General features: G+C 59.8%; 50 protein-coding genes and 1 riboswitch (1 of these 51 running past the window's edge). Of the genes, 36 read left to right on the top strand and 14 right to left on the bottom strand.

Annotated features, from left to right (window positions below; translation table 11 throughout):
* The 6 genes from ACA079_RS02265 to ACA079_RS02290 all read left to right on the top strand — a co-directional run.
* On the top strand, nt 1-515 hold the 3' portion of the coding sequence (locus tag ACA079_RS02265) for a carbamoyltransferase family protein (protein ID WP_008146248.1). It extends 1,243 nt beyond the left edge of the window; 515 of the gene's 1,758 nt are visible here — the last part of the coding sequence; its start codon lies beyond the left edge, outside the window; the stop codon is at nt 513-515.
* The gene (locus ACA079_RS02270; protein ID WP_111449306.1) at nt 499-1,629 is read left to right on the top strand and encodes a glycosyltransferase; all 1,131 of its coding nucleotides are present in this window, start codon (nt 499-501) and stop codon (nt 1,627-1,629) included. The genes ACA079_RS02265 and ACA079_RS02270 overlap by 17 nt, the downstream gene beginning before the upstream one ends.
* A complete protein-coding gene (locus ACA079_RS02275; protein WP_497702436.1) occupies nt 1,629-2,525 on the top strand; it encodes an antimicrobial resistance protein Mig-14 in 897 nt (298 codons plus the stop codon). Before ACA079_RS02270 ends, ACA079_RS02275 begins: the two co-directional genes overlap by 1 nt.
* Before the next feature lie 8 nt (nt 2,526-2,533).
* Nucleotides 2,534-3,964: a PIG-L deacetylase family protein gene (locus ACA079_RS02280; protein WP_497702437.1), complete on the top strand. Its 1,431-nt coding sequence runs from the start codon at nt 2,534-2,536 to the stop codon at nt 3,962-3,964.
* Complete coding sequence (locus ACA079_RS02285) at nt 3,961-4,917, top strand: glycosyltransferase family protein (RefSeq protein ID WP_497702438.1); 957 nt, start codon at nt 3,961-3,963, stop codon at nt 4,915-4,917. The genes ACA079_RS02280 and ACA079_RS02285 overlap by 4 nt, the downstream gene beginning before the upstream one ends.
* Before the next feature lie 142 nt (nt 4,918-5,059).
* Nucleotides 5,060-6,154: a glycosyltransferase gene (locus ACA079_RS02290; RefSeq protein ID WP_497702439.1), complete on the top strand. Its 1,095-nt coding sequence runs from the start codon at nt 5,060-5,062 to the stop codon at nt 6,152-6,154.
* Here ACA079_RS02290 and ACA079_RS02295 read toward each other — a convergent pair.
* The gene (locus ACA079_RS02295; protein ID WP_497704272.1) at nt 6,149-6,754 is read right to left on the bottom strand and encodes a BUD32 family EKC/KEOPS complex subunit; all 606 of its coding nucleotides are present in this window, start codon (nt 6,752-6,754) and stop codon (nt 6,149-6,151) included. The genes ACA079_RS02290 and ACA079_RS02295 overlap by 6 nt on opposite strands.
* Before the next feature lie 112 nt (nt 6,755-6,866).
* On the opposite strand from ACA079_RS02295, the gene ACA079_RS02300 reads away from it, so the two are divergent.
* The 3 genes from ACA079_RS02300 (at nt 6,867) to hldE (ending at nt 11,410) form a co-directional block, all read left to right on the top strand.
* Nucleotides 6,867-8,039 carry an O-antigen ligase family protein gene (locus ACA079_RS02300; RefSeq protein ID WP_497704273.1) on the top strand — a complete coding sequence of 391 codons (1,173 nt, stop codon included), beginning with the start codon at nt 6,867-6,869 and terminating at the stop codon, nt 8,037-8,039.
* 15 nt (nt 8,040-8,054) lie between these two features.
* On the top strand, nt 8,055-9,863 hold the full coding sequence (gene msbA / locus ACA079_RS02305) for a lipid A export permease/ATP-binding protein MsbA (protein WP_497702440.1): 1,809 nt from the start codon (nt 8,055-8,057) through the stop codon (nt 9,861-9,863).
* Nucleotides 9,864-9,988: 125 nt separating this feature from the next.
* Nucleotides 9,989-11,410: a bifunctional D-glycero-beta-D-manno-heptose-7-phosphate kinase/D-glycero-beta-D-manno-heptose 1-phosphate adenylyltransferase HldE gene (hldE, locus tag ACA079_RS02310; protein ID WP_134419769.1), complete on the top strand. Its 1,422-nt coding sequence runs from the start codon at nt 9,989-9,991 to the stop codon at nt 11,408-11,410.
* 145 nt (nt 11,411-11,555) lie between these two features.
* Here hldE and ACA079_RS02315 read toward each other — a convergent pair whose 3' ends face one another.
* The 4 genes from ACA079_RS02315 to ACA079_RS02330 all read right to left on the bottom strand — a co-directional run bounded on the left by ACA079_RS02315 (nt 11,556) and on the right by ACA079_RS02330 (nt 15,020).
* On the bottom strand, nt 11,556-12,524 hold the full coding sequence (locus ACA079_RS02315; protein WP_497702441.1) for a metal ABC transporter ATPase: 969 nt from the start codon (nt 12,522-12,524) through the stop codon (nt 11,556-11,558).
* Nucleotides 12,525-12,556: 32 nt separating this feature from the next.
* Nucleotides 12,557-13,369 (bottom strand): aldo/keto reductase, encoded by an 813-nt coding sequence (locus ACA079_RS02320; RefSeq protein ID WP_497702442.1) that lies wholly within the window; start codon nt 13,367-13,369, stop codon nt 12,557-12,559.
* Nucleotides 13,366-14,541 (bottom strand): NAD(P)/FAD-dependent oxidoreductase, encoded by a 1,176-nt coding sequence (locus ACA079_RS02325; protein WP_497702443.1) that lies wholly within the window; start codon nt 14,539-14,541, stop codon nt 13,366-13,368. The genes ACA079_RS02320 and ACA079_RS02325 overlap by 4 nt, the downstream gene beginning before the upstream one ends.
* A 146-nt stretch (nt 14,542-14,687) precedes the next feature.
* Nucleotides 14,688-15,020, bottom strand: a complete 333-nt coding sequence (locus ACA079_RS02330; RefSeq protein ID WP_008027887.1) for a DMT family transporter — start codon at nt 15,018-15,020, stop codon at nt 14,688-14,690.
* 103 nt (nt 15,021-15,123) lie between these two features.
* On the opposite strand from ACA079_RS02330, the gene ACA079_RS02335 reads away from it, so the two are divergent.
* Both ACA079_RS02335 and waaA read left to right on the top strand, forming a co-directional pair.
* Nucleotides 15,124-16,026, top strand: a complete 903-nt coding sequence (locus ACA079_RS02335; protein WP_497702444.1) for a LysR family transcriptional regulator — start codon at nt 15,124-15,126, stop codon at nt 16,024-16,026.
* A gap of 11 nt (nt 16,027-16,037) precedes the next feature.
* Nucleotides 16,038-17,315 carry a lipid IV(A) 3-deoxy-D-manno-octulosonic acid transferase gene (gene waaA, locus ACA079_RS02340; RefSeq protein ID WP_497702445.1) on the top strand — a complete coding sequence of 426 codons (1,278 nt, stop codon included), beginning with the start codon at nt 16,038-16,040 and terminating at the stop codon, nt 17,313-17,315.
* 72 nt (nt 17,316-17,387) lie between these two features.
* Here waaA and ACA079_RS02345 read toward each other — a convergent pair whose 3' ends face one another.
* Nucleotides 17,388-18,821, bottom strand: a complete 1,434-nt coding sequence (locus ACA079_RS02345) for a TolC family outer membrane protein (protein WP_497702446.1) — start codon at nt 18,819-18,821, stop codon at nt 17,388-17,390.
* Between the two features lie 191 nt (nt 18,822-19,012).
* Nucleotides 19,013-19,118, top strand: a riboswitch (TPP riboswitch).
* Between the two features lie 163 nt (nt 19,119-19,281).
* Between ACA079_RS02345 and thiC the strand changes: the two genes are divergently transcribed.
* Complete coding sequence (thiC, locus tag ACA079_RS02350; protein WP_497702447.1) at nt 19,282-21,171, top strand: phosphomethylpyrimidine synthase ThiC; 1,890 nt, start codon at nt 19,282-19,284, stop codon at nt 21,169-21,171.
* Between the two features lie 152 nt (nt 21,172-21,323).
* Nucleotides 21,324-22,616 (top strand): putative hydroxymethylpyrimidine transporter CytX, encoded by a 1,293-nt coding sequence (gene cytX, locus ACA079_RS02355; protein ID WP_497702448.1) that lies wholly within the window; start codon nt 21,324-21,326, stop codon nt 22,614-22,616.
* Here the strand turns inward: cytX and ACA079_RS02360 are convergent.
* Nucleotides 22,585-23,331 carry an RsiV family protein gene (locus tag ACA079_RS02360; protein WP_415772998.1) on the bottom strand — a complete coding sequence of 249 codons (747 nt, stop codon included), beginning with the start codon at nt 23,329-23,331 and terminating at the stop codon, nt 22,585-22,587. The two genes, cytX and ACA079_RS02360, sit on opposite strands and share 32 nt — an antisense overlap.
* Nucleotides 23,332-23,559: 228 nt before the next feature.
* Here ACA079_RS02360 and ACA079_RS02365 point away from each other — a divergent pair, with 228 nt between their 5' ends.
* The 9 genes from ACA079_RS02365 to ACA079_RS02405 all read left to right on the top strand — a co-directional run bounded on the left by ACA079_RS02365 (nt 23,560) and on the right by ACA079_RS02405 (nt 33,305).
* Nucleotides 23,560-24,177, top strand: coding sequence for an NUDIX domain-containing protein (locus tag ACA079_RS02365; protein WP_131058782.1), 618 nt, complete (start codon nt 23,560-23,562; stop codon nt 24,175-24,177).
* Nucleotides 24,168-24,620 (top strand): DUF1249 domain-containing protein, encoded by a 453-nt coding sequence (locus tag ACA079_RS02370; RefSeq protein ID WP_347802547.1) that lies wholly within the window; start codon nt 24,168-24,170, stop codon nt 24,618-24,620. Before ACA079_RS02365 ends, ACA079_RS02370 begins: the two co-directional genes overlap by 10 nt.
* A 98-nt stretch (nt 24,621-24,718) precedes the next feature.
* Nucleotides 24,719-25,534, top strand: a complete 816-nt coding sequence (gene cpdA / locus ACA079_RS02375) for a 3',5'-cyclic-AMP phosphodiesterase (RefSeq protein ID WP_497702449.1) — start codon at nt 24,719-24,721, stop codon at nt 25,532-25,534.
* Between the two features lie 528 nt (nt 25,535-26,062).
* Nucleotides 26,063-26,671 carry a YqiA/YcfP family alpha/beta fold hydrolase gene (locus ACA079_RS02380; RefSeq protein ID WP_008153348.1) on the top strand — a complete coding sequence of 203 codons (609 nt, stop codon included), beginning with the start codon at nt 26,063-26,065 and terminating at the stop codon, nt 26,669-26,671.
* A gap of 54 nt (nt 26,672-26,725) precedes the next feature.
* The gene (gene parE / locus ACA079_RS02385) at nt 26,726-28,630 is read left to right on the top strand and encodes a DNA topoisomerase IV subunit B (RefSeq protein WP_046045699.1); all 1,905 of its coding nucleotides are present in this window, start codon (nt 26,726-26,728) and stop codon (nt 28,628-28,630) included.
* Complete coding sequence (locus ACA079_RS02390) at nt 28,630-29,619, top strand: esterase-like activity of phytase family protein (protein ID WP_497702450.1); 990 nt, start codon at nt 28,630-28,632, stop codon at nt 29,617-29,619. The genes parE and ACA079_RS02390 overlap by 1 nt, the downstream gene beginning before the upstream one ends.
* Entirely contained in the window at nt 29,616-30,140 is a 525-nt protein-coding gene (locus tag ACA079_RS02395) for a retropepsin-like aspartic protease family protein (RefSeq protein ID WP_033055504.1), read from the top strand. The genes ACA079_RS02390 and ACA079_RS02395 overlap by 4 nt, the downstream gene beginning before the upstream one ends.
* Nucleotides 30,141-30,147: 7 nt before the next feature.
* The gene (parC, locus tag ACA079_RS02400) at nt 30,148-32,415 is read left to right on the top strand and encodes a DNA topoisomerase IV subunit A (protein ID WP_056746404.1); all 2,268 of its coding nucleotides are present in this window, start codon (nt 30,148-30,150) and stop codon (nt 32,413-32,415) included.
* A gap of 176 nt (nt 32,416-32,591) precedes the next feature.
* Complete coding sequence (locus ACA079_RS02405) at nt 32,592-33,305, top strand: PqiC family protein (RefSeq protein WP_497702451.1); 714 nt, start codon at nt 32,592-32,594, stop codon at nt 33,303-33,305.
* Between the two features lie 235 nt (nt 33,306-33,540).
* On the opposite strand, the gene ACA079_RS02410 is transcribed toward ACA079_RS02405, so the two are convergent.
* Nucleotides 33,541-35,073 (bottom strand): AhpA/YtjB family protein, encoded by a 1,533-nt coding sequence (locus ACA079_RS02410; protein WP_497270220.1) that lies wholly within the window; start codon nt 35,071-35,073, stop codon nt 33,541-33,543.
* A 135-nt stretch (nt 35,074-35,208) separates the two neighbouring features.
* Between ACA079_RS02410 and serB the strand changes: the two genes are divergently transcribed.
* The gene (gene serB / locus ACA079_RS02415; protein WP_008153333.1) at nt 35,209-36,423 is read left to right on the top strand and encodes a phosphoserine phosphatase SerB; all 1,215 of its coding nucleotides are present in this window, start codon (nt 35,209-35,211) and stop codon (nt 36,421-36,423) included.
* 137 nt (nt 36,424-36,560) lie between these two features.
* On the opposite strand, the gene ACA079_RS02420 is transcribed toward serB, so the two are convergent.
* The gene (locus ACA079_RS02420; RefSeq protein ID WP_497702452.1) at nt 36,561-38,339 is read right to left on the bottom strand and encodes a cyclic-di-GMP receptor FimW-related protein; all 1,779 of its coding nucleotides are present in this window, start codon (nt 38,337-38,339) and stop codon (nt 36,561-36,563) included.
* Nucleotides 38,340-38,538: 199 nt separating this feature from the next.
* On the opposite strand from ACA079_RS02420, the gene ACA079_RS02425 reads away from it, so the two are divergent.
* Nucleotides 38,539-38,940: a lectin OAA family protein gene (locus tag ACA079_RS02425; RefSeq protein ID WP_042932429.1), complete on the top strand. Its 402-nt coding sequence runs from the start codon at nt 38,539-38,541 to the stop codon at nt 38,938-38,940.
* A gap of 147 nt (nt 38,941-39,087) precedes the next feature.
* On the opposite strand, the gene asd is transcribed toward ACA079_RS02425, so the two are convergent.
* From asd to ACA079_RS02440, 3 genes are read right to left on the bottom strand one after another with little or no spacing between them, the layout of a single operon-like run.
* On the bottom strand, nt 39,088-39,948 hold the full coding sequence (gene asd, locus ACA079_RS02430; protein WP_497702453.1) for an archaetidylserine decarboxylase: 861 nt from the start codon (nt 39,946-39,948) through the stop codon (nt 39,088-39,090).
* A gap of 18 nt (nt 39,949-39,966) precedes the next feature.
* Entirely contained in the window at nt 39,967-40,782 is an 816-nt protein-coding gene (locus ACA079_RS02435; RefSeq protein WP_497702454.1) for a rhodanese-like domain-containing protein, read from the bottom strand.
* 42 nt (nt 40,783-40,824) lie between these two features.
* Nucleotides 40,825-42,363 carry an HDOD domain-containing protein gene (locus tag ACA079_RS02440; protein WP_497702455.1) on the bottom strand — a complete coding sequence of 513 codons (1,539 nt, stop codon included), beginning with the start codon at nt 42,361-42,363 and terminating at the stop codon, nt 40,825-40,827.
* Between the two features lie 166 nt (nt 42,364-42,529).
* Between ACA079_RS02440 and motA the strand changes: the two genes are divergently transcribed.
* On the top strand, nt 42,530-43,381 hold the full coding sequence (gene motA / locus ACA079_RS02445; protein WP_123369056.1) for a flagellar motor stator protein MotA: 852 nt from the start codon (nt 42,530-42,532) through the stop codon (nt 43,379-43,381).
* A 3-nt stretch (nt 43,382-43,384) separates the two neighbouring features.
* The gene (motB, locus tag ACA079_RS02450; RefSeq protein ID WP_497702456.1) at nt 43,385-44,419 is read left to right on the top strand and encodes a flagellar motor protein MotB; all 1,035 of its coding nucleotides are present in this window, start codon (nt 43,385-43,387) and stop codon (nt 44,417-44,419) included.
* A gap of 51 nt (nt 44,420-44,470) precedes the next feature.
* Here the strand turns inward: motB and rsgA are convergent, their stop codons facing one another.
* Complete coding sequence (rsgA, locus tag ACA079_RS02455) at nt 44,471-45,502, bottom strand: small ribosomal subunit biogenesis GTPase RsgA (RefSeq protein WP_046056847.1); 1,032 nt, start codon at nt 45,500-45,502, stop codon at nt 44,471-44,473.
* A 107-nt stretch (nt 45,503-45,609) separates the two neighbouring features.
* Here rsgA and orn point away from each other — a divergent pair, with 107 nt between their 5' ends.
* The 3 genes from orn to ACA079_RS02470 all read left to right on the top strand — a co-directional run bounded on the left by orn (nt 45,610) and on the right by ACA079_RS02470 (nt 48,215).
* Complete coding sequence (orn, locus tag ACA079_RS02460) at nt 45,610-46,152, top strand: oligoribonuclease (protein WP_056746367.1); 543 nt, start codon at nt 45,610-45,612, stop codon at nt 46,150-46,152.
* Between the two features lie 234 nt (nt 46,153-46,386).
* Entirely contained in the window at nt 46,387-46,998 is a 612-nt protein-coding gene (locus ACA079_RS02465) for a trimeric intracellular cation channel family protein (protein WP_008153267.1), read from the top strand.
* A 167-nt stretch (nt 46,999-47,165) separates the two neighbouring features.
* Nucleotides 47,166-48,215, top strand: coding sequence for a Fic family protein (locus ACA079_RS02470; protein ID WP_497702457.1), 1,050 nt, complete (start codon nt 47,166-47,168; stop codon nt 48,213-48,215).
* Here ACA079_RS02470 and queG read toward each other — a convergent pair.
* Nucleotides 48,212-49,300 (bottom strand): tRNA epoxyqueuosine(34) reductase QueG, encoded by a 1,089-nt coding sequence (queG, locus tag ACA079_RS02475; protein ID WP_497702458.1) that lies wholly within the window; start codon nt 49,298-49,300, stop codon nt 48,212-48,214. The genes ACA079_RS02470 and queG overlap by 4 nt on opposite strands.
* 63 nt (nt 49,301-49,363) lie before the next feature.
* Between queG and ACA079_RS02480 the strand changes: the two genes are divergently transcribed.
* The 7 genes from ACA079_RS02480 (at nt 49,364) to hflX (ending at nt 57,295) form a co-directional block, all read left to right on the top strand.
* A complete protein-coding gene (locus ACA079_RS02480; protein WP_497702459.1) occupies nt 49,364-50,863 on the top strand; it encodes an NAD(P)H-hydrate dehydratase in 1,500 nt (499 codons plus the stop codon).
* Nucleotides 50,851-51,321: a tRNA (adenosine(37)-N6)-threonylcarbamoyltransferase complex ATPase subunit type 1 TsaE gene (gene tsaE, locus ACA079_RS02485; RefSeq protein WP_415773022.1), complete on the top strand. Its 471-nt coding sequence runs from the start codon at nt 50,851-50,853 to the stop codon at nt 51,319-51,321. The genes ACA079_RS02480 and tsaE overlap by 13 nt, the downstream gene beginning before the upstream one ends.
* Nucleotides 51,322-52,749, top strand: coding sequence for an N-acetylmuramoyl-L-alanine amidase (locus tag ACA079_RS02490; protein ID WP_497702460.1), 1,428 nt, complete (start codon nt 51,322-51,324; stop codon nt 52,747-52,749).
* Nucleotides 52,746-54,656, top strand: a complete 1,911-nt coding sequence (gene mutL / locus ACA079_RS02495) for a DNA mismatch repair endonuclease MutL (protein ID WP_497702461.1) — start codon at nt 52,746-52,748, stop codon at nt 54,654-54,656. The genes ACA079_RS02490 and mutL overlap by 4 nt, the downstream gene beginning before the upstream one ends.
* Nucleotides 54,656-55,627 (top strand): tRNA (adenosine(37)-N6)-dimethylallyltransferase MiaA, encoded by a 972-nt coding sequence (gene miaA, locus ACA079_RS02500; RefSeq protein WP_497704274.1) that lies wholly within the window; start codon nt 54,656-54,658, stop codon nt 55,625-55,627. Before mutL ends, miaA begins: the two co-directional genes overlap by 1 nt.
* Before the next feature lie 93 nt (nt 55,628-55,720).
* The gene (gene hfq / locus ACA079_RS02505; protein WP_007902656.1) at nt 55,721-55,981 is read left to right on the top strand and encodes an RNA chaperone Hfq; all 261 of its coding nucleotides are present in this window, start codon (nt 55,721-55,723) and stop codon (nt 55,979-55,981) included.
* A gap of 12 nt (nt 55,982-55,993) precedes the next feature.
* The gene (hflX, locus tag ACA079_RS02510; RefSeq protein ID WP_033055543.1) at nt 55,994-57,295 is read left to right on the top strand and encodes a ribosome rescue GTPase HflX; all 1,302 of its coding nucleotides are present in this window, start codon (nt 55,994-55,996) and stop codon (nt 57,293-57,295) included.
* Nucleotides 57,296-57,332 lie beyond the last annotated feature (37 nt).

Genomic DNA, 57,332 nt, shown 5'->3' on the forward strand with positions numbered 1-57,332 from the left:
TGGCCTGGTTCCAGGGCCGCATGGAATTCGGTCCGCGCGCCTTGGGCGGTCGTTCGATCATCGGTTGCCCGAGTGCGACTGGCGTGGCTGACCGCATCAACCACCAGATCAAGTTCCGCGAGCGCTGGAGGCCTTTCTGCCCGTCGATGCTCGACACCGTTGCACCGCAGATGATCAAGATCGATCACCCGGCGCCGTTCATGACCTTCACCTTTGAAGTGGCGGAAGAGTGGAAAACCCGCGTGCCGGAAGTCGTCCATGAAGACGGTACGTCGCGGGCCCAGGTGCTCAAGCGCGAATACAACCCGCGCTACTACGACATGATGAAGGCGCTGGAAGTGCTGACCGGCAACGGCGTGTCGCTGAACACCTCGCTCAACCGTCGTGGCGAACCGATGATCTGCTCGCCGACGGATGCCCTGAACATGTTCTTCGGTTCCGATCTACAGTATCTGATCATGGAAGACATCCTGGTGGTCAAAGAGGGCGCGGACGCATATGACACGCTCGGCTGAACGCCATGTGCTGCAGTTCTGTCACGGCTATGATGGGCCGTTTCTAGACTGCGCCCGGCAGTACGCCAGCCTGTTCGCGGGGACCGGTTATCGAGTGACCACGGTGTTTCTGACCGGGGCTGCCGATGCCGAAGTCGCCGCGGGCTGCGCTTCCGATGAAGTGCTGTTCATGGAATACAGCTCCAAGGCCATTCGTGGCCTGAAGCTGGGCGCGATCAGCGATCTGCGCAAGATCGCCGCCTCGCGCAATTTCAGTTTTTGCATCGCTCACCGTTTCAAACCTATTTATATCGCCTTGCTCGGCACGTCGTTGCCGGTGATTGGCGTGCATCACGCGTTTGACGATTACAAGCGCGGCACGCGCAAACTCTTCGCGAATATTTTCCGCAAACGCCTGAGCCTGCTCGGGGTTTCCGATGCCGTGCGCGACGACATGCGCCATTGCCTGCCGAAGTGGCCGGCGGCGCGGATTCAGACGCTCTATAACCGTATCGATGTGCAGACCTTGCAGGACAGCCAGGTGTCGGTTCGCGAGGCCCGGGAAACCCTCGGCCTGGCGCCGGATGCCTGGGTTGTCGGCAATGTCGGACGGCTGCATCCGGATAAGGATCAGACCACGCTGCTGCACGGTTTTGCTGCGGCGTTGCCGGGTTTACCGGCCAGCAGCCAGTTGGTGATTCTTGGTGCCGGTCGACTGGAACAGGACCTCAAGGCCCTGGCTCGTGAGTTGGGTATCGGCGACCGCGTGCTATTCCTCGGTCAGGTGCCTGAAGCCCGACGTTATTTCCGTGCCTTCGATGTGTTTGCCCTGAGTTCCGATCACGAACCGTTCGGCATGGTGCTGCTGGAGGCCATGGCTGCCGGCGTGCCCTTGCTTGCCACGGCGTGTGGCGGGGCGAAAGAAGTGGTCGAGGGCGTCGGTATTCTGTTCCCGCTGGGCGATGCCGAACACTTGGCTCAAGGGCTGCAACATCTGGCCGCGATGGACGAGCAGCAACGTCACCAGTGTGCCGAGCTGATGCTCGATCGCTTGCGTGAACGCTTCTCCGACCGCGCGGTGCGCGATGCTTTCTGGCGTTTGCCGCACGTTACCGAACTGGCACCGAGGGGCTGATGCTCAACCGATTTCAAGGCTGGCGCGAACGTGGCTGGGCGGTAGTCGACGCCTCGACATATGCTGAAGCCTGGCAACGATATGGCGGCAGCGTCGCCACTCATCCCATGGTGGTCGAGCGACTGGCACAGTTGGCCGACATTCCTGTGCGCTACCTGGCCTGGGAGCAAAACGGTGAAGTCAAAGCCGCGATCCCGACCTGGGGCCGCGACCTCGCCTTGTCCAAGGACGTGCTCAAGCGTTGCGGTAAAAAAGGTCTGTTCGATCTCGGTAATGCCGAGTTCATCCTGCCGGCCGCTGCCGATGCACAAGCGCCGCTGCGTCATCGTGGGCGCTACCTGTCGGCTCTGAATGAAGGCCGCTTCACCGGTATCAAGTTGCAGGCTGAACAGCTGGCGATGGCCCGCACTCCCGAAGAACTGTCGAAGAAGTTTCGCTACAACCAGCGCCGTGAATTGCGATTGCTGGAAGAAGCGGGCGGAGTGGTTCGGCCGGTCACCGAGTTTTCCAGCAGTGAACTGGCGGCGATCTATTGCGACCTGTTCCAGCGTCGCTGGGGCTTCCCGGCGACGGGGGCCGAGCGCATGGCTGAGGTCATCGAGTTGCTGCGTGATTTGCTGATCGGCTCGGTGATTTTCCTCAACGATGCGCCGATAGCGATACAACTGGTCTACCGTGTCGAGACACCGCAGTGGATCAGCGTCGAGTACATCAATGGCGGCGTCGATCCCGAAACCCGCGAATTCAGTCCGGGCAGCGTGCTGAGTTTTCTCAATACGCAAAGCGCCTGGGAGCATGCCCGGGCGTTGGACAAACCGTTGCGCTTTTCTTTCGGTCGCGCCGACCGTGAATACAAGGATCGCTGGTGCAATCCTGTGCCGGTGTTCACCGTATGAGTCAGCCCATGAACCGCAAACAGCAATTGCTCAAGCGCCATCGGCGCAACAAACGCATTGGTCTGCTCATCGCGCTGGTGCTATTGATTGCCATGGGTGTGCTGGTGACCTGGTGGCTGCCGTTGGTGCTCGCGGTTCTGGGCTGGATTGCCCACGAGGCCTGGTTCGCCGACCACCTGTTTTATTCGCCCAAAGACGATTATCAATACAGCTTTCCACCGTATACCCAGCAGCCCAAGGTTCACCTTGACGGTGAGCGTTTGCGCCTGGACGACGGCGTCATGCTGGTCGACGACGCCACCCTGGTGTTGGCGCTGCGGATAAAAAGCACCTGGCTGGGACGCTTCATCGATCCCGTGGTCGAGCTGTCGGGGGGGGATAACCCGGACCGACAAACCTTCGAGCGTGGTGTGAACGGCCTGCGTTACCTCAACCTCAGTGGGCAGGCGCAGGTGCTGTCGCAAGGTGAGTTACGCCTGCGCGGGCGATTCTGCCGACTGCTGGGTGAGCCGGTGCTCAGGGCGTTCGAGCATCCGGATTACAGTCGTCAACGGGTGATGGTGATCGCGCCCCACGCTGACGATGCCGAGTTGGCCGCATTCGGTTTGTACAGCAGCGCCAGTCAAAGCTGGATCGTGACCTTGACCGCCGGTGAAATCGAGGCCGGGCATTATCAGCAGATGGGACTCAGCGGTGTCGAAGCGTCTCGGCTGAAAGGCTCGCTTCGTGCCTGGGACAGTCTCAGCGTGCCGTTGTGGGGCGGCGTACCTCAGGAACGCTGTATTCAGTTGGGGTATTTCTGCCTGCAATTGTCCGCCATGCAAAGCGCGCCGACCGAGGCCGTGGTGTCCCGTGAGGCACAGCTTGGTGATACCCGATATTTTCGACGGTTCAATCCGTTTGCCCTGGGCAGTGACGTCGATGGCATACCGTCCTGGAACAATCTGCTGGCCGACCTGAGTGAGTTGATCGAGCGCATCCAGCCTCAGGTCATCGTTTTGCCGCATCCACGTTTCGACCCGCACCCAGACCATCTATGCTCACAGCAAGCGGTGATGCAGGCACTGAACGGTACAGCCTGGCAGCCCGAAACCTTGTTGCATTACGCCAATCATCTACACGACAACGATCGCTGGCCAATGGGTGATGCCGGGACCGGTGTGACACTGCCGCCACAGATCAATAATCACGAACCGTTGCGGCCCTGGGCGCTTTGTCTGTCGACCGAAAAGCAGTGGCACAAGGCTATGTCGCTGGGCATGATGCACGACCTTCAGCCCCGACTTCCCCTCAAGCGTCTACTTCGCCGGGCGATCCAGCGTTGTCTGGCGGCCCGACGCTGGCCGGCATTCGGCGAAAACGAGTTCTTCCGTAAAGCGGTGCGGCGCCACGAATTATTCTGGGTCCAAGAGCTGTCTGGAAAGAGAGAGACCAATTGAAAGTTCTGTTTCTGGTGCAGAAAGAGCAGCGAGCGATCCTCGATCGACTGTATGACGGTATCGCCGAGCACTGCGACTGCGACAAGCGCGAGTTGACCAGCGCGGAGCAGGACGACTTGCGTGGATACTTCCGCAAGCATGTCGATGTGACCCGCTACGACCGGATTGTTTTTTTCCTGCGCTTCAAAAAAGAAATCAGACAGGTGAGGTTCATCCAGACCCTGCCCAATCTGGTTATTCTGGAACACGATGCGTACCAGAATTACATCCCGTGCAAGTACACCGGAAAGTTCAGCGCGCATTACCGCAAGCTACCCTGGGCGCGGGTGATCAGCTCGGGTTTCATGGTCAGCCAGCGCTTGCGTGAGGAAGGTTTCGATGCGGTGTTCGTTCCCAAGGGCTACGACCAGTCGCTGCTGCAAGATCAAGGTCGTGAGCGAGATATCGAACTGGCATTTGTAGGCAGTACCAACAGCGTCGCCTATAGCGGCCGCAAAGCACTGCTCGATGAGTTGGCGCGCGTCGAACCTCTGGTGGTGACGCGTACCAAGTCGGGTGAGGAATACTGCGATACGCTTAACCGTATTCGCTACTTCGTCAGCGCCGACGTCGGTATGGGCGAATTCATGATCAAGAATTTCGAGGCCATGGCGTGTGGTTGTGTGCTGCTGGCTTATGATCAGGGCGCGGCTGAAAGCAGCGCGCTGGGTTTGCACGATATGCACAACGTTGTTTTCTATCAAAGTATCCCGCAGCTTCAGGAAAAACTCGCGAGGCTGCGGGCTGACCCGGAGCTGGCGCAGCATATCGCTCGCAATGGTCGTGAACTGGTGGTTGGCCAGTTCAGCTTTGCGCGTATCGGGAAGCGTATCGTCGAGGAGCTCGAACCAGCATTGCGTCCTCACGCGCCGTTGAGTCTGCTGGAAAAAGTGCGTCTGAAGCTGGGCGTTTGACAGGCATCAACGCAAGGCGCGCGTTCATAGCGAACACATCAAGTTTGCATTGTCTCTAATGCCGGGAGTCTGCATTGGCTGTTTTATCAACTAAGTGCGCCGCAGCGTACCTGCATAGTTCCATGCGTTGGCTTGTTGCCTTATGAGTATCCTTAACGTTATGTGGTCCGGCGGTGCGCCGTTCGCATCGATTCACAAGGTTCATCAGCAAATACTGTCGCAGGTCGGCCCTACCGCATCGGTCAAGACCTGGTTGCTTCAGGGCCGCGCGTCAGGGTCTGGAGTGAATGTTGGCGAAACCCGGGAATGGAAACTGTCCTCCGCCCGTTTGAAAGGGCGGCATTTCTGGCGGCTGATGAAGCCCTGGATGCAGGCCTCTTTCAAGAGAGCCCTCAAGCAGAGTGGGGCACACCTTTTGCTGCTCGATGGCTTGGGAGTAGCTCGCACACTTTTACCCCTTCTCAAAACAATGCCAAACATCCACGCGGTGGTGATTGTTCATGGTTCCACGCGAGTTCGTACCGGAGATCGAGCCCTCTTCCACCAGCTCTCGACGTCCCAGCTGAGATTGGTCGCAGTGTCGAACACCTTGGCGGCCTCGCTGGGCCGAGACCTTCAAATGCCGGTCATGACACTGCGCAGTGCGTTCGACCCTGCCGCGTTTCGCTCCTCGGTACTCCCTCGCGAGGACGCCCGCGCCCGGTTGGGGTTGCCCATGGATGACACGCCTGTGCTCGGTGCGGTGGGGCGATTGGTGGAAAATAAGGGGTTTGCCTGTCTGATCGAGGCCTTTGCCTCTGCATTGAAGCAGCGACCCGATCTGCGATTGGTGATTATCGGTGAAGGGCCTTCCAGAGAAGCGCTGCAAGCACGCATTGACCATCTGGGGTTGCGCGCGAGTGTCTCCTTGCCCGGCCATCTGAATGATGCCGCGCGGCTTTACAGGGCTTTCGACTGGGTCGCTATCCCTTCACTGGACGAGGGCCTGGGACTGATTATGCAAGAGGCGGTGATGGCGGGTGTCCCCGTAATTTCCAGCGAATTGCCAGTGTTTCGCGAGCAGTTGGCCGACACGGGTTGGTATGCCCCCGTAGAGGATGTCAGCGCCTGGAGCGATATTATTGTGCGAGCGTTCAGCGCTTCTGCGAAAGATATCGCGGCAGGCCAATATCAGGAGCTGGCCCCTGACCAGGCCTGGCTGAACTTCAGTCAGACGGCCCGTGCATTGCTTTCATGATGCCAGAACAGCTTGTTCGAGTGCCTGCATTGGAAAGCTGTCGTTCAGGTTTTCGCGCGCAATATAGCGGGCGAAATGCTGCAGGTTACGCTTGATCAGATGCTTGGGCAGTGGCGCCCGCAAGAAACGCATATCCGCTACATCGATCAGGCCCATTCGGTTGTCCGGTGTGACAACGATGTTGCCCAGGTGCAGTGAGCGAAAGTAGATCCCCGACATATGAAGGCTACGTATCAGCCCCGCCAGAGCCGGCAGTGTCTGCTGCCAGTTGAATCCTTCCTTGCTGGCGATCTGGCGCAAGGTTTCTCCCGGCAGGGGCTGGTAAAGCACCGCCGTCATGCCAGGGGTTTGCAGTCGATAGAACTGCAGGACCTGAAGGGTGGGTACGCCAAGCTTGTGCAATTCGGCGGCGTTGTCGATGAAGCGTTTCGAGTACGGACGAAACATCGCGGAAGATAAAATACGCTTGCGACGAAACAGTTTCAGGATATTCCCATCCTGCAACAGGTAAACTTTCGGGCCGTAGCTGTCGGCCTCCAGTACTCTGGCGGCTTCTATCATTTGATTTAAAGCGTCTTGCGGAAGCCGGGAGCATTGCATCATAGAAAGCCTTGTTGGAATTGCGCGGGCACTGTGGCGGGCAATGATGCCGAAAAGTTTCGGTTTTAACCATGCCGGGTTAGGTAGGGTGGGTTGTCTTAGGAGCAATTTGATGCAAGAAACACGTTGGGCGCAAGTATGGATGACGTCAGGTCTGTTGTGGTTTCTGCTGGCTATCGCCGTTGCGCCTACCAACAAACTTTATCAGCAAGGGCTGGTTGCACTGCTATGGGTGCCGGCCATGGTGTTCAGCTGGCCAGCGCGGGCTCGGATCAGAGAACTCCTGTATGAGCAGCGCTGGGTCTACCTGCCGATGCTCGGTCTGCTGGTCTGGTCATTGATTAGTCTCTCTTGGACGAACGACCAGGCACCGAGTCGCGAAGTCAAACGGTTGTTGTACATCGGCGTATTCCTGCTTTTTTTTCCGGTTTTTGCCAATGCCCGGCCCGAGCGAATCATTCGTACCATGCAATGGGGCGGTATTGGGCTGGCGTTGACTGCGTTGGTTGCCACCGTCAAATTTTATGGGATTGATGGCAACGTCTGGTACGCGCGCGTTGAAGGTTTGGGCGAGTTGTCTCACCCGATTTTGGGTGGCTACGTTATTGGATTGGCGGCCGTGTGGCTTGTTCATTGGGTACCGCGCGCGCGCTGGATGCAAGCGGTCTGGGTCGTAGCGCTGGGTTTCCTTGGCATGTTTGTCGTGCTTAGCCAGAGTCGTGGTGCTGCCTTGGCGTTGTTCCTGACGTTGCTCGTCATGCCGATCTGGTGCCGCGATCGACGCAGTCGCGTCGTTGCGGTATCTGCGTTGACAGTGGCGATGTTGGCTTTCTGGTTCTTCGAGCCTTTGGTTATGGCTCGCGGTGTTTCCTATCGTCCGCAAATTCTGATGGCAAGCTTGCAAATGATTGCCGAGCACCCATGGCGCGGTCTGGGCCTTGGCGGCAACTATAAAGTGCTCGCCGACGGCTTGTCCTTTGACCACGCTCATAACCTCTTCACTCATGTCGCCATCGAACTGGGTCTGCCGGGGCTGTTGTTGTGGTGTGCGGTATGGCTTGCCGTTTTACGGGAGGCCTGGAAAGCCCGGGGAACGCTATATGGTCAAGGCGTCATCGGCATATGGGTATTTTCAACCCTGGCCATGCAATTCGATGCGGCCAGCCTGGCTGGAACGCCAAGGGCCGAGTGGTTCATCAGTTGGTTACCCGTTGGCCTGGCCAGTGTGTTGGTATGGGCGCGGGTCAATTCCGACGATTGTGATAAAATTTCGCGTTCTTCCTAACGAGTGAGCTCTACGATGAGTGACGCACCGCCCAAAGCGGGACAGGATTCCAGCCTGAAAATCTATCTTCGGCTGTTGGGTTATGTAAAACCCTATATCGGCCTATTCCTGGTGAGTATCGTCGGCTTCGTGATCTTTGCCTCGACGCAGCCCATGCTCGCGGGGATTCTCAAATATTTCGTCGATGGCCTGAGCAACCCCGAAGCGGTGCTCTTCCCGACTGTTCCCTATCTGCAAGACTTGCAGTTGCTGATGGCCGTGCCGCTGCTGATCATCCTGATCGCCGCATGGCAAGGCCTGGGGTCTTTCCTGGGTAACTACTACCTGGCCAAAGTATCGTTGGGGCTGGTCCACGACTTGCGTGTCGAGCTGTTCAACAAGTTGCTGGTATTGCCCAACCGTTATTTCGACACCCATAACTCCGGGCACCTGATTTCGCGCATCACCTTCAACGTGACCATGGTTACCGGTGCGGCCACGGACGCCATCAAAGTGGTCATTCGTGAAGGCCTGACCGTGGTGTTCCTGTTTGCTTACCTGTTGTGGATGAACTGGAAACTGACCTTGGTGATGCTGGCGATCCTGCCAATCATCGCGGTCATGGTGAGCAGCACCAGCAAGAAATTCCGCAAGCAGAGCAAGAAAATCCAGGTGGCGATGGGCGATGTGACTCACGTGGCTTCCGAGACCATCCAGGGTTACCGTGTGGTGCGCAGCTTTGGCGGCGAGAGCTACGAAGAGCGTCGTTTCGCCGAAGCCAGTCAGAGCAACACTGACAAGCAACTGCGCATGACCAAGACCGGCGCGGTCTACACGCCGATGCTGCAACTGGTGATCTACACCGCCATGGCGGTGCTGATGTTCCTGGTGCTGTTCCTGCGCGGCGATGCCACCGCCGGTGACCTGGTGGCTTACATTACTGCGGCGGGCCTGTTGCCCAAGCCGATTCGGCAACTGTCGGAAGTCAGCTCGACGATCCAGAAAGGCGTTGCCGGTGCCGAGAGCATTTTCGAGCAACTGGACGTCGAACCCGAGATTGACCTGGGTACCGTCGAGCGCGATCGCATCAGCGGCCACCTGGACGTGCGCAACCTGAGCTTCACCTATCCAGGGACCGAGCGTGAAGTGCTGAAGAACATCAGCTTCACGGCGGCACCGGGGCAAATGATCGCCCTGGTCGGTCGCTCGGGTAGCGGCAAGTCGACCCTGGCCAGCCTGATTCCGCGTTTCTATCACCACGAAACCGGCGAAATCATGCTCGATGACGTGGAGATCGAAGACTATCGTCTGCGCAATCTGCGTCGGCACGTGGCGCAGGTTACGCAGCATGTGACCTTGTTCAACGACACCATCGCCAACAACATCGCCTACGGTGACCTGGCCGGCGCACCGCGTGCCGACATTGAAAAAGCCGCCACCGATGCTTACGCGATGGACTTCATCTCGGAGATGCCGCAAGGCCTGGACACCCAGGTCGGCGAAAACGGCGTGTTGCTGTCCGGTGGCCAGCGTCAGCGCCTGGCGATTGCCCGGGCCTTGTTGAAGAACGCACCGTTGCTGATTCTCGACGAAGCAACGTCGGCACTCGACACCGAGTCCGAGCGGCACATTCAGGCGGCACTGGATCAGGTCATGAAAGGTCGCACCACGCTGGTGATTGCTCACCGGTTGTCGACCATCGAGAAAGCCGACCTGATCCTGGTCATGGACCATGGCGAAATCGTAGAGCGCGGCACCCACGCTCAACTGCTGGAGCAAAACGGCTACTACTCGCGCCTGCATGCGATGGGCCTGGACGAGCCGGTTACTGCGGGTATCGCCTGACCCCCCCGCTGGCCGCCACCGAGGGGTGGTGGCCACAAAAAATCCTCTCATTAATGCCATGCGCAAGCCCACGCCAACCCTGTGTTAATATCGCGCCCCTGTTCATTTTGTATGTGGGTTGCTCCATGAAGTTGTCCATGCCGCGATTCGATCAAGCCCCTGTCTTGGTGGTCGGCGATGTCATGCTCGACCGTTACTGGCATGGTGGTACCTCACGGATTTCCCCTGAGGCGCCGGTACCGGTAGTCAAGGTCGAGCAAATCGAGGACCGCCCGGGCGGTGCCGCCAACGTTGCGTTGAACATTGCCGCCCTCGGCGCACCGGCCTCGCTGGTCGGCGTGACCGGCGACGATGAAGCCGCCGACAGCCTGGCCAATAGCCTCAAGGGCGCTGGCGTGCGGGCGTTGTTCCAGCGCATCGCGCACCAGCCGACCATCGTCAAGTTGCGGGTCATGAGCCGTCACCAGCAACTGCTGCGTATCGACTTCGAAGAACCTTTCGCCACCGACGCGTTGGCGTTGGGCGAGCAAGTCGACGAATTGCTCGAAGGCATCAAAGTGCTGGTGCTGTCCGATTACGGCAAAGGCGCGCTGAAAAACCATCAGGTGCTGATCCAGGCTGCACGTGCCCGTGGCATTCCGGTGCTGGCCGATCCCAAGGGCAAGGATTTCTCGATCTACCGGGGTGCGAGCCTGATCACCCCGAACCTCAGCGAATTCGAAACCATCGTCGGCGGTTGCGCCGATGAGCACGAGCTGGTGAGCAAGGGCGCGCAGCTGATGCATGACCTCGACCTCGGCGCGTTGCTGGTGACCCGCGGCGAACACGGCATGACCTTGCTGCGTCCTGATCATCCGGCGCTGCACCTGCCAGCCCGTGCCCGTGAAGTGTTCGATGTGACCGGTGCCGGCGACACGGTGATTTCCACCCTGGCGGCCGCCATTGCCGCTGGCGAAGAACTGCCCCACGCGGTGGCGTTGGCCAACCTGGCGGCGGGCATCGTGGTCGGCAAACTGGGTACGGCAGCCATCAGCGCACCGGAACTGCGTCGCGCCATCCAGCGTGAAGAAGGTTCCGAGCGCGGTGTACTCGGCCTTGAGCAGCTGTTGCTGGCGGTCGATGATGCGCGTGCGCATAAAGAGAAGATCGTCTTCACCAACGGCTGCTTCGACATTTTGCACGCCGGCCACGTGACCTACCTCGAACAGGCGCGGGCCCAGGGCGATCGCTTGATCGTTGCGGTCAACGACGATGCGTCGGTCAGCCGCCTGAAAGGGCCGGGTCGCCCGATCAACAGCGTCGACCGTCGCATGGCCGTACTGGCAGGTCTGGGCGCCGTGGATTGGGTGATCAGCTTCGCTGAAGGCACCCCGGAAAACCTGCTGCGCGAGGTCAAGCCGGATGTGCTGGTCAAGGGCGGGGACTATGGAATCGAGCAGGTGGTTGGCGCGGACATCGTGACCGCTTACGGCGGAACGGTGAAAGTGCTGGGGCTGGTGGAAAACAGCTCGACTACCGCGATTGTCGAGAAGATCCGCAAGTCGTAGGAGCTGGCGAAGCCTGCGATCTTTTTTTGATTCTCTGCTATCGAAACGTCAAAAGATCGCAGCCTCGTTTCACTCGACAGCTCCTACAGGGAATTGCATTTCAATGTAGGAGCTGTCGAGTGAAACGAGGCTGCGATCTTTTGCTTTAAGAGCTGACTTTCTTGCGCGGTACGATTCTCTTCAGCAATTGCTTCGCCTTCCCACGCAACCGCGCCAAACCTGAATCCTTCCCCGGCGGGCTCAAGCCCTGTTGTCGCACCCAATCCTTCCAGCGAATTCGCTCATCTCTCACCAGCCAGCCTTCCTGCTGGGCAAAACTCTCTGCCAGGTACAACCCGCGAGTACTCGCCGGGTACAGCTGATCCTTTTTCAAGGTATAGAGCTCGGCCATCGGTTGGCCGTCCTGCAGCGGCATCAAGTACAAATCAGGACGTTTTCGATCGAGGCGGGCCACCAGTTGATCGCCTTCCAGTCGTTCGTCGACATGGAACAGACTCAGGGATTTGGCCTCCTTGGGTACGTCCAGGCGCAAGTCATAGATCAATTGCAGCGAGGCCGTCGGCAAATGCACGTAAGCCCGCGGGCGTTCGATCAACTGCATCTTGGCGCAACGCACCGGCCGCGCCGAACCGGACAGCGGCGTCAGGCGAAACGGCAGGGCTTCGCGATAATGCAGCGCGGACGAGTAGGGCGCCGGCAGCCAAGTGTCATTGAAACGCCCGCCGAGCCAGCCTTCCGGGGTTTCCAGCAAGCACTCTTCGGCAATTTCCTGAATCGCGGTGTGCAGCGGCAGGTTCAGCTCATGGGCGGGTACGTAGCCGGAGATCAGCTTGAGCACCACGTCGCCGCGGTCTTGCCGACGTTGACGCACCAACACCCAGTAATCGCGATTCTGCCAATGCAGGGTCAGGCGCACCGAAACCCCGAGGTTGGCCAACTCAAGCGAAAACCGCTGAGTGTCGGCTACCGTCACCGGGCGGCGACGTTGCAGCGTCTGGGAGAAATTGAGCGGCATCCCGACGCTTTGATAACTCAGGCCTTCGGGAGTCGCTTCGACGATTAACGGCAGGGTCTTGAAGTTGCTCGGGTTCTTTCTTATGAGCGTACGCGGCATGTCGGCTCCTGCTTAAGGCCGCGTGGGCGGCATCAGTTTCTACGTAGGACCTGGGCAACGGTCGCGACGTTATGGGCGAGGTGCAGCGGATTAATGGTCCCGACAATAGCACTGGCAACGCCCGGATGTTCAAACAACAACTCGAAGCTGGCGCGAACAGGGTCCACGCCCGGGCTCAGGCATACGTGGCCGCTGGCGAGGGCTTTTTTGACCAGAATGGCTTTGCCGTGAGCAGCAGCATAGTCAATGACCGGCTTCTCGTTCTGCTCGTTCAGATTGTAGGTGACCATGGCGCAATCACCTTGTTCCAGAGCCTTCAAACCACCTTCGACGGTTTTGCCGGAAAAACCGAAGCCGCGAATCTTGCCTTCGCTCTTCAGCTCGGCGAGGGTTGCATAGACTTCGCTGTCGTTGAGGATCGCCAGGTCGTTGCCGTCGGAGTGCACCAGCACCAGATCGATGAAGTCCGTTTCCAGCCGTTGCAGACTACGTTCCACCGACAGTCGGGTGTGGGTGGCGCTGAAATCGTGGCTCGACTGGCCGTCGGAAAATTCTTCGCCAACCTTGCTGACGATCACCCAATCCTGACGCTGACCCCGCAGCAACGGACCGAGGCGTTCTTCGCTGCGGCCATAGGCCGGTGCAGTGTCGATCAGGTTGATGCCCAGGTCGCGCGCGAGTTTGAGCAGCATGCGCGCTTCGTCGTCATCAGGAATCTGGAAGCCGTTGGGATATTTCACGCCTTGGTCACGGCCGAGTTTTACCGTGCCCAGGCCCAGTGGCGAAACCATCAGGCCGGTGCTGCCCAGCGGGCGATGCAGATCGTGCAAGGTCGGTTGGCTCATGGCAGCAGTTGCTCCCAGGCAGGGACGCCCATCGGCGGTTTTGGCAGGTCGGGCAGCGGCAACGGATGGCTTGGCTGGATGCCGTCGCGCTGCAGGGAGGCGATGACGCGATCAGCAAAGTCCGGAGCCAGCGCCAATTTGGTTGGCCAACCGACCAGCAGCCGGCCTTCTTCGGCAAGGAATGCATTGTCAGGACGGGTCAGTCCCGATTGCAGTGGCTCGGCGCGATCCACTCGAAGGGTGGCCCATTGCGCTGTGCTCAGGTCGATCCATGGCAGCAACTGGCCGAGTTCTTTCTGCGCGGTGGCGATTTGCTCGGAGGGGGCGCGGGCAACACCTTCGGCTTCGGCGATATCGCCGCCCAGATACCAGACCCATTGACCATCGGCGGCCGGATGGGTGGTCACGGTAATGCGCGGCTTGGTGCCGCCGCTCAGGCAGTGGGCATACAGCGGTTTGAGGCCAGGACCTTTGGCGATGATCATGTGCAACGGCCGGCGTTGCATGGCGGGTTGGCTCAGCCCCAGGGCTTCGAGCAGCGCTGCCGTACCAGCGCCGGCGCTCAAGACGATGCGCTGGGCGCGAATCTCGCGCTCGTCGACCTTCAGACCGACCAGTTTTCCACCTTCCAGCAGCGGTTCGATTTTCTGACCGGCGAGCAGGCCATCACCCGCCAGATCGGCTAGGCGCTGGATCAGGCTCGGTACGTCGATCACCAGTTCCGCCAATCGGTAGACCTTGCCCTTGAAACGCTTGTCTTGCAGGGCGGGCGGCAGTTGCTCGCCCTTGACCTGATCGACACGGCCGCGCACCGCTTTGCTGGCAAAGAAACTGGTGAGATTGCCGGCGATCGTGCCGGGGGACCAGAGGTAATGAGCTTCGGACAGCAGGCGCACGCCGGTCAGGTCCAGTTCGCCGTCACCGGCCAAGGCTTCACGCCAGCGCCGAGGCATGTCAGCGATGGCTTCCGAGGCACCGGTCAGGGCGCCATGCAATGCGTACTTGGCGCCGCCATGGATGATGCCTTGGGACTTCACGCTTTGCCCGCCACCGAGGCTGGCGCTTTCCACCAGCACGGTCGAAAAACCCTGGCGGCGCAGGCGCGCATTCAGCCAGAGGCCGGCGACACCAGCGCCGACAATCAGAACGTCGGTGGAAATAACGGATGGCATGCAGCGACCTCAGTGTTCAAGACGAGGGCGCAGTATACAGACTCGTGGATCGCAGCTAAGACGTGAAAAAAGATCGCAGCCTTCGGCAGCTCCTACAGGGGATTGCGTACACCTGTAGGAGCTGCCGAAGGCTGCGATCTTTTCTTTTAGTGCCCGGCGGTTTTGGAGAAGAGTTGGATCACTACGACGCCCAGTACGATGAGCGCCATCCCCAGCATCGCTGGCACATCCAGTTTCTGCCCGTAGATAAACAGCGCCGCGACGCTGACCATCACAATCCCCATGCCGGCCCACACCGCGTAAGCCACGCCCACCGGAACGCTGCGCACCACCAGCGTGAGCATCCAGAAGGCGATGCCATAACCGACAATAACCAGAATCAGCGGCAGCGGAGTGCTGAAGCCTTTGACCGCTTTCATCGAAACGGTGGCGATCACTTCGGCGCAGATGGCAATGGCCAGGTAGTAGTAAGCGGTCATGGGTGCATCCTCGTGTGAAGTGTTGCTTTCTGAGGTCGGCATTTTAGAGATTCTCCAGATGCGGTAAAGTCATTACCTATCTGTTCTAAAGATGGGTTGAGCCATGAACACGCAATGGAATCTGGAGCAGCTGCGGCTGTTTGTCAGCGTAGCGGAGCAGCGTTCGTTTTCTGCGGTAGCGCGGGATCAGCGCAAGGCGCAGTCGGCAGTCAGCAGTTCGATTGCGCTGTTGGAAGAGGACCTGGGCGTCAGCCTGTTCGACCGTAGCAGCGGCCGCCAGCCGAAACTCACCGAGGCCGGCAACGCATTGCTGGATGAGGCGCGGGAAGTGCTGCGCCAATGCGAACGCCTGAACGGTCGGGCGCTGGCCATGATGCGCGGCCAGGAGGCTCGTTTGCGTGTGGCTCAGGATGAAGCGATGCCCTATCAGCCGATCATCGAAAGCTTTGAAGCGTTGGCAGAAAAATTTCCCAGCCTTGAAGTGCAGCTGACCAGCGCCGCCCAGGGCGATGTCGCGCGCAAACTGGTGGAGCGTCGGGCCGATCTGGGGTTGCTGTTTTATCACGACCAGATTCCCGAAGCGCTCGAGCGGCGGGTGTTGGGCAGCGTCGAAATGGTCACGGTGTGCGGCGTCGGCCACCCACTGGCGAAACAGGCTCAGGTCGATTGCCAGCAACTGGCGCAGCATCGACAGTTGCTGATGTCCACACAGTCGAGTGTCTATCCCGGCAGCGAACCCGCCAGCCCGCAAGTCTGGCGGGCTGACAGTTTCTACGTGATGGCTGAATGGCTGGTGCGCGGACTCGGCTGGGCCTGGCTACCGCGTCACGTGGTGCAGTACCCGGCGTATCAGGATCTGATGGTCGAGCTGGTCAGCGAATGGACCCCGCCGGCGCTGGTGGTGGAGCTGGTCTGGCGCCGCGATGAGCCTCTGGGTCCGGCAGCTCGTTGGTTGGCCGAACGTTTTGCCGTGCACTTGCAGACGATCGGTGAAAAAAGCCGATAAACTCCGCCGCCATGAATAGAACTCTCTACACCGCGCTGTTTTACCTGGGGCTACCACTGGTAGCGATTCGGCTTTGGCTGCGGGCGCGCAAGGCACCCGCATACGCCAAGCGCATTGGTGAACGTTTCTCCATCGGGTTGCCGGCGATGAAAACGGGCGGAATCTGGGTGCACGCGGTGTCGGTGGGCGAAAGCATTGCTGCGGCGCCGATGATTCGCGCCTTGCTGCAACGTTATCCACAGTTGCCCATTACCGTGACCTGCATGACCCCGACCGGTTCGGAGCGCATTCTGGCGCTGTTTGCCAATGAGCCGCGCATCCAGCACTGCTATTTGCCTTACGACTTGCCTTGCGCAGCGAAGCGATTCCTTGATCGGGTCCAGCCGAAACTGGCGGTGATCATGGAGACCGAACTCTGGCCGAACCATATCCATCAGTGCGCCAAGCGCGGGATTCCCGTGGCCCTGGCCAACGCTCGATTGTCCGAACGTTCGGCCAAGGGCTATGGCCGCTTCGGCAAACTGACTCAGCCGATGCTCGCCGAAATGAGCCTGTTCGCGGTGCAGACCGAGGCCGAGGCCCAGCGCTTCCTCGATTTGGGTGCGCGTTCGCAAACCGTGGAAGTGACCGGCTCGATCAAGTTTGATCTGACTATCGACCCGGCATTGCTTCAGCGTGCCGCCGAGTTGCGTGCGCAATGGCAGGCGCAGGAGCGTCCGGTGTGGATCGCCGCGAGTACTCACGAAGGTGAAGACGAAGTGGTGCTGGCGGCTCATCGTCAGTTGCTGGCCAATCATCCCGATGCGTTGCTGATTCTGGTGCCGCGCCATCCAGAGCGTTTTAACCCGGTGTTCGAGTTGTGTCGGCAGCAGGGTTTCGCCACGGTCCGTCGTTCCACTGGCGAACCTGTCACCGCCGGTACGTCGGTGCTGCTGGGCGACACCATGGGTGAGTTGCTGTTTCTGTATGCCTTGGCTGATAGCGCTTTTGTTGGGGGCAGTCTGGTGCCGAACGGCGGGCATAACCTGCTGGAGCCGGCGGCTCTGGCGAAACCGGTGTTGAGTGGGCCGCACCTGTTCAATTTCCTCGAAATCGCCGCGCAACTGCGCAGTGCCGGGGCGTTGCAGGAAGTGGAGGATGCCGAAGGTCTGGCGCTGGCGGTGCAGCGGCTGTTCGAGTTGCCGCGAGATGCGCAGCGGATGGCGGAGGCAGGGCTGAAAGTGATGCGCACCAATCAGGGTGCATTGCAGCGGTTGCTGGATGGGTTGGGACGGTTGATCGATCGCTAACCCTGTAGGAGCAAAGCTTGCTCGCGATGGCGGTTTCAAGGACGCCATCGCGGGCAAGCCATGCTCCTACAATTAAGGACGGGCTTTGAGCTGCTCCGCCGCAGCCTTCGCCAGGTCCGGCGGCAGGAAGTCTTTATCCGGGTTGTAATCAGCCTTGAGGTAACGCGCCAGGTCCTGCAAATCCCCCGGATTCAACGTGCCCGCGGCCTGCTTCAAGCGCAGGTTGTCGAGGATGTAGTCGTAGCGGGTGTTGTTGTAGTCGCGCACCGAGGTGTAGAGCTGGCGCTGGGCATCCAGTACGTCGACGATGTTTCGCGTCCCCACCTGATAACCGATTTCGGTCGCTTCCACCGCGCTCTGGTTGGAGATGATCGACTGCTTGCGGGCTTGCACCTGCTCGACGTCGGTGTTCACTGCGCGGTGCAGGTTGCGGGTGCTTTCCACGATTTGCCGACGCAGGGATTCGCGTTGCTGCTCGGACTGGTCCAGTTGCGCATAGGATTGGCGCACCTGGGAGTTGATCAAGCCGCCGCTGTAGATCGGGATGTTCAGTTGCAGGCCTACTGTCGTTTGCTCGACGTTGCCACCGTAAGGCTGGCCGAAGGCGTTCGGGTTGCTGAAGCCCAGCGCGTCGTTGTCACCTTTCTCGTACTTCGCCACGGCGTCAAGGGTTGGCGCATGGCCGGCCTTGCGCTGCTTGAGGGTTTCTTCGGCGGCGCTGACGGCGTAGTTGCTTGCCAGCAGATTGAGGTTCTGTTTGGCGGCCGTATCGACCCAGGCCTTGGCGTCGTTCGGTGCGGGCGGCAGGATCGGCAAGGTATGGGAAATGCCCCAGATCGAGTTGTACTGACGGTTGGTCAGGGTAATCAGGGCTTCGAAGGCATCATCCACCTGGCGCTGCGCGACGATGCGGTTGGCACGTGCGGTGTCGTAACTGGCTTGCGACTGCAGCACGTCGGTCTTGTCCGAAAGGCCGACGTCAAAGCGTTCGTTGGACTGGTCGAGCTGGCGCTTGAATGCGGCTTCCTCGGCCTTGGTCGAGGCCAGGTTGTCCTGGGTACGCAAGACGTTGAAGTAGCTATCGGCGGTTTGCAGGATCAGGTTTTGCTCGGTCGCCGAGAGTTGCAGCGCAGCCTGCTCGTTGACGTCTTTGGCGGCCTGGAACTGGAACCAGCGATCAGCGCGGAACAGGGGCTGCGCCAAGGTCGCTTGATACGAATGAGCGTTACGGTTGGCAGTGGCCGAGGGCTGGTCGAGCACTGTACGCACGTTGGCCATTTCGGCGCCGCCCGAAAGATTAGGCAGCAGCCCGGCGCGAGCCTGAGGCACGACTTCTTTCTGCGCGCCATATTGGGCGACGGCGGCGGCGAGGTCAGCGTTGTTGTCCTTGGCTTCCTGATACACGCTGACCAAGTCGTTCTTGGTCGATAAGGGCGCTTCTGCTGCCCAAGCCATTCCGTTAGACGCACAAGACACGGCAAGGGCCAGTGAAAGTTTGCGCAGCATGAGGCGATCCCTAAAAAATTACGCTGATAATTTGAGCGCCAAAGGTACGGCGCAGCCCGCGCAGCGTCAAGGCGGGGCATGGGTTGCGAGTGTAGTTGGGCATCCGCATGGCAACAATCCTGTAATTGCGCCATTCATCATGGTGTTTACCGCTGTGTTGGCGTTCTTTGCCAGTTGTGTCTAGACTGGCCGGGTTCTTGTCGGGGTGCCTTGCTATGAGGCTGAGATCGAATAATTTCGGATCCCGTTGAACCTGATCAGGTTAGCGCCTGCGTAGGGAACAAGATTTCTCGTCACCCGGCGAGTCCTCTTGTGCTTCGTCCGGGATGTTGTTCGACAATCGAACACCCCTCGAGCACTGAGCACAGCACAGCTGGTTTTCCCAGCGCCCGTGCGTCCATTCGATTACAGGTTCGCTCCGACAAAAATCCACTGCCTGGATGTGTTTGGAGAGCCCGTGATGACGATAAAACTAAAAAACACTACGAACCTGAGTGATTCGGCCCAAGTCGATCAGCAATCGGTTCAGCCGTTTACCCGCTCGCAAAAAATCTATGTTCAGGGCTCTCGCCCGGACATCCTCGTGCCGATGCGCGAAATCAGCCTTGATGTGACCCCGACCGATTTCGGCGGTGAGATCAACGCGCCTGTCGTTGTGTACGACACCTCGGGCCCTTACACCGACCCCAATGTCATCATCGACGTGCGCAAAGGTTTGGCCGATGTGCGTTCGCCGTGGATCGAATCCCGTGGCGACACCGAGCGCCTGCCGGGTCTGAGTTCCAACTTTGGCCAGGAACGCCTCGCCGATGCGGAGCTGACCAAGTTGCGTTTCGCCCACGTGAACAACCCGCGCCGGGCCAAGGCCGGTGCCAACGTCAGCCAGATGCACTACGCCCGCAAAGGCATCATTACCGCCGAGATGGAATACGTCGCCATCCGCGAAAACATGAAGCTTGAAGTGGCGCGCGCCGCTGGCCTGCTGGACCAGCAACACGCCGGCCACAGCTTCGGTGCCAGCGTGCCGAAAATCATCACCCCCGAATTCGTCCGTGAAGAGATCGCCCGCGGTCGCGCGATCATTCCGGCCAACATCAACCACACCGAACTGGAACCGATGATCATCGGCCGTAACTTCCTGGTGAAGATCAACGGCAACATCGGCAACAGCGCTTTGGGTTCGTCCATCGAAGAAGAAGTGGCGAAACTGACCTGGGGCATTCGCTGGGGTTCGGACACGGTCATGGACCTGTCCACCGGTAAACACATTCACGAAACTCGCGAATGGATCATCCGTAACTCGCCGGTGCCGATCGGTACGGTGCCGATTTATCAGGCCCTGGAAAAAGTCGACGGCGCTGCCGAAGACCTGACCTGGGAGCTGTTCCGCGACACGCTGATCGAACAGGCCGAGCAGGGCGTCGATTACTTCACCATCCACGCCGGCGTGTTGCTGCGCTACGTGCCGCTGACTGCCAAGCGCGTCACCGGTATCGTTTCCCGTGGCGGTTCGATCATGGCCAAGTGGTGCCTGGCGCATCACAAAGAGAACTTCCTCTACACCCATTTCGAAGACATCTGCGAAATCATGAAGGCCTACGACGTCAGCTTCTCGCTGGGCGATGGCCTGCGTCCGGGCTCGATTGCCGACGCCAACGACGCTGCACAATTCGGTGAGCTGGAAACCCTCGGCGAGCTGACCAAAATCGCGTGGAAACACGACGTGCAGTGCATGATCGAAGGCCCGGGCCACGTGCCGATGCAGTTGATCAAAGAGAACATGGACAAGCAGCTTGAGTGCTGTGACGAGGCACCGTTCTACACCCTCGGCCCGCTGACCACTGACATCGCGCCAGGCTACGACCACATCACCTCGGGTATCGGTGCGGCGATGATCGGCTGGTTCGGTTGCGCCATGCTCTGCTACGTGACGCCGAAGGAACACTTGGGTCTGCCGAACAAGGATGACGTGAAGACCGGGATCATCACCTACAAGATCGCCGCGCATGCCGCCGATCTGGCGAAGGGGCATCCGGGGGCACAGATCCGCGACAATGCCTTGAGCAAGGCGCGTTTCGAATTCCGTTGGGAAGACCAGTTCAACCTGGGCCTTGATCCGGACACTGCTCGTTCGTATCACGATGAGACCCTGCCGAAGGATTCGGCCAAGGTTGCGCACTTCTGCTCCATGTGCGGGCCGAAATTCTGTTCGATGAAGATCACACAGGAAGTCCGCGAATACGCGGCCAATCAGCGCATCGAAACCGTCGACGCCGAAGTCGCCCAGGGATTGGCGGACCAGGCCGAGCGGTTCAAACAGGAAGGCAGTCAGCTGTACAAGAAGGTTTGATCTGACCTGAGGTCGGCGGTGCTTGCACCGCCGCCATCGCGAGCAAGCTCGCTCCCACAAGGGATTTGTGAGCGCCGCAAGTCCCCTGTGGGAGCGAGCTTGCTCGCGATGGCGATCAAAAGAACAACAAATGTCCCTCTGAGATAACACCCTTGAGCATTCAACCCAGCACTTACTCCCCTGATATCGCGGTGCCCAAAGACAAACGTGTCTTCGGCGGCCGCGATCTGTTTTCCCTGTGGTTCTCCCTCGGCATCGGCCTGATGGTCCTGCAGACCGGCGCATTGCTCGCGCCAGGCCTGGGCCTGTCCGGCTCGCTGATGGCGATCTTCCTCGGCACGCTGGTCGGCGTTCTGCTGCTGGCCGCCGTCGGCGTGATCGGCAGCGACACCGGCCTGTCATCGATGACCGCGCTCAAACTCAGCCTCGGTGCAAAAGGCGCGAGCCTGCCGGCCGTGCTGAACCTGCTGCAACTGATCGGTTGGGGCTCGTTCGAAATCATCGTCATGCGGGATGCCGCCAGCCTGCTCGGCGCGCGGGCGTTCAGCGAAGGCAGTCTGCTGTCGAATCCGCTGCTCTGGACCGTGTTCTTTGGTGGTTTGGCGACCTTGCTGGCCGTCAGTGGTCCGCTGACATTCGTCCGTCAGATCCTGCGCAAGTGGGGCATCTGGTTGCTGCTGGCCGCGTGTATCTGGCTGACCTGGAACCTGTTCGCCAAAGCCGATCTGGCCGCGTTGTGGGCGCAGGCCGGTGACGGTTCGATGTCGTTCGCCGTGGGCTTCGACATTGCCATCGCCATGCCGCTGTCCTGGCTGCCACTGATTGCCGACTACTCGCGTTTCGGCAAGCGTGCGAAAAACGTTTTCGGCGGTACGGCGCTGGGTTTCTTTATCGGTAACTTCTGGCTGATGAGCCTCGGCGTGGCCTACACCCTGGCGTTCGCGCCGAGCGGAGAAGTGAATGCCTTGCTGTTGGCATTGGCCGGTGCCGGTTTGGGGATTCCGCTGCTGCTGATCCTGCTGGATGAGTCGGAAAACGCCTTTGCCGATATTCACTCGGCGGCGGTGTCCAGCGGAATTCTGTTGCGCTTGAAAGTCGAGCACCTGGCCTTGGCCATCGGCGTGATCTGCACACTGATCGCGTGCCTGGCGCCATTGGCCCAGTATCAAAACTTCCTGCTGTTGATCGGTTCGGTGTTTGCGCCGTTGTTCGGCGTGGTGCTGGTGGATCACTTCATCCTGCGCAAACGCAGTGCTCGCGTGGCGTCAGCCGCATTGCGCTGGCCGGCGTTGCTCGCCTGGTTGGGCGGGGTGAGCACCTATCATTTGCTGGCTAATCTGTATCCGGATATCGGCGCAACCCTGCCGTCACTGATTCTGGCAGGGCTGCTGCAACTCGTACTGGGTCGGGCCTTCAGTTACGGCCAGGAAACAGCTCGGGTTTGATAATGCCGTTCAGGCGAGGGTAAGGGATCTTCAGTTCGACGTGACCCAGCGCGTAAGGCGCGATGGTGCTGGTTTCGTACTTGAGGATCACCCCGCCGTAGGTCAGCGCCACGTTCTGGGTTTTCTGGAAATGCCACTCCTTCAGGAACTCCGGTTCCTGATCGAGCTTGGTGCTGATCAGCCAGCTGTTGTGCGCTACTTGCGCGGCTTTCCAGAACGCCTCTTCCTGCCCCGGCACCAACATGTCCGACAGCGTCAGCACTTTGTGTTGCTGGCGTGAATAGTTGATGAAGCTGCGGCCCGGCGTGCCATGGGCACCGCCGGTGTCCAGGTAGCTGGAGAATTCAACGATCACCAAGCCGTCATGCTGCTCACGTACCTTGGCTTGCAGGTAACTGCTGCTACGCGGACCGGCACTGCTCAAAAATTGCTCGCGATACGCTGCCAGCGTCGGCGCCACCGGGGCGTCGGGCGAGGTGCGGGTCATTTGCAGCAGGCGTTTTTCGATGATGCCGTCCAGCTGTGGTTCGGCAGGGAAGCGCAGCGTATCGATGTTCACCAGCGGGCAGTCAGGTGTTGTGCAACCCGGTTTCAGCTGTTCGGAAGCGTCGCGGGTGGTTTCCAGCGGCGTCCGGTAGTTGGGTTGGAACAAACTCTGGCAGGCGCCCAGGGTCAGGGCGATTGCGGCCACGGAGGCGATTTTAAAAAGCGACATGGGCGTCCTTCATAAAACAGGGAAAGGCAAAAAGTTATCCGCTTCGACTCTCAACGAAGCAGTCAGTTCGCCACTAAGCTAATTAGAGTTGGTTTCACCCTCACCGTCTATCCCGCTGACTGTAAAGGGGCTGCATCAAACATCGCGGGCGCGTTAGGATGGCGCGAAGTCGAGGTTGCAAGTAACAAAAAGGAGCCTCGTAACGGATTTGCAGTAAAGAGGATTGTCATGACTGATTTTGCCAACGCCATTCCGACCGCCGTTGATATCGTTCGGCGCGAAAAGTGCTACGAGGGCTTCTACAAGCTCGATCGGGTGCACTTGCGTCACGAATTGTTCGCCGGTGGCATGAGTCGCGAGATCAATCGTGAAGTGTTTGTTCGCCACGATGCGGTGTGCGTACTGCCTTACGATCCGCAGCGCGATGAAGTGGTATTGATCGAGCAGTTCCGTGTCGGCGCCATGGGCAAGACTGACAATCCATGGTTGATCGAACTGGTTGCCGGTCTGATCGACAAGGATGAAGTACCGGAAGAAGTTGCTCACCGCGAAGCGCAGGAGGAAGCTGGGCTTGTGTTCGGGGCGCTCTGGCCGATGACCAAATACTTTCCATCGCCGGGCGGCAGCAATGAATTTGTGCACTTGTACCTGGGGCGTTGCGACAGCACCGGCGTCGGCGGCCTGCATGGGCTGGAGGAAGAAGCAGAAGATATCCGCGTCACGGTCTGGGCGTTCGAAGATGCCCTGCAGGCCGTACGCGACGGACGAATTGCCAACGCGGCCAGCATCATTGCCTTGCAATGGTTAGCTTTGAACCGCGCTGAAGTGAGGGGGTTATGGTCGTAAACAAACTGCGCGATCGCTATCGGGTTGACCTTGTGGGGCTGCAAGCCTCCTGCGAGGCCAACTACGTGCGCCTGATGCGACTGCTACCGGACATGCGCAACGAGCCGGAGGCGCGGCGCATTGCCGTGACCCACGGCGACCAGATGCTCGGCGTGCTGGCCCTTGAAGTCCTTCAAGTCTGCCCGTACACCACAACCTTGCAAGTGCGCCAGGAACACAGCCTGCCGTGGCTGCCGGTGCCGCAACTGGAAGTCCAGGTCTATCATGACGCGTGCATGGCCGAAGTCGTCAGCGCCGAACATGCGCGACGCTTCCGCGGCATCTATCCTTACCCGAATGCCTCAATGCATCAGCCGGACGAAAAGGCCCAGCTGAATATGTTTCTGGGCGAATGGCTGAGCCATTGCCTGGCCTGCGGACACGAGTACGCCGTTGTGCGCTGAGTGTGAACTGCGTCAGGTTCACAAGTTTCCCCTTTTGATCGTCCCCCAGCATAATTGCGGCACTCATCCATCCCGTGATTCAGCCCTGGGAGAACGCCTTGCCAAGCGTATCCATTTTGACCACCGCCGATTCGGCGTTGCTGGTGCAACTTTCCGACAGTCATCTGTTTGCCGAGACGGACGGGACGTTGTTGGGCATGAATACCCGGGACAGCCTGCAAAAAGTCATCGAGCTGGTGCGGCTTCAGCAGCCGCAGATCGACCTGATTATTGCCAGTGGCGATCTTTCTCAGGACGGGACGCTAGAGTCCTATCAACTGTTTCGCGACCTGACGCGGCAGCTCGATGCGCCGGCGCGCTGGATTCCCGGTAATCATGATGAGCCGCGGATCATGGCTGAGGCTGCCGTGCAGAGTGCGTTGCTGGAGCCGGTGGTGGATGTCGGTAACTGGCGCGTCACGTTGCTCGATTCGGCAGTGCCAGGGTCGGTGCCGGGGTATTTGCAAGATGAGCAGCTACAGTTGCTGGCCCGTTCGTTGAGTGAGGCGCCGGAGCGGCATCATCTGGTGTGTTTTCACCATCACCCGGTGTCGATTGGCTGTGCGTGGATGGAGCCCATTGGTTTGCGCAATCCTGAGGCTTTGTTTGCCGTGCTGGATCGGTTTCCGCAGGTGCGCGCTGTTTTATGGGGGCATGTGCATCAAGAGATCGACCAGGTTCGCAAGGGTGTGCGGCTGATTGCCTCGCCTTCGACGTGTATTCAGTTCGAACCGGGCAGTGATGATTTCAAGGTCAGTGACCAGGCGCCGGGGTATCGCTGGTTGCGGCTTTTGCCGGATGGCCGGCTGGAAACCGGCGTGGAACGCGTTACCGGGTTCGATTTCCAGGTTGATTACGGCTCCAACGGCTACTGACGGTTGCGATCTTGGCGGCCTAAGGGCCGGCCATGTTGTGGTTGACCGGGTACATATCCATTCCTGCGGTAACGGCCACTTACGGTTTCGCCCTTACGGCGACTCACTTTTTTGACAAACGCCTCAAAAAAAGTAAGCAAAAAAACGCTCGCCCCGAGCGTCCGGCCCCTCGCCTAGGCTCGGCGTTCCTTCGTTCCGGCATTCATCTGGGGGCATCGCCTCCGGTTGGCTTCGCTTCAACCTCCTCTCGATGTGTTCGACTTCGTCGAACGGCGCTGCGCGCCTGCCCCCCAGATGAACACCTCCACTCAGCCTCCCGAAGGGGCGGGTGGATCAAGATCAAGAGCTGCAGGCGAGCTAACGCTCGGCCTGTTGAGTGGTGAGAAGTGAAAGGCGAACACCGATCCCCTGTGGGAGCGAGCTTGCTCGCGATGACGCCCGTTCGGGCAACCTGATTTCTGCCTATATCCCCGATCGCCCCGAGTCCCTGTAAACTGCGCCTCTTTACCCGACGCACAGGGAGCTCAAATGTCTGGTTCGATCCTTTATATCCACGGTTTCAACAGCGCGCCTTCGTCTAAAAAGGCCACGCAGTTGGTACAAGTAATGGAACGTCTGGGCTTGAGCGATCAGTTGCGCGTCCCGGCCTTGCATCACCATCCGCGTGAGGCCATCGGTCAGCTAAACAAGGCGATTGAGGAGCTTGGGCGGCCACTGCTGGTCGGCAGCTCACTCGGCGGCTACTATGCGACTCACTTGGCCGAGCGCCATGGCCTCAAGGCCCTGTTGATCAACCCTGCCGTCAGTCCGCACCGGATGTTCGACGGGTATCTGGGGACGCAGAAAAACCTGTATACCGATGAGGCCTGGGAGTTGACCCACGACCACGTGACGGCCCTGGCCGAGCTGGAAGTGCCGGCGCCCCAGGACCCGCAGCGGTATCAGGTGTGGTTGCAGACCGGCGACGAAACGCTGGACTACCGCCTCGCCCAGCAGTATTACCGGGCCTGTGCCTTGCGCATCCAGGCCGGCGGCGACCATAGTTTCCAGGGTTTTGCCGAGCAATTGCCGGCAATGCTGAGTTTTGCCGGCATCGGCGCAGATTTGTATCAGGCGATTGATTTCACAGCACTGTGAGCCTCCGCCTCTTTTTCACAGAACACTCTTTTTACAGGCGGACGACGAGACCCCATGGCCACTCCCAGCGCTAGCTCTTATAACGCAGACGCCATCGAAGTCCTCTCGGGCCTCGACCCGGTGCGTAAACGCCCCGGCATGTACACCGACACCAGTCGGCCGAACCACCTCGCCCAGGAAGTCATCGACAACAGCGTCGACGAAGCCTTGGCCGGGCACGCGACCTCGGTGCAGGTCATCCTGCACGCCGATCACTCCCTGGAAGTCAGCGATGACGGCCGTGGCATGCCGGTGGATATCCACGCCGAAGAAGGCGTGTCGGGCGTCGAGCTGATCCTCACCAAGCTCCATGCGGGCGGCAAGTTTTCCAACAAGAACTACCAGTTCTCCGGCGGTCTGCACGGGGTGGGTATTTCCGTGGTCAACGCCTTGTCGAACGAAGTCCGGGTGCGCGTCAAGCGTGACGGCAACGAATACCAGATGACTTTCGCCGACGGTTACAAGAAAACCGAGCTGGAAATCATTGGTACCGTCGGCAAGCGCAACACGGGTACCAGCGTGTTCTTCGCGCCGGACCCGAAATACTTCGACTCGCCGAAATTCTCCATCAGCCGCCTCAAGCACGTACTCAAGGCCAAGGCCGTTCTGTGCCCGGGGCTGCTGGTCAGTTTTGAAGACAAGGCCACCGGCGAGAAAGTCGAATGGCATTACGAAGACGGCCTGCGCTCCTACCTGGTCGACGCGGTCAACGGATTCGAACGCCTGCCGGACGAGCCGTTCTGCGGCAGCCTGGCCGGTAACAAAGAAGCGGTTGATTGGGCCCTGCTGTGGTTGCCGGAAGGTGGCGACAGCGTTCAGGAAAGCTACGTCAACCTGATCCCGACGGCGCAGGGTGGTACCCACGTCAACGGTCTGCGTCAGGGCTTGCTCGATGCAATGCGCGAATTCTGCGAATTCCGCAGCCTGCTGCCACGCGGCGTGAAGCTGGCGCCGGAAGACGTCTGGGAACGCATCGCTTTCGTGCTGTCGATGAAGATGCAAGAGCCGCAGTTCTCCGGCCAGACCAAAGAGCGCCTGTCGTCCCGTGAAGCGGCCGCGTTCGTTTCCGGTGTGGTCAAGGATGCCTTCAGCCTGTGGCTCAACGCCAACCCGGAAACCGGCATGTTGCTGGCGGAACTGGCGATCAACAATGCCGGCCGTCGTCTGAAGGCCAGCAAGAAGGTCGAGCGCAAGCGCATCACGGCGGGGCCGGCATTGCCGGGCAAACTCGCCGACTGCGCCGGGCAGGACCCGATGCGCTCCGAGCTGTTTCTGGTGGAAGGTGATTCCGCCGGCGGTTCGGCCAAGCAGGCGCGAGACAAAGAATTTCAAGCGATCCTGCCATTGCGCGGCAAGATTCTGAACACCTGGGAAGTCGACGGCAGCGAAGTGCTGGCCAGCCAGGAAGTGCACAACATCGCCGTGGCCATCGGTGTCGATCCAGGCTCGGCGGACATCGCTCAGCTGCGTTACGGCAAAATCTGCATCCTCGCCGACGCCGACTCCGACGGTCTGCACATCGCCACGTTGCTGTGCGCGTTGTTCGTCCAGCATTTCCGCCCGTTGGTGGATGCCGGTCACGTCTACGTCGCGATGCCGCCGCTGTACCGTATCGACCTGGGCAAAGAGATTTACTACGCCCTGGACGAAGCCGAGCGCGATGGCATCCTCGATCGTCTGGTGGCCGAGAAGAAGCGCGGCAAGCCGCAGGTCACACGATTCAAAGGTCTGGGTGAAATGAACCCGCCGCAGCTGCGCGAAACCACCATGGACCCGAACACTCGGCGTCTGGTGCAGCTGACGCTGGACGATTTCGAGGCGACCTCGGAAATGATGGACATGCTGCTGGCGAAGAAACGCGCCGGTGACCGCAAATCCTGGCTGGAATCCAAAGGCAACCTGGCCGAGGTTCTTGGCTGATGCGGGTTGGCTTTGCCCTGGCGTGTGCGTTACTTCTGACCTCGGTTTCGGTGTTTGCCGAACCGGTGCCGGAACTGCGCCTGTTGTCCGAGCATCCGGTTGACGGTATGCACGGCGGCAACCTGTCCGGGCTGGCCCAGTGTGGCAAGGATATGTGGACGGTGTCGGATCGCGACGACAATCAGATTTACCGTCTCGATACCCGCGACAAGGTATGGCAAGCCGAAACCGTGGGCATCGGCGTACCACCGGTGCCAGACAGCGGTTTGCCCTGGGGCTTGCGTGCGCGGACCTGGGTGGCGTCGTTTGTCCGTGGCGGGGATCTGGATTTTGAAGGGATCACCTGCGACAGCGCCGGTAATCGCTACATCGTCAGCGAATCCCACGCCGCGATTCTGCAAGTGCCACCCGTTGGGCCATCGTCCTGGCTGAAGATCTCGCCGATTCTGATTCGAGAAGCCCGGGCCAGCGGCATGCTGCTGCACTTCAATGCGTTGTTCGAGGGCCTGGCGATCAATCCGGCGGGCGATCAGTTATGGCTCGCCGCCGAGCGTCAAAGCCGTGGATTGTTGCTGATCAAGCGCAAACAAACGGTCTGGGATTGCGATGGTGGCTGTGTGTTGCTGAGCGAAGCCGGGAAAGAAATGCAGCCGGCGCAGTTTCCCCGAGCCAAAGCAGTGTCCCGAGACTTTGCCGACCTGTCGCTGTTCAACGGCAAGCTATTTACCCTTGAGCGCAACGCTTACCAGATCTGCCGCCGTGATTCGGTGACGGCCAAGGTCGAGCGCTGCTGGTCGTTTGCCGATGAAGCCTTGCAGGCGCATCGCCGATATTCAAATCCTTACGGCCTGACCGAAGCGTTGATTGTTGACGCCGAGGGCGCGTGGATTGGCACCGACAACAACAACGATGCCCGCGCCGATGGCGAGGAACGTCCGATCGTCTGGCGCTTTGCCGCACCTGAAGGTGGCTGGAGTGCCAAGTCATGAGTCAGCAGCCGCCGGGCAAACGCGCCGGTCGAGTGTTGATGGTGCTGGCCTGGTGCGCGGCGCTGTTTCTGGCGACGCGGTTTTTCGGCCAATGGGAAGCGCGTCAGCAGAATCCCAACACCGTCGTCAGCTCTGAGCAGGGCGAAGGTTTTATCGAAGTGAAACTGGCCAGCAACACCCAGGGTCACTTCGTCGCCAGCGGCCAGATCAACGGTCAGCCGGTGGATTTCATGCTCGATACCGGGGCGACCGACGTGTCGATCCCGGCGGAAATGGCCGAACGGCTAAAACTGGAAAAAGGCTTTGGGGTGACCCTGAGCACAGCCAACGGTCGCACCCAGGGTTACCGAACCCGCATCGACCGGCTGCAACTGGGCGACATTGTGCTGCGTGATGTGCGCGCCCTCGTCGTGCCAGGCCTGGATGGCAAGCAAGTGCTGCTCGGTATGAGCGCGCTGAACAAACTTGAATTTACCCAGCGCGGTGGCACCATGCTGCTGCGCCAGACAACGAACCGATGAGGCCCGCATGAGCGACTCCCTTGATCTCAGCCTGGACGGTGTAGAACGCCGGTCACTGGCTGACTTCACCGAAAATGCCTACCTCAACTACTCCATGTACGTGATCATGGACCGTGCCTTGCCGCATATCGGCGACGGCCTGAAACCGGTACAGCGGCGCATCATCTACGCGATGAGCGAGTTGGGGCTGGACGCCGATTCCAAGCACAAGAAGTCGGCGCGTACCGTCGGTGACGTGCTCGGTAAATTCCACCCGCACGGCGACTCGGCCTGCTACGAAGCCATGGTCCTGATGGCCCAGCCGTTCAGCTACCGCTACACGCTGGTCGACGGCCAGGGTAACTGGGGTGCGCCGGATGATCCCAAGTCCTTCGCCGCTATGCGTTACACCGAAGCGCGGCTGTCGCGTTATTCCGAAGTGCTGCTCAGCGAGCTGGGCCAGGGCACCGCAGACTGGGGCCCGAACTTCGACGGCACGCTCGACGAGCCGCTGGTGTTGCCGGCGCGTTTGCCGAACATCCTGCTCAACGGCACCACCGGCATCGCCGTGGGCATGGCCACCGACGTACCGCCGCACAACCTGCGCGAAGTCGCTACGGCGTGCGTGCGTTTGCTCGATGAGCCGAAAGCCACGGTAGAGCAGCTCTGCGAACACATTCAGGGTCCGGACTACCCGACCGAAGCGGAAATCATCACGCCGCGCGCCGACCTGCTGAAAATCTACGAAACCGGCAAGGGCTCGGTGCGTATGCGCGCCGTCTACCACATCGAAGACGGCGACATCATTGTCACCGCGCTGCCGCATCAGGTGTCTGGCGCCAAGGTGCTGGAACAGATCGCGGCCATGATGCAGGCCAAGCCGTCGAAAGCCCCGCAGATCGCTGACCTGCGGGACGAATCCGATCACGAAAACCCGTGCCGGATCGTGATTATTCCGGGCGCACGCAAAAACTTTGACCATGACGCGCTGATGCAGCACCTGTTCGCCAGCACCGAGCTGGAGTCGAGCTACCGGGTCAACATCAACATCATCGGCCTCGACGGCAAGCCGCAGCTGAAAAACCTGCGCGCATTGCTGGTCGAGTGGCTGGAGTTCCGGGTGCAGACCGTGCGTCGTCGACTGCAATTCCGCCTCGACAAGGTCGAGCGTCGCCTGCACCTGTTGGACGGTTTGTTGATTGCCTACCTCAACCTGGATGAAGTGATTCACATCATCCGCACCGAGGAGCACCCGAAAGCTGCGCTGATCGAGCGTTTCGCCCTGAGCGAAATCCAGGCCGACTACATCCTCGACACCCGTTTGCGTCAATTGGCGCGACTGGAAGAGATGAAGCTGCGTGCCGAGCAGGATGAGCTGCTCAAGGAACAGGCCAAGCTGCAAGCCCTGCTGGGCAGCGAAGCCAAGCTGAAAAAACTGGTCCGTACCGAACTGATCAAGGACGCCGAAACTTACGGCGACGACCGTCGCTCGCCAATCGTCGAGCGCACAGAAGCCAAAGCATTGACCGAGCACGATCTGCTGCCGAACGAGAAAGTAACCGTCGTTCTGTCGGAAAAAGGCTGGGTTCGTTCTGCCAAGGGTCACGAAATCGACGCCACCGGGCTTTCCTACAAGGCCGGGGATGGTTTCAAGGCCTTGGCGCCCGGACGCTCCAACCAGTTTGCGGTGTTTATCGATTCCACCGGTCGCAGCTATTCGGTGGCCGCGCACACGCTGCCATCGGCTCGAGGCCAGGGCGAACCGCTGACCGGTCGTCTGACGCCGCCACCAGGGGCGACGTTTGAATGCGTGCTGATGCCGGAAGACGATTCGCTGTACGTGATCGCGTCCGACGCCGGTTACGGTTTCGTGGTCAAGGGTGAAGACCTGCAAGCCAAGAACAAGGCGGGCAAGGCGCTGTTGAGCCTGCCGAACAACGCCAAGGTGATTCTGCCGCGCCCGGTAGCTGATCGTGAGCAAAACTGGCTGGCCTCGGTGACCACCGAAGGTCGCCTGCTGATCTTCAAAATCAGCGATCTGCCACAATTAGGTAAGGGCAAAGGCAACAAGATCATCGGGATCTCCGGTGAGCGTGTGGCCAGTCGCGAAGAATATGTCACGGACATCGCCGTATTGCCGGATGGCGCCACGTTGGTGTTGCAGGCCGGAAAACGTACCTTGTCACTGAAAGCTGACGACCTCGAACACTACAAAGGTGAGCGTGGACGTCGTGGTAACAAACTGCCACGTGGCTTTCAGAGGGTAGATGCGCTGCTCGTCGAAAACCTCAATTAAGCGTCCTAGAGCGCTCGATCTACGATTTAACGCGTAGATCGACGCTTTGGCGCTGGAGTCGGAACGCATATTCACGGATGATATGGCCTTTCAAGCGCCGGCGTGGCCGAGCGTTCTTCATATTTATTGAGTATTTTCACTGTGGTTAGCCTTGTGGCAACCACCTGGATGGGACGATGACTGCTCTGCGCCTTCCTTTTATTTTGATGCTCGCTGGCGTTCTTGGCCTGGCGGGTTGCAGCGTTCACCAACCGGTGTCGCTGTATCAGCTGGACAGCGGAAGTCCGGCTCAGCCTGCGCAAAGCGCGGGCATGGCTGTATTGCTGGGTCCGGTAACGGTCGCCGATTATCTGCAACGCGAAACGTTGTTGCAGCGACAGCCGGATGGCAGCCTGCAAGCTTCGGCTGATGGTCGTTGGGCGGGTAGCCTGTCGTCGGATATCGATCAGCTGCTGCTGCGTCAGGTCGCCGGTCATCTGGACAGCCAGCGCGTGGTGCTGGCGCCAGCGACATTGGGCTTCACGCCGGATGTGCAGGTTCTTCTGACGATTACTCGCCTGGACTCGGGTGAGGCGCAACCGGCGATCCTTGATGCGCAATGGCGTCTGATCGACCGTCGTGGCCAGGTTCGTGATAACCGCATCATTCATCTGCAGGAACAGCATGCAGGCGGTACGGCGGCTCAGGTTCAGGCTCAGGGTGTATTGCTGCAGCGTCTGGCCGAGCAACTGTCGACGGCGCTGAAGCCGCTGGCCAATCAGCCACCGATTGCCGAAGCGCCAAAAAAACCGGCTGCGAAGCCTGTGGCGCCTGCAGCCGAGCAAGAGAAACAGCCGAAGATCCCGATGGCTTCGCCGATCCGGACCGATATGGAAGTGTTCAGGTTCTAAGCCTGGATTGATCCAAGAACAAAGCCCGCCTAGTGCGGGCTTTGTTGTTTCTGCAGTTTAGAGATCTCTGCTGTCTGTCCTGGCCTCATCGCGAGCAAGCTCGCTCCCACATTGGATCTGCGTCGTTCACAAATCCCCTGTGGGAGCGAGCTTGCTCGCGATGAGGCCCGTCCAGGCAACAAAAAGCCCGCAGACGAGTGATCATCTGCGGGCTTCGTTATTGCGGGGCTAAGATCTACGCCCGACGCTCATGCATCCGCGCCAGTTGCCGCTCGAGCATCGACGGATAAGGCTCCATCAGTCGCTCTACGCAACAAGCGCCTTCCGGGCTTGCGATCGGTCGGATTCGTGCGCGCTGGCGGATCAGCGCGTCGTCACCGATTTTGCGCTCCACCAGCAACAGGTTGCGGCTGTGTTGCGACAGGGCCAGCGCATCCTGAGCGGTTTCGGTCAGCAGCAGATCAATCTGGCTCAGACCGAACAGCTCGTCACCCAGGGTCAGGCCCAATTGCAATTGCAGGGTGATGCCGCTGTCGGCAACTTCGATCTGCAACTGATGGCCCAGAGCCCGCAACAACTCACCGCAGCAGATGGCGTTGGTCAGGTAGTCGTCGCCGCTGTCTTCGGTGTGGAACAGCATTAGCGTGCTGCCATCGTTCAGGGTGTGCAGCTCGCTCTGGTAGAGCGAGGCGGCCTGATCGAGGCAGTCGCGATAGCGTTTGAGCAGTTCTTCCAGACGTGTGCGGGGCAAACGACGCAGTTGATCCTGAGCGCCCAGTTGCACGGCCAGCACCGCGCTGTGCTGCGGCACGTTCGATATTTGCGGTTTGGCTACCGGTTTCGGCGCGGTCGAAGCTGATTCATCACGCAGGTCGGCAAATGCATCGTCGTCATCATCGTCTTCAACGGTGCTGACAATGCGCCGTGGCGCAGGTTTGAGGCCGGCCACAGGCTTGGTTTCATCAAAACTCGGGTCACGCAAGTTGCGCACTTCGAAGGTTGGCTCGTTATCGTCCGCGTCTTCGTAGTCGCTTTCGTCGTATTCAGGCTCGGGAGCGGGTTCCGGCTCGGCGGGCTCTGGCGCGAAGTCGGCGTGCAGCTGACGAGCCAGATCGCCGATCTCATCCTGACGCTCGGTGGCCGGGGTGTATTCGTCGATATGGCGCAGCCACACCCGCAATTGCAGCAACGGCGTGGAGATGTGCCGACCCAGGCGCAGGCTCAAGGCCAGGGACAGCGCCAGCAGAATCGCGCTCAAAATGCCCATGCTTTGCAGGCTGATGGTCATCGGCTGCTGGAACTGATCCATGTCCAGGCTGATGCGCAGTTGCCCGGCGGTCACATCCTGGAAAGTGATCTTGCTCTGGTACATACCTTCGGCTTCGCCCAGCAGGCTATGCTTGGGGCGCTGACCGGCTTCGGCGAGGATGCGGTTATCCACGCTGTAGATGGCAGCGTGAGCCACCAGCTTGTTTTTGGTCAGGTTGTTGAGCAGCACATTGAGGCTGAGGATGTCGTTGGACACCAACAGCTCCGTGGCGGACGTGGCAGTCTGGGTGGTCAGGCTTTCGCCCAAGGCATCTGCCTGCTCGTGCATGGCCTGCTTGAACTGCAAACCCATCACACAGGCATAGATCACCAGGGCCAGAGCGACCAGGATCACGTTATGGCTGGCGATGCGCAATGCAATCGGTACACGGCGGTGGCGCAGTGCACGGAAGATCAGCAGAAAGAAGTTATCGGTTTTTACTGGCGTGGGCCGGTTCACTTGAGCTCGGCTCTTTTGTCCGTGAAGTTGACGCGCAGTATAGCGACAGGCCCTAGACCGTCAAAGCGCTCACGGTGCCCGATGGTCACTGAAAGTGGGTAGAATGCGGTTTTTTTCCACCTGCGGGGGTGCGCCTTGCGCGAAATCGTCCTGATAAACATCACGGGAGTCGACCGTCCGGGTCTGACTGCGGCCATTACCGGCGTTCTGGCCCAAGGTGGTGTGAACATTCTCGACATTGGTCAGGCGGTGATCCACGACACCTTGTCGTTCGGCATCCTGGTTGAAATTCCTGACACCGAGCAAGGCAAGTCGGTGCTCAAGGACATCCTGTTCACGGCTTACAAACTCGATCAGCAGGTGCGTTTCACGCCGGTGTCCGAAGAGGATTACCAGCAGTGGGTTGGCAATCAGGGCAAGAAACGCCACATCGTGACCCTGTTGACCCGCAAAGTGACCGCCGGGCAATTGCAGGCCGTGAGTTCGATCACCGCCAAATATGGCCTGAACATCGACCACATCGATCGTCTGTCCGGGCGCATGCCGCTGGACACCCCGGCCGATCAGGGCAAGGGCTGCATCGAGTTTTCCGTTCGTGGTGAAGCGGCTGATCCGCAAGCGCTGCGGGCCGAATTCCTCAGCGTCGCGCAGGAACTGAACGTCGACATCGCCTTCCAGGAAGATTCGCTGTTCCGTCGTAACCGCCGTCTGGCGGTGTTCGACATGGACTCGACGCTGATCGAAGCCGAAGTGATCGACGAACTGGCCAAGGCTGCCGGTGTGGGCGATCAGGTGTCTGCAATCACCGAGCGGGCGATGGCCGGTGAATTGGACTTCCGCGCCAGCTTCAAGGAGCGCCTGGCCTTGTTGAAAGGGCTGGACGTCAGCGTACTGGACTCTATCGGTGCTTCCCTGCGCCTGACCGAAGGTGCCGAAACACTGTTCGCCGAACTCAAGCGCCTAGGCTACAAAACCGCGATCCTGTCGGGCGGCTTTACCTACTTCGCCAAGCAATTGCAGGCCAAGTTGGGTATCGACTATGTGTTCGCCAATGAGCTGGAAGTGGTCGACGGCAAGGTCACCGGCGTGGCCGTCGAGCCGATTGTTGATGCGCAACGCAAGGCCGATCTGCTGAAAGAGCTGGCGCACAAGGAAGGTTTGCGTCTGGAGCAGACCATTGCGGTCGGCGACGGTGCCAACGATTTGCCAATGCTGGCGATTGCCGGGTTGGGCGTGGCGTTCCGTGCCAAGCCGCTGGTGAAACAGTCGGCGAAGCAGGCGATTTCCACCTTGGGGCTGGATGGCGTGCTGTATTTGCTGGGCTTCAGGGATCGCGACGGGCAGCTCTGAGTTCTTTATTGCCTGATCTGGCGCCATCGCGAGCAAGCTCGCTCCCACAGGTGATCTCTGTTCGACGCAGATCCAATGTGGGAGCGAGCTTGGTCCGGGCGGCGTTCCGACGATGGGCGCGCTGCGGTTTCACAGACTCACAACGACTTCCACAACGAATCAAAATCCTCCTCAGCGCCGCTCACCGCGGCGTTGTCGTTTCTGGCGGCTTCCAGTGGACGGTAGGCGAACTGATTAAAGCTGTTGGTGCTCGCCACCCGCCGCTCCAGCCCGACCCGGCGTTCCTCGCCGTGGGTATTGATCATGACCTTGTTGCCCTCCTGAAAGGGCAGGCGTGGCGCGAGCAGGGTGGCCGGCACGTCGATGGCGCTGATTTGCGGAAGCAACAGACCGCGAAGGTATTGGCTGTGGTCATCACGGGTGCGCACCAGTTGCAAGCCGCAAGGCTCGGCGAAGGGTGCAACCTGCTCGACGCCCATCTGCGTGCCACCGCCGCGCACTTGGCGGATCCAGCGCACCACCGCGATGCTCCAGCCCTGACCGGCAGAATCCTCGATGCCGACCATCTCACCCGCCTGCAACTCGGCCGGCACAGAAGCGGGCCAGGCCAGGCAGTAACCGCCGGGGCTGTGATTGATCACTGAAAGGACATGGGTCGGGAAGTGCTGATTGCGATCGGATGCTTCGTGGCTGTCGTCATTCTGAAGCTGCGGGTATTCGATCTCTTCGTAGGGCAATAGAGCGTCTGCATTGCCTTGGGGAGCGGCGTCGAAGGCCTGGTGCCATTGGTCCTTTTCCCGGCCGGTCACTGACGTTACCGAAAATTGTGCAGGCCGGGCGCCGTGGTTTTTCAGGATGTCGCTGAATGAGCGTTGCCCACCCAGATAAAAGTGCAGCGCGCTCATGCCTATGCACAGGGTCAACGTGCCTTGGCCGACGGTGCGCTGGAAACTGCGCTCGGCACTCTGGCCCCAGGCGGCATGAAGGTGTTGCAATGTATCCAGGCTCAACCCTGCCGGCACGGACAGCGGTGATGAACTGTCGTTTTTTTGCAAATGAGCTTCAATCGCCGCGACCAACGGCTGCGGATCAATCCCCAATAAGCTCTCTTGCTGCTCGGCCCGGAACTTGGTGCGGTAACGCGGTCCAGTGTCGAGGTCTGGCGCTACGGCAAACAGCCCGGTGGCCGGTTTGCCGGGTTGCAGCTTGATCCATTGGCTCCAGGGGTCCAGCACCTCGGCCACCCGGGCAATCTGGTGCTGGCGCAGTTGGTTGCAGCGTGAGGCGCCCAACAGCAGGGCGACTACGTAAGTCTGTTCGATGCTCAGGGTTTGCGTCTGGCTGGCCAGCTCATCGCGCAGGCTCGTGTGCTGGAGCCGGTGCGCGCAGGCGATCCGATAGAGCTGATGCAGCTCCAGCCACAGGCCTTCCGGCACCGGACAATAGAGTTTGGTCGCGCGAATCAGCGGCCCGTTCAGGCAATGGATCGCCCGTTGCAGCGCCTGGGTCAGCAGCGGCGCACGGTCCTTGCTGAACTTCGGTGTGATGCGCACGACGATCTGTTTATAACCAATGGCCAAGTGACTTTGCAGCGCCTGACAGAGGTTGGCGATCTTGCGCGAACGCTCGTCGAGGGCAATCGACTGATGCAGGAAATGCTGCTCAAGGTGTTTGCAGACGTAATACACCTCGGGCCGCAGCAGTTCGAGCAATTGCAGGCGATTGTCGCTGGGCGTGAGCAGCTGGTTGAGTTCGCTCAAGCCTTGATACAGCTGGCGAGCGGTTTCGCCAATGTTGGCTTTGGGCAGATTGGCGATCCAGCGCTTGAGATCACGCGGGGTGGCTTCACAGAACGACAGGTGCGCCTGCATCGGGATGGGCGCGCGTAGCAACAGGTGGGGACTGGTCTCATTCATGCCGTGGAAAAACTCCAACCGGGAAATGGGCAGTGAATGGCCTGACTGTAGCAGCTATGGATTTCTACCGTTTGTCCGTCAGTCGAGTGCCATCCGGGTGTACTACTAATCTGACAGTCGTGCGACTGGATACGCACAGTCGTATGGCCTGCTGCCTACGCAGGGCAGGTCTCTTTGTAACTTCAAGGAGATGAAGTTTATGTCTAGATATGTAGTGGCAAATCAATGGGGCGGTAGTTCGGCACCCTGGCATCCGGGCGGAGACTGGACGCTAGGCGCGCGGGACAACCAGAACGTTGTCGCGATCGAGATCAAATCGGGCGATGGCGGGAAGAGTTTCACCGGCACCATGACGTATGCGGGTGAAGGTCCCATTGGCTTCAAGGCTCAGCGCACGGGCCAGAACCAGTACAACGTTGAAAATCAGTGGGGCGGCAACGATGCCCCGTGGCATCCGGGTGGCAAATGGGTCATCGGAGGTCGGGATAATCAGAACGTTGTGGCGTTGAGCGTGACCTCCAGCGATGGAGGGAAAAACCTCAGTGGCACCAATACCTACGCCAACGAAGGGCCTATCGGCTTCCGTGGACAGATAGAGTAACGGCACCACCGAGTGGCATCCGCCCCTTCGAAGACGTTCGAAAGGGCGGATCAGTGGTTAATGCCAGTCAAAAGAATTTGAATGCCGCAACCCAATGTGGGAGCGAGCAAGCTCGCTCCCACAGGTTCTGTGCCTCAGCTGAAGTGATCAGGCTTTTGCCAAGCCCATGCCTTGGCCCATCTGCACCGGCGAACCGGCCGTCAGCTCTTCAGTCCACTTCACTTGATCAGGCCCGAACAGCACGACAGCGGTCGAGCCCAGTTTGAACCGACCCAGTTCTGCACCTTTCTCCAAATGGATCGGCGCGCGGGCAGCTTCGTCGTAGCGGAAGGTTTTCAGCTCGCGTTTTGGCGGCGTGACCAACCCGGCCCAAACGGTTTCGATCGACGCAACGATCATCGCGCCCACCAACACCACGGCCATCGGCCCGCGCTCGGTGTCGAAAATGCACGCCACACGCTCGTTGCGGGCGAACAGTTCCGGAACGTTTTCGGCGGTGGTCTGGTTGACCGAGAAGATCCGGCCCGGGATGTAGACCATCTCGCGCAAGGTGCCGGCCAGCGGCATGTGCACGCGGTGGTAGTCCTTCGGCGACAGATAAATAGTCGCGAATTCACCGCCCATGAACGGCGCTGCGTTGGCAGCGTCGCCGCCCAGCAATTCCAGCACGCTGAAGCTGTGGCCCTTGGCCTGGAACACACGACCGTGTTCGATCGGGCCGAGTTGGCTGACCGCGCCGTCGGCCGGGCTGAGAATCGCGCCTGGCGTCTGGTCCAGCGGGCGAGCGCCGTCCTTCAAGGCGCGCGTGAAGAACGCATTGAAGTGCTCGTAGGCAGTCAGGTCTTCGACTAGTGCCTGAGACATGTCCACCTGATAACGCTTGGCGAACCAGGCGGTGAAGGCGTTCTTGAACCAGCGCACGCGGCATTCGGCAATGCAGCCGGCCAGTCGCGACAGCAGGTGATGGGGCAGCAGGTATTGGCTGAGGATAAACAAACGCTTATTCATTAACTGTCCTTAAAAACCTTAAATCTCTACGGGCGTATCGGGGTGGTTGCCCCATTCGCCCCAGGAACCGGCGTAGCCTTTGACCCGCGGATAACCGAGGGATTTGGCCACCAGATAGGTGAAGCCAGAACGATGGTGGGTCTGGCAGTGGGTAATCACTTCTTTGTCTTTGCTGATCCCGAGTTTTTCCAGGATCTGCGGCATGTCGGTGCGGATGCGCAGGTTGCGCGTCTGATCCATGCCCGCGGTCCATTCGAAATTGACCGCGCCGGGAATGTGCCCGGCCTTGGCCGCCAGGACTTTCTCGCCGGAGTACTCCAACGGCCCGCGTGCGTCCCAGATCGCCAAGTCGGCGGCACCGAGTCGGCTTTGCAGGTACTCGCGGGTGGCAGTGGGTTCGTCGTGCAGAGTCAACGCAACCGGGCCGCCGACCGCTGCCGGGATCTGGATCGACATAGGCAAGCCTTCTGCCAGCCAGGCCTTCAGGCCGCCGTCGACATAGTGGTACTTGCTGTGACCGATGACATCCAGCAGCCAGATAAAGCGACCGGCCCAACCGCCGCCTTCGTCGTCATAGACCGCGTAGACCGCATCGGGGTTGTGTCCCAGCTCGCCGAACAACGCTTCGAGCGCCGCTTGCGGCGGCATCAGTCCCGGCGCAGGTGCGTGACCGAGTTGCGTGCGTTTCGGATCGACAAAACGCGCACCGGGGATATGCCCTTCGGCATAGCGAGCGCTGCTGGTCAGGTCTACCAGAATCAGTTCGCGGGCGTCGAGACGAGGGAGCAAGTCGCTCGGCTCGATGACCAGCGGCAAGCCAGAGAAGTCAGACATGTGAGGTCTCCAGAACACAAAGGGGAGGATTGTATAGCAGCGTCATTGGCCGCGGTGACTAAAGCTGTGCAGTGCCTTTTCGATGCACTGCGCGGTTTTGCCGAAGGCTTGCACGGTGATTTCAGAGAACGGCCCGCCGCCCTGATCCGCCACCACAATCATGATCACCCGACCATTATTGACCAGTGAGCGCAACAGCAGGTGTTCGCCGCCGAACTGTGAGCGCAGGCTGGCCGGCAACAGCGCAGAAAATTGCGCATTGTTGTCCGGTGTCAGTCGCACTTGGGCCTGTTGCGAGAGCAGGCGTTGCAGCACGGTGCTCTGGCTGACGGCGAAGTTCAGACCGGCTACTTCTTTTGGCAGCCCGGCCGTCTGGTGTACTCGCAGATTGTCATGGGTGCGGTCGGCCATCAGGATCATCACCCGACGCATGCCGCACGCGACCAACGCGTCCCGGGCAGACGTGGTCAAGTGCATGGCATTGGTGAAGCGACTGGGCTCGACCAGCAACTCGGCACACTGTCTGCGCCATTTCGCCAGGTCTTCGGCAGTCGGTGCCGGGGCTGGCAGCAATCCAGCGTGAACGCGGTTCATGCCCCACGGCCAGATCAGTGAAACGGCCGGATGCCAAAGGTCTGGCATGGCGTGATGGCGGGCGCTGTTGGCGGCCTGTTGGTGCAACTGCTGCTGCACTTCGTCCATCGGCATTTGCAGGTAAAGGCTGGTCAGGTACTGCCAGCGTTCACTGTGCGGACTGTCCCAGGCTTGTTGTGCCGACAGCGCCAGACCGTTGGCCAGCAGCACCGTATTGGCCGGTTGATTGAGCCAGCGGCGCAGGGTCGGATCGTCATCGAGGCGGTTCTGCTGGCGCAATGGATGATCGCTGTCGCGCGCGATGCGCAGCACTTTCACCAGCTCACGTTGCTCGTTGAGCAGCAGCCGATAACCCTGGTGCACCCAGTTCGGCAGGCGCCAGATGTCCACGAGCGCCAGGCAGATATCCAGCAGGCGCGCGCCGAACAATTGCATTTCAACTTTGCGCGCCGACTCACCTTTATGCATGACCCGCAGCTCCCATTCTTCGAGCAGCTGCGGATGGGTCAGCGCCATCGGCCAGAGCGGCGAGAGAAACAGCAGGCTGCCCCAGTGGATGTCCTGCCACAGCCGCGCCAGGCGACTGGCGAAAAAGCCGTTGGCCTGTTGGGTCGCATGCTGGCTGATCAGCTGCAGCTGACGCAGGGCGATCGGGATCTCCGATTGCGGCTGGGCAGGCAACCGGGCGAGCAGTTCTTCGGTGCGCTTCAAACCGAGGCGATTGATCGCCACCTCAAGGTTTTCCGCAGGCTCGGTCATGCTGCCATGGGTGTGGCGATTGGCTTCGCGAATCACGCTCAAGGCCAGCGCCGGGCTGTCCTGTATCAGTTCGGCAATATCGCGCAGGGAGCTGCGGCTGTTGGCGATGGCTTTGCAGACACGGTCATGACTGGCTTGCGGAACCGGCAGGCGCACGCCATCGAGAAGCTTGACCCAGCCTTCGAGAGTGGTTGGTTTTGGAGTTGGAACGTTCGTTTCGTTAGCCATGGTTGGACGCGATCATCGTCTGCATTACCTATGCCCGGAGCGGGCCAAATTGGCTTTTCGCCTGAACTGGCTATAGTCTGGCGCAGTTTTGCCGATAAGTAGAAGAAGAGATTTTTTAACTTCCGAATATGACCTTGAACCCGACTCAGTAAGTGCTCTCCTACCTATGGCTAAATTAATCGGCATCATCGTCGTATTCGCGAGCGTGCTCGGCGGATACGTGCTCTCCCACGGCAAAATTGCCGCCCTGATTCAGCCCTTCGAGGTGATGATTATTGGTGGTGCGGCACTCGGTGCATTTCTGCAGGCCAACCCCGGTTACATGACCATGCACGTGCTCAAGAAATCCTTGGGCATGTTCAGTTCGCGTTTCAACCACACGTTCTATCTGGAAGTGCTGGGCCTGATCTACGAGATCCTCAACAAGAGCCGCCGCGAAGGCATGATGGCGATCGAAGGCGACATTGAAGATGCCGCCGCGAGCCCGATCTTCGCCAAGTACCCGGCCGTGCTCAAAGATGAACGCATGACCGCGTTCATCTGCGATTACCTGCGCATCATGTCCTCCGGCAACATGGCTCCCCATGAGCTTGAAGGCCTGTTCGACATGGAGCTCTACAGCCTCAAGGAAGACCTCGAGCATCCGTCCCACGCGGTGAACGGTATTGCCGACGCCATGCCTGGTTTCGGTATCGTCGCGGCGGTACTCGGTATCGTGGTGACCATGGCTTCCCTGGGTGAAGGCGATCAGAAATCCATCGGCCTGCACGTCGGCGCGGCACTCGTCGGTACCTTCTTCGGTATTCTCGCGGCGTACGGTTTCTTCGGTCCGCTGGCTCATTCGCTGGCCCACGATGCCAAGGAAGAACTGAACGTCTACGAAGCCATCAAGGCCTCGCTGGTCGCTTCCGCTTCCGGCATGCCGCCGTCCCTGGCAGTAGAGTTCGGTCGCAAGGTTCTGTACCCGGCGCACCGTCCCAGCTTCGCTGAGCTGGAACAAGCGGTTCGCGGTCGCTAAGTCATGGAAAATAACCAGCCGATAATCATCAAGCGCGTCAAGCGCATCGCCGGCGGGCATCACGGGGGCGCCTGGAAAATCGCCTTCGCGGACTTCGCGACGGCGATGATGGCGTTCTTCCTGGTGCTGTGGCTGCTGTCCACCGCAACACCTGAACAGAAGATCGCCATCGCCGGTTACTTCAAGGACCCGGTCGGCTTTTCCGAAAGCGGTACGCCGTACATCATCGACCTGGGCGGCTCGCCGACCCTGGCGCCGGAGAACACCCTCAACCCCGAGGTGAAATCTCAGCCGCAGCCGGACAAGGTGACCATCGACACCGAACAGGTTGAAGGCATGGCCGAGCAGGTCGAGAAGGAGCGTCTCGAGCTGTTGCTGCAAGAACTGCAGACCAAGGTCGAAGAGAACCCGCAGCTGAAGAAATTCAAAGACCAGATCAGTTTCGAAATCACGCCGGACGGTTTGCGCATCCAGATCGTGGACGCCGAAAACCGGCCGATGTTCGACTCCGGCAGTGCACGTCTGAAGCCGTACTTCGAAGACATCCTGCTGGCCATGGCCGACACCATTAAAGCGGTGCCGAACAAGATCAGTATCAGCGGCCACACCGATGCCAAGCCGTACACGGGCACCGGTGACTTCGGTAACTGGGAGCTCTCGGCCAACCGTGCCAACGCAGCACGTCGCGCGCTGGTCGCCGGCAGCTATCCGGATGCACAGGTGGCGCGCGTCGTCGGTTATGCCTCGTCGGCGTTGTTCGATCGCGAGCACCCGTTCAATCCGATCAATCGCCGTATCGACATCGTGGTGCTGACCAAGAAAGCCCAGCGTGCCATCGAAGGTTCGCAAGGTGCGGAACCGGCTCCAGAACCAACGCCGACGCAAGGGCAGGGTGGACCGGGTGAAGTGCCTGCGACGCCAGTCGATCCGAATGCGTTGCCGGCGGACAAAGAACCGTTGCCTGCGCATGAGCTTCGCGAGCGCTTGAATCTGTTTGATAACCCGGCACCGAAACCGGGTGAGCCACCCAAGCAGTGACCACAAAAAAGCCGCGATGATCGCGGCTTTTTTGTCTCTGCGGGACGCTACTTAATAGCTGGTTTCCGGCAGGCTGGCGATGATCGAGCGATAGCTGTTCATCCGTTGCTGCTGCACGCGGCCTTCTTCAAGAGCCTTGAGCAGGGCGCAACCCGGCTCGCGGTCGTGCTTGCAGTCGCGGAAGCGGCAGGTGCCGATCAAGTCGTTGAACTCGATGAAGCCGGCTTCGACGTCGGCACGGCTGACGTGGCCCAGGCCGAATTCGCGGATACCCGGGGAGTCGATCAACTCACCGCCACCGGGGAAGTGGAACAACCGCGCGGTCGTGGTGGTGTGGGTGCCCTGGCCGGACAACTCGGACAACGGGCCGACACGGGCTTCGACTTCAGGCAACAGGCTGTTGACCAGCGAGGACTTGCCGACGCCAGACTGGCCGACGAAGACGCTGATGCGTCCGTCCAGCTGCTTCTGCAGTTGCTCCATGCCATTGCCGTGGTGTGCCGAGACTTCCAGCACCGGGTAACCCAGCGTGCGGTAGACCGCCAGCAAGGCATTCAACGCCGGGGCGTTCTGCTCGTCGATCAGGTCGAACTTGTTGAGCAACAGCAGTGGACGAATCCCGGCGTGCTCCGCAGCGACCAGATAACGGTCGATCAAGTTGGCGTGAGGCTCGGGCAGCGGCGCGAAGACGATGACGATCATGTCGACGTTGGCCGCGACAGGCTTGAGCTGACCACGACTGTCCGGACGGCAGAGTTCGGTTTTACGCGGCAGTTGCGCCACGATCACACCGATGCCCTGGTTGCCGGCACGCCAGACGACCTGATCGCCGGTCACCAGCGCCGGCAGGTTGGCGCGCAAGTGGCAGCGGAACACCTGGCCGGCCAAATCGCCATCGAGCGCTTCGACTTCGACCTGCACACCGAAGTGCGCGATCACCAGGCCGGTCTGTTCCGGACCCAAGTCGCCACCCTCAAGTGCCTCGACAGCCGAGGACTCGCGTTTGGCGGCGCGGGCAGCGCGTTCGCCCTGAATCTTTTCGATGCGCCAGTTTTGACGACGATTGAGTTGGCGTTTGGCCATGGGTGTTCCGTATCAAGAATGCAGCGATTAGGTAAAACGGCCGCGAGTTTAGCACGCCCGGCTGCCGCCCTAGGCTAAACTGCGCAGCATTGCCTAGGAGCCGACACATGCAAAACCCGCAGAATCTGATCTGGATCGACCTGGAAATGACCGGTCTGAACCCTGATACCGACGTCATCATCGAAATGGCCACCATCGTCACCGACAGTGACCTGAACACCTTGGCCGAAGGTCCGGTGATCGCCATCCATCACAGCGACGAAATTCTCGCCGGCATGGACGAGTGGAACACCCGTCAACACGGCGGCTCCGGGCTGACCCAGCGCGTTCGCGACAGCCGCATCAGCATGGCCGAAGCCGAAGCCGAAACCATCGCCTTCCTGGAACAATGGGTGCCGAAGGGCAAGTCACCGATCTGTGGCAACAGCATCTGCCAGGATCGTCGCTTCCTTTATACCCACATGAAATCCCTGGAAAGCTTCTTCCACTACCGCAACCTCGACGTCTCGACCCTTAAAGAGTTGGCCGCACGCTGGGCGCCGGACGTGCGCGACAGCTTCAAAAAGGGCAGCACTCACCTGGCCCTGGACGACATCCGCGAATCGATCGCCGAGCTGCAGCATTACCGCAAGCATTTCATCAAGTTCTGATACAGAGCGGTGAGGGCTTTTGTGGCGAGGGGATTTATCCCCGTTCGGCTGCGTAGCAGCCGTGAAACCATTGCCTGCGGAATACCTGAGGTGCCTCGGTTGCAGGTTTTGGGGCCGCTTCGCAGCCCAACGGGGATAAATCCCCTCGCCACAGGTCTCAGTGCTTGCTCCTGCCCTCTTTTGGTGCCGCGACTTAATGGCTAGACTGCGCGCCTTCCTGCAAGGACCGCCGCCATGTTGCTGATGCTTTACCTGATCGCCATTACCGCCGAAGCCATGACCGGTGCCCTGTCTGCCGGTCGTCGCGGGATGGACTGGTTTGGCGTGGTGCTGATTGCCTGCGTCACGGCTTTGGGTGGGGGTTCGGTGCGTGACGTGCTGCTCGGTCACTACCCGCTGACGTGGGTCAAACACCCGGAATACCTGGTGCTAACCTCGGTGGCGGCGATGTTCACGGTTTTCGCTGCACGCTGGATGCGCCACCTGCGCTCACTGTTTCTGGTGCTCGACGCCGTGGGCCTGGTGGCGTTCACCCTGATCGGCTGCATGACCGCGCTGGAAATGGGCCACGGCATGCTCGTAGCGTCCGTCAGCGGTGTGATCACCGGGGTTTTCGGCGGCATCCTGCGCGACATCTTCTGCAACGACATCCCGCTGATCTTCCGCCGCGAACTCTACGCCAGCGTCTCGTTCGCTGCAGCGTGGTGCTACATGCTCTGCATCTACCTGCAATTACCCGGTGAACAGGCGATTTTGATCACCCTGTTTGGCGGCTTCCTGCTGCGATTGCTGGCAATCCGTTTTCACTGGGAAATGCCGAAGTTCGTTTATAACGACGAAGCCTGATTTCAGCGGAGTGCATGGTCGGATAAATGCGTGCTTCGAAATATCCTGTCGAGGAAGTCGTTTAGGTCGCTCAGTGAAAATAGGGTAAAAAGTTAATAAATAGGGCAATTCGTTATTGAATTACCCTGTTTAGTTCTGGGTTACCCTATTTGGCAGGAAAAACACCTATGCGGTCACTTACTCCTGAATTTCTCTTAACGCTTCGCTACAACGGATTGCAGGTCGCGACGTTGCGGGCTCTCGGTGAGTACCGTGGCAAGCAACAATTGTTCGTTTCCCAATCCCCAGAAATTCTCCAGGACCTGAAGCAGCTTGCAGTCATCGAGTCCGCAGAGTCATCGAACCGATTGGAGGGGGTGGTTGTTTCACCAAGTCGGTTGAAGTCGTTGATTATCAAAAATGCAGACCCGAAAAGTCGCTCCGAGCAAGAAGTTGCGGGTTACCGCGATGCGCTTTCTCTTATCCATGAGGCGGCAGAGGGGATGCCATTCTCCGAGGGCGTCATTCGGCAGTTGCATGGCATGCTTTATCGCTATCTGCCGCAGGATGGCGGGGAGTGGAAAGCAACGAACAATGACATCATCGAGCGCCATCCGGACGGCAGTTCGCGTGTTCGCTTTCAGCCGGTAGCTGCACATCTGACACCCATTGCAATGGTCGATATGGTCATGCAGTACCGCAGAGCACTGGATCAGAATCTGGCAGACCCGCTCGTATTGGTCCCGCTGAGTATTCTCGACTTTCTCTGCATACACCCTTTCTCAGATGGCAACGGGCGTGTAGCTCGACTGCTTACTTTGTTGTTGCTTTACCAGTTTGATTATCGCGTAGGTCGTTTTATCAGCCTTGAACGGATCTTCGAGGACTCAAAGGAAAGCTATTACGAAACACTTGAGGTCAGCTCTCAAGGTTGGCGTGAAGGCAGGCACGATGTTCAGCCATGGCTCAACTATTTCTGGGGCGCGCTTCTTCGCGCTTACAAGGAGTTTGAGGAGCGTGTCGGTAAGATCGATAAGCGCCATGGAGGTAAAAGCGATCGAGTTCGAGTTGAGGCATTGAAGCGCACCCTACCGTTTTCGATTACTGAGCTTGAAGAGGCTTGCCCTGGCGTGAGTCGTGACACCGTGCGTATGGTTTTGCGTTCATTGAAAGCTGAAGGGTTAATTGAGTCGACTGGGAAGGGGCGCAGTGCCAAGTGGATAAACTTGCATCGCTAAGGGCTCGTTCCATGATTGCCAGCGCGCTGTTCATGTTGTTTCAGGGCCCACTCGACGTGTTCGCGAACCAACTCCGACGGGTAATCCCTGCGCGCCTTCAACGCTTCCAGCACCGGAATGCTCGACGGCGCATTACCCAGGCCAACCGCCAGGTTTCGCAACCAGCGCTCGTAACCCGCCCGACGTAGCGGCGAACCTTCAGTGCTGCTGAGAAACTTCTCCTCATCCCACATGAACAGCTCGGCCAACTCTGCGTTGTCCAGATTGTGCCGTGGCTTGAAGTCGCTTTCTCCAGTGGGACGGGCAAAGCGGTTCCACGGGCAGACGATCTGGCAGTCATCGCAACCGAACACCCGATTGCCGATCAATGGCCGCAAATCCTCCGGGATCGCGCTTTTCAGTTCGATGGTCAGGTAGGAAATGCAGCGTCGGGCATCCAGCACATACGGGCCGACAAACGCGTTGGTCGGGCAAATGTCCAAACAAGCCGTGCAGCGGCCGCAATGTTCGGTGCTGTGTGGCGGGTCAACCGGCAGCGGCAGGTCGACGAACAGTTCGCTGAGGAAGAAGTAACTGCCGGCCTTGCGATTCAGGACCAGGGTATTTTTGCCGATCCATCCAAGTCCGGCCTGTTCCGCGATGGCTTTTTCCAGCACCGGCGCGCTGTCGACGAAGGCGCGGAAACCAAACGGGCCGATCTCGGCCTGAATTTTATCTGCCAGTTGTTGCACGCGTTTACGGATCAATTTGTGGTAATCGCGGCCCAAGGCATAACGCGAGACGTAGGCTTTTTCCGGTTGTGCCAGACGTTTGGTCATTTCGGTGTCGCCCGGCAGGTAGTCCATGCGTAGGGAAACGACCCGAAGTGTGCCGGGCACCAGCTCTTCCGGGTGTGAGCGTTTGCTGCCGTGGGCGCCCATGTAGTCCATTTCGCCGTGGTAGCCGGCCGCGAGCCAGCGCTCCAGGTGCTGCTCATGCTCGGCCAGGTCGAGGCCGCTGATGCCGACTTGCTGAAAGCCCAGCTCGCGGCCCCAATCCTTGATGGATTGGGCGAGGGCGGGCAGGTCTGTGGTAATTGCGGGCATGAGGCGAGAGAAACCGGAGCTGAGGTGCGTATAATTCTGCCAGACATCGGAGCCCGAAGACGCATGCCGCACACTAAAGATGATTTACCCGACGCGCTGTATAGCGCCGCGCAAGTGCGAGCCCTCGATGCGAGCCTGATTGCGGCCGGCACACCGGGCTTCGAATTGATGCAGCGCGCGGCGCGGGCGACCTGGCGTGCGCTGGTCCGTCATTGGCCGTCGGCGAATGAATTGAGTGTCGTGGCCGGTCATGGCAATAACGCCGGCGACGGTTATCTGGTCGCCGTGCTGGCCCGACGTGCGGGCTGGCATGTGCGGGTGTTGGCGGTCGGTGATCCCAAGCGTTTACAGGGTGACGCGGCATTGGCCCATGCCGAGGCCGTGTCCGAAGGTGTCGCGGTTCAAGCGTGGAGCGTGCAGTCCGAGTTGCGCGGTGTCGTACTGGATGCCTTGCTCGGCACTGGTTTGACGGGAGAGGTGCGAGAGCCCTACGCGGGCGCCATCGCGGCGATCAACGGCAGCGGGCTGCCGGTTGCGGCGGTGGATATCCCTTCGGGGTTGTGCGCGGATACCGGCCGAATACTCGGCGCTGCGGTGCGGGCTGACCTGACGGTGACGTTCATCGGCCTGAAACTGGGTCTGTTCACCGGCGATGCTGCAGACGTGGTCGGCGAGTTGGTGTTCAACGATCTGCAAGCCTCCCCCGAGTCGTTTAACGGAGTCGCTATCAGCGCACGTCGCCTGACGGCCAGTTCCTTGCCGCGTCTGGCGAGCCGGGCTCCAACTTCCCATAAAGGCAAATTCGGCCATGTATTGCTGATCGGCGGTGATCGCGGCTTTGGTGGCGCCATCCTGCTGAGCGCGCAAAGTGCCCTGCGCAGCGGTGCGGGCATGGTGTCCGTGGCGACGCGCAGTGAGCATGTTCCGGCCGCGCTGGCGCGAATCCCCGAAGCCATGGTGTTGGGTGCTTCGTCGGCCAATCAACTTATGGAACTGCTGCAAAAGGTTTCCGTGCTGGTTGTCGGCCCAGGCTTAGGTCAGGCTTCCTGGGGGCGCAGTCTTTTGTCGGCGGCTGCCAATGCGCCGCTGCCGCAAGTCTGGGACGCCGACGCATTGAATTTGCTGGCCACAGAGCACGTCAGCTTGCCCAAGGATTGTGTGATCACTCCGCATCCGGGCGAAGCGGCGCGCTTGTTGGGGATGAGCACTGCCGAAGTGCAGGCCGATCGTCCTGCGGCGGCTCACGCATTGAGCAAAAAATATACAGCTGTCGTGGTGCTGAAAGGCGCCGGCAGCCTGATCGCCAGCCCCGATGGGCGCCTGGCGTTGTGTCATCAGGGCCATCCGGCCATGGCCACCGCCGGTTTGGGTGATGTGCTGTCCGGTCTGGTCGGCGCGTTGCTGGCGCAAGGCATGGAGGCGTTCGACGCCGCCTGCCTGGCCGTCTGGCTGCACGCCAATGCCGGTGCGCAAGAAGGTAAATCGGGCCGTGGGCTGGCGGCCAGTGATCTGATTCCAGCCATTCGTCAGTTGTTGGAGGAGCAAGCACCGTGTCTGAAGTAACCCTGTACCTGGCTGATGAAGAGGCGATGACCGCATTTGGCGCACGTATCGCACAAACCACTGAAGGGCACGGTCTGATTTTTCTCGAGGGAGATCTGGGCGCGGGGAAAACCACGCTGTCCCGGGGCATCATCAGGGGGCTGGGGCATAAAGGGTCGGTAAAAAGCCCTACGTTTACCTTGGTCGAACCCTACGAGATTGGTGACATCCGGGCCTTCCATTTCGACCTCTATCGTCTGGTCGATCCTGAAGAGCTGGAGTACCTCGGCATCCGCGACTACTTCGAAGACGACGCGTTGTGCCTGATCGAGTGGCCCGAAAAGGGTGCAGGCTTTTTGCCAAAGCCCGACCTGACCATTACCATTAGCCCGCAAGACAGCGGGCGTTCGCTGAAAATTTTGTCCCAGGGCTCGCGTGGCGAGTCGTGGTGTGCCGCTTTGGCATTGGAAACCAATTAAATGATGGGGTTAGGTATGCGCTTTCGCGCGATGGTAGCTGCCGTAGGATTGTTGTTTTTGGCGGTGACCGTCGACGCTGTGGCCGAGACAAAGGTCAATAGCGTTCGCCTGTGGCGGGCTCCGGACAACACACGACTGGTGTTCGACCTGAGTGGACCTGTCCAGCACAGTGTCTTTACCCTGACCGCCCCGGATCGGCTGGTCATCGATATCAATGGCGCATCCCTGGGGGCGCCGCTGAACGTCAACAGCTCGAACACTCCAATCACCGCCATGCGCTCGGCTCAACGTACGCCGACCGACCTGCGGGTGGTCATCGACCTGAAAAAAGCCGTGACGCCGAAAAGTTTTACCCTGGCGCCAAACGCCCAGTACGGCAATCGCCTGGTGGTCGACTTGTTCGACAACGCCGCCGACGCCGCGCCAATTCCGGCGCCGACCAACGTCGCGACGGTCGCCCCGGTGCCGGTCACGCCGGTGGAGCCTGCGGTGAAGCTGCCGCCAGCCCCGGCCGGCAAGCGCGACATCGTTGTGGTCATCGACGCAGGTCACGGCGGCGAAGACCCGGGTGCCTCGGGCTCTCGCGGTCAGCGTGAAAAAGACGTGGTACTGGCCATCGCCCGCGAACTGCAACGTCAGGTCAATGGCATGAAAGGCTTCCGCGCCGAACTGACCCGCACCGGCGACTACTTCATTCCATTGCGCGGCCGTACCGAAATCGCCCGCAAGAAGGGCGCCGACCTGTTTGTTTCGATCCACGCCGATGCCGCGCCTTCGGCCGCAGCCTTCGGTGCCTCGGTGTTCGCCCTGTCTGATCGTGGCGCTACCTCGGAAACGGCCCGTTGGCTGGCCGACAGCGAAAACCGTTCCGACTTGATCGGCGGTGCCGGCAGCGTCAGCCTCGACGACAAGGATCGCATGCTGGCCGGCGTGCTGCTCGACCTGTCGATGACCGCTTCCCTGACGTCCAGCCTGAACGTTGGTCAAAAGGTCTTGAGTAACATCAGTCGCGTCACGCCGCTGCACAAACAGCGCGTGGAGCAGGCCGGGTTTATGGTGCTGAAGTCCCCGGATATTCCGTCGATCCTGGTGGAAACCGGCTTCATCTCCAACGCCAACGAAGCTTCGAAGCTGTCGGCGGCGAATCACCAGCAGGCACTCGCGCGTTCCATCAGCGCCGGTGTCCGCCAGTTCTTCCAGCAGAATCCGCCACCGGGCACCTACATCGCCTGGCTGCGTGATTCCGGCAAGATCGCTCAAGGTCCACGTGACCATCGGGTAAGCCCGGGTGAAACGCTGGCGATGATTGCCGTGCGTTACCAGGTGTCGCCAGCCACGCTACGCAGCGCCAACAACCTGAAAAGTGACGAGCTGAAAATCGGTCAGACCCTGACCATTCCCGGCACTGAACTGGCGGCCAAAGAATGAACCAGGTGCTGACCAACACGGCTCGCATCGAGCTGCTCAGCCCGCGACTGGCGAACCAGATTGCCGCCGGTGAGGTGGTTGAGCGCCCGGCTTCGGTGATCAAGGAGTTGCTGGAGAACAGCCTCGACTCCGGCGCCAAGCGCATTGATGTCGATGTGGAGCAGGGCGGCGTCAAGCTGCTGCGGGTGCGCGACGATGGTAGCGGCATTTCTGCCGATGACCTGCCGCTGGCCCTGGCGCGACACGCCACCAGCAAGATCCGCAATCTGGAAGACCTCGAGCAGGTCATGAGCCTTGGGTTTCGCGGTGAGGCACTCGCCTCGATCAGCTCCGTGGCGCGTCTGACCCTAACCTCTCGCACTAAAGAGGCCGATCAGGCCTGGCAGGTCGAAACCGAAGGCCGGGACATGGCGCCTCGCGTGCAACCAGCGGCCCATCCGGTGGGCACGTCGGTGGAAGTGCGTGACCTGTTCTTCAACACCCCGGCACGACGCAAGTTTCTCAAAACCGAAAAAACCGAATTCGATCACCTGCAAGAAGTGATCAAGCGTCTGGCCCTGGCGCGTTTTGACGTGGCGTTCCATCTGCGCCACAACGGCAAGACCATCCTCAGTCTGCACGAAGCCCATGACGACGCGGCCCGTGCCCGGCGTGTGGCGGCGATTTGCGGTTCGGGTTTCCTCGAGCAGGCGCTGCCGATCGAGATCGAGCGCAATGGCCTGCATTTATGGGGCTGGGTCGGCTTGCCGACGTTCAACCGCAGTCAGGCAGACTTGCAGTATTTCTTTGTGAACGGCCGAGCGGTACGCGACAAACTGGTGGCCCACGCGGTGCGCCAGGCTTATCGCGACGTGCTGTTCAACGGTCGTCACCCGACGTTTGTGCTGTTTTTCGAAGTCGATCCGGCCGGCGTTGACGTCAACGTGCACCCGACCAAGCACGAGGTGCGCTTCCGTGACGGGCGCATGGTTCACGATTTCCTCTATGGCACCTTGCACCGCGCGTTGGGCGATGTGCGGCCGGATGATCACCTGGCTGCACCGGTAGCGACGGCAATCGTTCGACCGACCGGGATCGATGCGGGCGAGTTCGGTCCGCAGGGTGAAATGCGTCTGGCGGCCAATGCGTTGCTGGAGCAGCCGCAGGCACAGCCTTCGTTCAATACGCCGGCAGGCTCGGGCGCTGGCGCGGGTTATCAGTATCAATACACGCCGCGTCCTCAGTCCGGCGTGCCGGCAGCTGAGGCTCAGGCTGCGTACAAGGAGTTTTTTGCGCCGCTGCCAGAAGCCAACGCCGCTGCACTTCCGGCCGGGCAGGACGATATTCCACCGCTGGGTTACGCCTTGGCGCAACTCAAAGGCATCTACATTCTCTCGGAAAACGCCCAAGGGCTGGTGCTGGTGGACATGCACGCCGCCCACGAGCGGATCATGTACGAGCGCCTGAAAATTGCCATGGCCAGCGAAGGCCTGAGCGGTCAGCCGCTGCTGGTGCCGGAGTCCCTGGCGGTCAGTCAGCGTGAAGCCGATTGCGCCGAAGAGAATGTCGCATGGTTCCAGCGCCTGGGTTTTGAATTGCAGCGTCTGGGCCCGGAAACCCTGGCTATCCGGCAGATTCCGGCCTTGCTCAAGCAAGCTGAAGCCAATCGATTGGTCAGTGACGTTCTGGCGGATCTGATGGAATACGGCACCAGCGACCGGATTCAGGCCCACCTGAACGAACTGCTCGGCACCATGGCCTGCCACGGCGCGATTCGTGCGAATCGGCGTCTGGCAATCCCGGAAATGAACGGTCTGCTGCGCGACATGGAAAACACCGAGCGCAGCGGTCAATGCAACCATGGCCGACCGACCTGGACCCAATTGGGCCTGGACGATCTGGACAAACTGTTCTTGCGCGGTCGTTGATGAGCCAGCTCCCTCCTGCGATTTTCCTGATGGGGCCGACCGCCGCCGGCAAGACCGACCTGGCCATCGAACTCACCAAAGTCTTGCCTTGCGAGTTGATCAGCGTCGATTCCGCGCTGGTCTACCGTGGCATGGACATCGGCACCGCCAAGCCTTCAAAAGAGCTTCTGGCTGAATTTCCACACCGTTTGATCGATATTCTTGACCCGGCAGAGAGCTATTCGGCCGCCGATTTCCGTCGTGATGCCCTGGAAGCCATGGCCGAGATCACCGCGCGGGGCAAAATTCCGCTGCTGGTGGGCGGCACAATGCTCTATTACAAGGCTTTGGTTGAAGGTCTGGCAGACATGCCAGCGGCAGATCCGGACGTCCGCGCACAGATCGAAGAAGAAGCTGCACGCCTTGGCTGGCAAGCCCTGCACGATCAACTGGCGGTCATCGATCCGGAATCCGCCGCCCGCATTCATCCGAACGATCCACAGCGACTCAGTCGAGCGCTGGAAGTTTATCGCGTCAGTGGTCAGAGCATGACTGCACTAAGGCTGCAACAATCTGCGCAAAGTACTGAAGCAGCCGCCTCGGGACTGCAACAATTGCCCTATACTGTCGCGAACTTGGCTATTGCTCCGGCAAATCGCCAGGTATTGCACGAGCGAATTAAACAAAGATTCACGAATATGTTGGAACAGGGATTCATTGACGAGGTCGTAGCCCTGCGTAAGCGAAGTGACCTGCATGCCGGGTTGCCGTCTATACGTGCAGTAGGCTACCGACAAGTCTGGGACTACCTGGATGGCAAGCTGACGCAAGCCGAGATGCAGGAGCGTGGAATCATTGCCACGCGCCAATTGGCGAAGCGCCAGTTCACCTGGCTGCGCAGTTGGGCTGATTTACACTGGTTGGACAGCCTCGATTGCGACAATCTGCCGCGCGCCTTGAAATACCTTGGGACCATCTCCATATTGAGCTGAGTCCTTGCATTTGCCGTCTATCCTTGGGGGTGTGACGGCCACAAGCCATTGTTTACCTATTTTTTATATTGAATCCTTAAAGGAGTGCGGCACATGTCAAAAGGGCATTCGCTACAAGACCCTTACTTGAATACTTTACGTAAAGAGAAAGTGGGGGTTTCCATCTATCTGGTCAACGGGATCAAGCTGCAAGGCACGATCGAGTCTTTCGACCAGTTCGTTATCCTGCTGAAAAACACCGTCAGCCAGATGGTTTACAAACACGCTATCTCTACAGTGGTGCCGGTTCGTCCAATTCGTCTGCCTAGCGCAACCGAATCCGAAGCAGGTGACGCTGAGCCAGGTAACGCCTGATAGGAGTCTCCTTTGTTCTTTGAGCGCCACGGTGGTGGTGAGCGAGTAATCCTCGTTCACTTGGATGGACAGGACCCTGAGGCGCGCGAAGATCCGCAGGAGTTTCAGGAGTTGGCTAATTCGGCCGGCGCCGAGACCGTTGCGTTTTTTAACGTGCCGCGTCATCGGCCAACCGCCAAATTCCTGATCGGTAGCGGCAAGGTCGAGGAACTGCGCGACCTGGTCCATGCCGAAAAGGCAGATCTGGTGATCTTCAATCACATCCTCACGCCCAGTCAGGAACGTAACCTCGAACGTGTTTTCGAGTGTCGCGTGATCGACCGCACCGGTCTGATTCTCGATATTTTCGCCCAGCGCGCCCGTACCCATGAAGGCAAGCTCCAGGTAGAACTGGCCCAGCTTGACCACATGAGCACCCGGCTGGTTCGTGGCTGGACTCACCTTGAGCGTCAAGGTGGCGGTATCGGCATGCGTGGCCCGGGTGAAACCCAACTGGAAACCGACCGCCGTTTGCTGCGGGTTCGCCTGCGACAGATCAAAGGCCGGCTAGAAAAAGTGCGCAGCCAGCGCGAACAGTCGCGACGTGGCCGTATGCGTGCGGATATCCCTACCGTGTCTTTGGTGGGGTATACCAACGCCGGTAAATCCACGCTCTTCAATAACGTGACGAAATCCGACGTGTACGCGGCTGACCAGTTGTTTGCCACGCTGGACCCGACCTTGCGCCGTCTGGAACTGGACGACCTGGGGCCGATTGTCCTGGCTGACACTGTGGGTTTCATTCGCCACTTGCCCCACAAGCTGGTCGAAGCATTTCGGTCTACCCTCGAAGAGTCGAGCAACTCCGACCTGCTGTTGCACGTGATCGATGCGGCTGAACCGGATCGCATGTTGCAGATCGAGCAGGTGATGGTGGTGCTGGGCGAGATTGGTGCCCAGGACTTGCCGATCCTTGAGGTCTATAACAAACTCGATTTGCTTGAAGGCGTTGAGCCACAAATCCAGCGCGACGAAAACGGCAAGCCCCAACGGGTCTGGCTATCGGCGCGTGATGGCAGTGGTCTGGAATTGCTTGAGCAAGCCATTGCCGAGTTGCTGGGCAGTGAGTTGTTTATCGGTACCTTGCGCTTGCCGCAACGATTCGCTCGACTGCGTGCGCAGTTCTTCGAACTCGGAGCGGTGCAGAAAGAAGAACACGACGAAGAAGGTGTCAGCTTGCTGGCCGTTCGATTGCCGCGTTCGGAGCTCAATCGGCTGGTCAGCCGTGAAGGCGTTGTGCCGACAGAGTTCATCGAGCAACACACTTTGCAATAAAAGCCTGAAAAAGCGGTTGTGCCGCGGTGACAGGCAT

It is taken from the genome of Pseudomonas sp. LBUM1645 (genome assembly GCF_059716185.1).

Bases quoted from the DNA above. Each gene is read 5' to 3' on its own strand.
- ACA079_RS02370 (WP_347802547.1), top strand. From the start codon at position 24,168: ATGGTCGTAAACAAACTGCGCGATCGCTATCGGGTTGACCTTGTGGGG.
- parC (WP_056746404.1), top strand. From the start codon at position 30,148: ATGAGCGACTCCCTTGATCTCAGCCTGGACGGTGTAGAACGCCGGTCA.
- ACA079_RS02490 (WP_497702460.1), top strand. From the start codon at position 51,322: ATGATGGGGTTAGGTATGCGCTTTCGCGCGATGGTAGCTGCCGTAGGA.
- hfq (WP_007902656.1), top strand. From the start codon at position 55,721: ATGTCAAAAGGGCATTCGCTACAAGACCCTTACTTGAATACTTTACGT.
- waaA (WP_497702445.1), top strand. From the start codon at position 16,038: ATGAATAGAACTCTCTACACCGCGCTGTTTTACCTGGGGCTACCACTG.
- ACA079_RS02360 (WP_415772998.1), bottom strand. From the start codon at position 23,331: ATGTCGCTTTTTAAAATCGCCTCCGTGGCCGCAATCGCCCTGACCCTG.
- orn (WP_056746367.1), top strand. From the start codon at position 45,610: ATGCAAAACCCGCAGAATCTGATCTGGATCGACCTGGAAATGACCGGT.
- ACA079_RS02420 (WP_497702452.1), bottom strand. From the start codon at position 38,339: ATGAATGAGACCAGTCCCCACCTGTTGCTACGCGCGCCCATCCCGATG.
- ACA079_RS02270 (WP_111449306.1), top strand. From the start codon at position 499: ATGACACGCTCGGCTGAACGCCATGTGCTGCAGTTCTGTCACGGCTAT.
- ACA079_RS02320 (WP_497702442.1), bottom strand. From the start codon at position 13,369: ATGAGCCAACCGACCTTGCACGATCTGCATCGCCCGCTGGGCAGCACC.
- ACA079_RS02295 (WP_497704272.1), bottom strand. From the start codon at position 6,754: ATGCAATGCTCCCGGCTTCCGCAAGACGCTTTAAATCAAATGATAGAA.
- ACA079_RS02425 (WP_042932429.1), top strand. From the start codon at position 38,539: ATGTCTAGATATGTAGTGGCAAATCAATGGGGCGGTAGTTCGGCACCC.
- ACA079_RS02440 (WP_497702455.1), bottom strand. From the start codon at position 42,363: ATGGCTAACGAAACGAACGTTCCAACTCCAAAACCAACCACTCTCGAA.
- ACA079_RS02465 (WP_008153267.1), top strand. From the start codon at position 46,387: ATGTTGCTGATGCTTTACCTGATCGCCATTACCGCCGAAGCCATGACC.
- ACA079_RS02275 (WP_497702436.1), top strand. From the start codon at position 1,629: ATGCTCAACCGATTTCAAGGCTGGCGCGAACGTGGCTGGGCGGTAGTC.
- ACA079_RS02405 (WP_497702451.1), top strand. From the start codon at position 32,592: ATGACTGCTCTGCGCCTTCCTTTTATTTTGATGCTCGCTGGCGTTCTT.
- ACA079_RS02290 (WP_497702439.1), top strand. From the start codon at position 5,060: ATGAGTATCCTTAACGTTATGTGGTCCGGCGGTGCGCCGTTCGCATCG.
- motB (WP_497702456.1), top strand. From the start codon at position 43,385: ATGGAAAATAACCAGCCGATAATCATCAAGCGCGTCAAGCGCATCGCC.
- ACA079_RS02390 (WP_497702450.1), top strand. From the start codon at position 28,630: ATGCGGGTTGGCTTTGCCCTGGCGTGTGCGTTACTTCTGACCTCGGTT.
- ACA079_RS02280 (WP_497702437.1), top strand. From the start codon at position 2,534: ATGAACCGCAAACAGCAATTGCTCAAGCGCCATCGGCGCAACAAACGC.
- ACA079_RS02470 (WP_497702457.1), top strand. From the start codon at position 47,166: ATGCGGTCACTTACTCCTGAATTTCTCTTAACGCTTCGCTACAACGGA.
- msbA (WP_497702440.1), top strand. From the start codon at position 8,055: ATGAGTGACGCACCGCCCAAAGCGGGACAGGATTCCAGCCTGAAAATC.
- ACA079_RS02480 (WP_497702459.1), top strand. From the start codon at position 49,364: ATGCCGCACACTAAAGATGATTTACCCGACGCGCTGTATAGCGCCGCG.
- motA (WP_123369056.1), top strand. From the start codon at position 42,530: ATGGCTAAATTAATCGGCATCATCGTCGTATTCGCGAGCGTGCTCGGC.
- ACA079_RS02335 (WP_497702444.1), top strand. From the start codon at position 15,124: ATGAACACGCAATGGAATCTGGAGCAGCTGCGGCTGTTTGTCAGCGTA.
- ACA079_RS02325 (WP_497702443.1), bottom strand. From the start codon at position 14,541: ATGCCATCCGTTATTTCCACCGACGTTCTGATTGTCGGCGCTGGTGTC.
- ACA079_RS02395 (WP_033055504.1), top strand. From the start codon at position 29,616: ATGAGTCAGCAGCCGCCGGGCAAACGCGCCGGTCGAGTGTTGATGGTG.
- thiC (WP_497702447.1), top strand. From the start codon at position 19,282: ATGACGATAAAACTAAAAAACACTACGAACCTGAGTGATTCGGCCCAA.
- ACA079_RS02300 (WP_497704273.1), top strand. From the start codon at position 6,867: ATGCAAGAAACACGTTGGGCGCAAGTATGGATGACGTCAGGTCTGTTG.
- queG (WP_497702458.1), bottom strand. From the start codon at position 49,300: ATGCCCGCAATTACCACAGACCTGCCCGCCCTCGCCCAATCCATCAAG.
- ACA079_RS02330 (WP_008027887.1), bottom strand. From the start codon at position 15,020: ATGACCGCTTACTACTACCTGGCCATTGCCATCTGCGCCGAAGTGATC.
- parE (WP_046045699.1), top strand. From the start codon at position 26,726: ATGGCCACTCCCAGCGCTAGCTCTTATAACGCAGACGCCATCGAAGTC.
- rsgA (WP_046056847.1), bottom strand. From the start codon at position 45,502: ATGGCCAAACGCCAACTCAATCGTCGTCAAAACTGGCGCATCGAAAAG.
- ACA079_RS02345 (WP_497702446.1), bottom strand. From the start codon at position 18,821: ATGCTGCGCAAACTTTCACTGGCCCTTGCCGTGTCTTGTGCGTCTAAC.
- asd (WP_497702453.1), bottom strand. From the start codon at position 39,948: ATGAATAAGCGTTTGTTTATCCTCAGCCAATACCTGCTGCCCCATCAC.
- ACA079_RS02315 (WP_497702441.1), bottom strand. From the start codon at position 12,524: ATGCCGCGTACGCTCATAAGAAAGAACCCGAGCAACTTCAAGACCCTG.
- ACA079_RS02435 (WP_497702454.1), bottom strand. From the start codon at position 40,782: ATGTCTGACTTCTCTGGCTTGCCGCTGGTCATCGAGCCGAGCGACTTG.
- miaA (WP_497704274.1), top strand. From the start codon at position 54,656: ATGAGCCAGCTCCCTCCTGCGATTTTCCTGATGGGGCCGACCGCCGCC.
- mutL (WP_497702461.1), top strand. From the start codon at position 52,746: ATGAACCAGGTGCTGACCAACACGGCTCGCATCGAGCTGCTCAGCCCG.
- hldE (WP_134419769.1), top strand. From the start codon at position 9,989: ATGAAGTTGTCCATGCCGCGATTCGATCAAGCCCCTGTCTTGGTGGTC.
- ACA079_RS02365 (WP_131058782.1), top strand. From the start codon at position 23,560: ATGACTGATTTTGCCAACGCCATTCCGACCGCCGTTGATATCGTTCGG.
- ACA079_RS02380 (WP_008153348.1), top strand. From the start codon at position 26,063: ATGTCTGGTTCGATCCTTTATATCCACGGTTTCAACAGCGCGCCTTCG.